This window comes from Psychrobacter sp. Ps7 (genome assembly GCF_022129225.1).
GTDB classification, from domain to species: Bacteria; Pseudomonadota; Gammaproteobacteria; order Pseudomonadales; family Moraxellaceae; genus Psychrobacter; species Psychrobacter immobilis_A.
Genome location: NZ_JADQAH010000014.1, coordinates 1 through 50,945 on the forward strand (window position 1 = coordinate 1; position 50,945 = coordinate 50,945).

Consider the following 50,945-nt stretch of genomic DNA (forward strand, 5'->3'; position numbering starts at 1 on the left):
AATGAGCTAAAGAATGAGCTAAAGAATGAGCTAAAGAATGAGCTAAAGAATGAGCTAAAAGTGGTCAAAACCCTTATTTATGTAGGTTGGATATAAAATCTAGCGGCAATTTGATTAGACAAGTCGCCTATCTTTTTGAATAGTAAAACAATCTGTATCTCCCTCGAAACAAAAAAGTCATAAACAGCCCTTCACATTGCTAGAATATTTCTATAGAATACCGACCGTATGGTTTCTTTAATGTATATACATTATTAATATGTGATCAACTTGAAACAGGTAACCTAATTATGAGTCCCACCACTATTGCCTACGGTTATCTAGCCATCGCCATTATTTGCGAAGTGGTTGGCACGACCTTTTTAGTCAAGTCAGAGCAGTTTACGCGTTTGGTGCCGACCCTGATTATGGGCGTGCTTTATGCCATCTCGTTTTACTTGTTGACACAAACCATCAAAACCATACCGCTTGGTATTGCTTATGCACTATGGGGCGGGTTAGGAATTGTGCTGACATCGCTCGTTGGCTTAATATTTTTTAAGCAAAGTCTTGATACAGCAGCTGTGGTTGGTATCGCTATGATTGTGGGCGGTGTCGTGGTGATGAACTTATTCTCTAATTCTGTGGTGCACTGATATGGAAATGGAAAACGCTTACAAACGTAAAAAACAGCCCGAAGTTGTCCGTCGTGCGCTACTTGATCAGGCAGCGCGAATCACGTTAGAGCAGGGCTTATCAAAAGTGACTTTTCAGGCGGTCGCTGATGCGGTCGGGGTGACCAAGGGTGGGGTGATGCATCATTTCACCACTAAAAATGCACTCATTCTTGAAGTGTTTCATGATGCGATGGCTAGGTTTGAGGCAGAGGTTAATCAAGCCATGGCAGAAGACCCTGTGCGTTATGGCTCTTTTACTCGTGCCTATACCAATGCCACGATTAGCTTAGGCGAAAAGGGACAGGAAGAGCTCGATAGTCAAGCAACCTTATATGCATTGATGCTAGGCGATAGTGAGTTACGTGAGTTATGGGCCAAGTGGGCAAATGCACAATTAAAAAAACATCAAGAAACCGACAATACCGAAACATTATGTATGGTGCGTCTGGTGGCTGATGGTATTTGGCTCTCTGATTTTTCGGGGATTAGTATCTCAGATAAAGCCTCTATTCATAAGCGTTTGATAAAAATGACGCAACCTGAGAATGAATAAAACACTGTTCTCAAATGATTGCTCAAATAAGCTTTTTTATTATAGAAGCATTGAACGAACAGCTTATAGAAATAGACGATATAAATTTATTTTAAACATTTAACCCATGATGACATCATTTAGCATTAGCTTGTTTATAAGGCTTTTGCCAGTCGTTAATAGGAGCACCGCATGACAGATTCAAAAACAGACCTAAGCAACTTAACAGACATCATTGATTTAGAGAAGGTTCAAACCGCTTATATTAATGGTCGTTACTTAGCAATCGACGAATCGCTTGCTACTTTTGAAGACATCAATCCAGCCACGGGTGAAGTGTTAACTACCGTTCAGCAAACGACCAGTGAACAGATTGATGAAGCCGTAAAAGCGGCACAAAAAGGTCAAAAGGTTTGGGCGGCGATGACTGCCGTTGAGCGCAGTCGTATTTTGCTAAAGGCGGTTGCGATATTACGTGAGCGCAACGATGTACTCGCGTTACTTGAAACCAAAGACACGGGCAAAGCACTCTCTGAAACCAAATATGTCGATATCGTGACTGGTGCTGATGTCGTTGAGTATTATGCAGGGCTTGCGTCGATGATTGAAGGTCGTCAGATTCCATTGCGTGATACTAGCTTTGTCTATACTCGCCGTGAGCCACTTGGCGTGGTCGCTGGTATTGGTGCATGGAACTATCCGATTCAAATCGCGATGTGGAAAGCAGCACCAGCGTTAGCCGCTGGGAATGCGATGATTTTTAAACCTTCTGAAGTCACTCCTCTAACTGCGCTAAAACTGGCAGAAATATTGACAGAAGCAGGTCTGCCAGATGGCGTATTCAACGTCGTGCAAGGCGATTATAAAGTTGGCGAAGCATTAACTCAGCATCCAGACATCGCTAAAGTATCGTTTACTGGTGGCGTACCAACGGGTAAAAAAGTCATGGCGAGTGCGGCATCATCGTCGCTTAAAGACGTGACGTTAGAGCTTGGTGGTAAGTCGCCATTGATTATATTTGATGATGCGGACATCGATACCGCTGCTGACATCGCGATGATGGCGAACTTCTATAGCACGGGTCAAGTTTGTACCAATGGCACGCGGGTTTTCATTCCAAAAGCCTTACAAGCCAAATTTGAGCAAGCTATCTTGATACGTGTTGAGCGTATTAAGTTGGGCGATCCGATGGACGAAAATATTAATATGGGTCCATTGGTCAGCTTCCCACATATGGAAAGAGTGCTTGGTTATATCGAGCAAGGTAAGGCTAGCGGTGCACGTCTATTGACGGGTGGTGAACGTATCACAACAGGCAAATTGGCAAATGGCGCATTCGTCGCACCGACGGTATTCACTGATTGCACCGATGAAATGACTATCGTACGTGAGGAGATATTTGGCCCAGTGATGTCGATATTGACTTACGAAACCGAAGAAGAAGTCATTCGCCGTGCCAATGATACTGAGTATGGCTTGGCTGCAGGAGTCGTGACCGCTGATTTGACTCGCGCTCATCGCGTGATTGCACAGATTGAAGCGGGTATTTGCTGGTTAAATACGTGGGGCGAGTCGGCTGCACAAATGCCAGTGGGCGGTTATAAGCACTCAGGTATCGGTCGCGAAAACGGCATTGAAGCCCTTGAGCATTATACGCAGACCAAATCTATCCAAGTAGAGCTTGGTAATTTTGAATCGGTATTTTAATCACTTGTGCTGTGAAATTTTTAAAACGGTAAGGTTTGCGTGTTAGGACTAATTTGTCCTTTTGGCACCGCCTTACTGATATGAAATGATGGATTTTTTAATATTATGGAGCGTTTTATGACATCAACCACACCTGAATATGACTACATCATCGTCGGCGCAGGCTCAGCAGGCAATGTGCTGGCCACCCGTTTGACCGAAGATGCCAACATTAAGGTGTTGCTGTTAGAAGCGGGTCGTCCAGACCATCGCTTAGACTTTCGTACTCAGATGCCAGCGGCGCTCGCTATGCCGTTGCAAGGTACTACTTATAACTGGGGTTATAAAACCGATCCTGAGCCCTATATGAATAACCGCGTCATGGATTGTGGTCGTGGTAAAGGGTTAGGTGGCTCGTCTCTGATTAATGGGATGTGTTATATCCGTGGTAATGCCTTGGATTTTGACGATTGGGCTCAAATTAAAGGCTTAGAAGATTGGACGTATTTGGACTGCCTGCCTTATTTCAAAAAGCTAGAGAATCGCGACGCTGGCGAGAATGACTATCATGGTGTGGGCGGTCCTGTTGAGATGACCACCTCAAAACCAGGGGTCAATCCACTGTTTCAAGCAATGATTGAAGCAGGCGTGCAAGCTGGCTATCCAAGCACGGATGATTTAAACGGCTATCAGCAAGAAGGTTTTGGGCCGATGGATCGTTTTGTGACGCCTAATGGTCGCCGCGCGTCAACGGCACGTGGGTATCTCGACCGTGCTAAACCGCGCAGCAATATCACGATTTTGACGGGTGCGCTGACCGATGTTATTTTGTTTGATGGTAAGCGTGCTATCGGTGTAAAGGTAGAACATCAAGGTCAAACCAAGAACTTTCATGCGTCTCGTGAAGTGATTGTTTCATCGGGTGCTATTGCCTCGCCGCAATTATTGCAGCGCTCTGGTATTGGTCCTGGTCAATGGCTCAAAGATTTGGGCGTGACAGAAGTACTTGATTTACCCGGCGTTGGTAATAATCTCCAAGATCATCTAGAGCTGTATATGCAGTATGAATGTAAGCTGCCAGTGTCGATTGCGCCTGCCAATAAATGGTGGAATAAGCCAGCGATTGGCGCGGAATGGTTATTCAATGGTACAGGGCTTGGTGCTTCTAATCAGTTTGAAGGGGGCGGTTTTATTCGTACCGATGAGAAGTTTACCCATCCTAATATCCAGTACCACTTCTTGCCATTAGCAGTGCGCTACGATGGTCGTAGTGCCGTGAAGTCGCACAGTTTCCAAGCGCATGTGGGCTCATTGCGCTCGCCAAGTCGTGGTCGCGTCAAGCTGACCTCAAAAGACCCAAGCGCGCATCCGAGCATCTTGTTTAACTATATGTCTCACGACCAAGACTGGCACGAGTTCCGTGCGGCAATGCGCATCACCCGTGAAATTATGCATCAGCCAGCACTTGACCCTTATCGTGGTCGCTCGATTGCACCAACGGATGATCTAGTGACCGACGCACAGCTAGACGAATATGTTCGTAATCATAGCGAAACGGCTTATCATCCGTCGTGTACTTGTGCGATGGGTGAAGGTAATGATTCAGTCGTCAATGGCGAAGGACTCGTACACGGCATCGATGGCTTGCGCGTCGTTGATGCGTCGATTATGCCAAATATTATCAGTGGTAATCTAAACGCCACCACCATTATGCTTGCCGAAAAAATCGTCGATAAGATGCGTGGTAAGCAGTTGCCACGCTCGACGGTAGACTATTACGTTGCCAATGGTGCACCGCTTAGAACTGAGCCGATGCGCGCTTACCGCTCTACTGTATAAAGAGCTATATGAGCTATTAGGCAATGAAATATATAAGCAATTTCAATAAGAAGACCTTTCCACGCAAAGGTCTTTTTCATCAGCACTAATGTATTAAGTATTTTTAATACTGTTGTGGCTGCCTTTGATTGTCATTTAATTTTTTATTTACATTGCAGTTTTCATTTATTGGTACTGCTTTGTGCGTCATACAGTCCTCAAGTTATGACGGACAAATCAATATCAGACCCTGTTTAATTTACCTATTGAGGTCTTTTATGTACAGCTCGCCATCAAAAGATGCGACGAAACCCCTGACTCTAAACAAGACGGTTTTTTTAGGTTCAGCTATTATTTCTATTTTATTAATTATCTGGACGATTGCGTTTCCAGATTATAGTGAGACACTATTAAGCTCAAGCATGGCATGGGTATCAGAGAGTTTTGGCTGGTATTACATGCTGGTGGTTGCCGCTTATAGTATATTTGCACTATTTGTTGGTTTTTCTAAATACGGCGACATCAAGCTTGGGCAAGACCACGAAAAAGCCCAGTTTCCTTTCCTAGCATGGGCGGCGATGCTGTTCTCCGCGGGTATTGGTATTGATTTATTGTTTTTTGGTGCCTCTGAGCCATTGATGCATTATTTGACGCCGCATACGGGGCTGGAGCCTGCCAGTGCAGAAGCCATGCGTGAAGCACTTGCGCAAACCTTTTTACATTGGGGGCTACATGGTTGGGGTATTTATGCACTAATCGGTATGGCATTGGCGTACTTTGCGTATCGTAAAAACATGCCATTGGCGCTGCGTTCACCACTGACGCCTATCTTTGGCGAGCGCTTGATCAAAGGCTGGCTTGGCGATGGCATTGATACCTTTGGTGTTGTTTGCACCTTGATGGGTATTGCGACCAGTTTAGGCATTGGGGTATTGCAGGCCAATGCTGGATTGACCCATGTTTTCGGTATTGAATCTAGCAAAACAGTACAGACGCTTATTATTGTGGGTGTCGTTGCTGCTGCGGCTATTTCGGCGATGACAGGTGTGGAAAAGGGCGTCCGCCGCTTATCTGAATTTAATATGCTATCATCGATATTGCTATTAATCGCCATATTGGTGATGGGTAATACGGTGTATTTGCTGAATACTTTTACCCAAAATATTGGTCAATACTTTCAAACCATTCTCTTTAAAACTTTTGATGTATATGCCTATGACGGTACTGCTGGTGCTGATTGGAAGTCAGGCTGGACGATATTTTTCTGGGCATGGTGGGTCGCTTGGGCACCGTTTGTTGGTCTATTTATCGCGCGTATTAGCCGTGGTCGTACCTTGCGTGAGTTTGTCTTTGGCGTGATGTTTATTCCGCTTGGTTTCATTTTTGCCTGGTTCTCTATCTTTGGTAATTCAGCGATAGACTTGGTTGCTAATGGTGCAACTGAACTTGGTGAAATCGCTGTCAATGATGCTGCCATGGGTATGTTTGCCTTGTTCGAGTATTTTCCTTACAGTGACGTTTTGTCGTTCGCTGGTGTGGTTATTGGTTTAGTCTTCTTTGTGACCTCAGCGGATTCAGGCGCGTTAGTATTAGCGAACTTGAGCTCACGCGGCATGACCAATGACACCGATGCTCCGGTTTGGTTGCGTCTGTTTTGGGCAGCGGCAACGGGTCTTATCACTTTAGGACTATTATTTGCTGGTGGCTTTGCGTCATTGCAGTCAGTATCTGTGATTGCTGGTTTGCCATTCTCGCTTATCCTTGTACTTTATATGGTGTCGATGTGGAGGTCGTTAAAAGAAGAAGGCAATAAACGTAAGGCCAGTACGATTGGTACGGCTAATGTGCTGGATAGTGGTAAGAGCTGGAAAGCACGCTTGCAACGTATCGTCAGTTTCCCTAGACATGCACAAGTTGAACGCTTTTTACAAAATGTGGTTAGACCTGCCATGACAGAAGTTGAAAAAGAATTTGCGGCAGGCGGTCTAAAAACCTCTTTGGACATCCGTAACCCTGAACATATCGGACAAGATATAGATGAAGGCATGGATGAAAGTAGCGGTCAAATAGATGGTCTAAAATTACGGGTTGGACACGGTGATGAAGACGACTTTATTTATGAAGTTAACTTGATTAAAGCTGAGCGTCCTAACTTTACATTGAGCACCTCAACTAAGAATGCAGAGTACTATTATCGTGCAGAAGTGTTCTTAAGTGAAGGCTCGCAAGAGTATGACTTGGTAGGTTACTCCAAAGAGCAAGTGTTGGTCGATATCTTAAATCAGTACGAGCGCCATTTGCAGTATCTCCATTTAGAGCGTTAATTGATTTATCAAGATGTCCTGAATATTTAAGTAAAAACACTTAAGTAAAAACATCGTAACAAACAACCCCATAAGTTGAATGCAGCTTATGGGGTTTGTTTTATGAAAAATAAAATAAGTAGATATAGGGTAAAATATATAAAGATACGTTTCGGGTTATCAGTTTCGAAATATCAGCAAAGGATAAGTTTGTGACCACATTAAAGTACATCGCTCATTATTCTGAGCAAGTTCAGACCCAAGCGGCATTGCTGATTAGCGATGGTAAATTGGGCGCATATCTAGAAAAAAAGTATCCCACTCAGCACCAAATAAAAAGTGATAAGGCGCTTTATCAGTATATCAATGAGATAAAAAACCAATATATGCGCAAAGTGGGACAGCTATCGAATGTCAGTTATAGCAGTAAATTAACGGTCCTCAAGCATGCGCTAGGTATTCATACCACCCAGTCTCGCATACAGGGCAGTAAGCTCAAATCGCACAACAGCATCACCGTGGCCAGCTTATTTCAAGAAGCGCCGCCTGAGTTTTTGCGGATGATTGTTGTGCATGAGTTGGCGCATTTTAAAGAGCATGAGCACAACAAAGCGTTTTATCAATTATGCTGTCATATGGAGCCTGAGTATCATCAGTTTGAGCTTGATACGCGGTTGTGGTTGCACTGGCGCGAATTGAGTTGATCGCAGTGCTGTATTCTTTTCTTCTCAAAATGAGGACACGCCACAGATTGTATTTCTTATCATAACTTTCTTATCATAAATAATATTATATATTTTATTAATATATTTTAGTGTATAATTTAATAACGATGATTTTAATGGTTGTTGATAAATGGAGAAGATGATGAAACGGATAGTTGCTACTGCACTTGCTATAAGCGCCGCCTCACTGATGGTTGGCTGTACAGCGACCAATGCCATGTCACAAAAGAGTGACGTCATTCCAGAGAATAAAAAATCGACGCCATCGGTGTTGATAAATGTGACATCAGACGATGCTCAAGTGCAGCTGATGTCGATGGTGCTAACTATGCAATCCGCGCAGCAAGGTGCCAATACTCGAGTATTGCTTTGCGGCCCAGCCGGTGATATGGCGCTCCGCGTAGCACCCGATAATGCAACAACCGGACAGCCACCTAAAAACATGAGCCCACAAGGTTTGATGCAAATGGTCATGAAGAATACCAATACCAAGGTTGAGGTTTGTGCGCTTTATCTACCGGGTAAGGGTATTGACCAATCGGCACTGATTGACGGCGTGAGTGCTGCTGATCCTGCTGGCATCGGGGCGTTAATGGTCGATCAAACCACCAAGATAATGAGCTTTTAAGCAGATAAAAAATAATTAGTAGTTTGATGAATAAAAAGGGTGTGATATCGACTATCGCATCCTTTTTTTGTGTCAGTCATTTTGGCTAGTGGAATTGCGTTATAATCCCAGCTAAGCACTGTTTACCAAGTAATATTCGCCAAGTACTCTTGGCTGAAAAACAAGTACCATAGATCCTAATTCATAAAAGGTTATGAGCAATGATTAATACCAAAATTTACAAAGCAATTTATACTTTAGCTGAAGAGTTATTGGAAGCTGATCGTATAGGCAATCAAGCAGCATTTGATGGGTTTTATGCTGAATTAGAAGCCATTTGTAATGATAATGAAAACACCGATAAAGACCATCCAGAACAGTGGGAAACATTGGCTGACTTTACCGAAGATTTAGACGAAGCCTTAGTTATTTATGATAAGGCCTTAGCCAAAGCGACTGCGATTAATTCAAAAGACCACATGTCATCGATTGCCTTTTCTATGGCGGTTCTACAGATCGAAATGGGTGAAAAGGATGCGGCTATTCTAAATCTACAGAATGCCAAAGTCACGGCTAATAAGATTGAGGATAAAGAGTTTAAGGTTGAGATAGACGAGCTGCTTACCAAGTTGTTGGCTGAATAACTTCGATACTGAGTACTGAAAAAGCTTCAACTAAGCAGGAATGATTTGTTATGCAAAACCTACCTATTGCAATCATCGGTGGTGGTTTGAGTGGCTTATATGCAGCATTTTTATTAGAGCAACGAGGCATCGATTATATATTGCTTGAGGCGCGTGATAGATTGGGCGGGCGCATCGCTGTTGCGAAATCATCAGTAGATCAGAATGCTAGTAGACACAGTGTCGATAATGAAAAATCAAACGATGGCTTCGACTTAGGGCCATCGTGGTTTTGGCCAGAGTATCAGCCGCAGTTGAGCAGTCTTATTGAAACGTTGAATTTACCACGTTTTGCGCAATTCGAGGACGGCGACATGATGGTTGAACGTGCTGCCAATCAGTTACCTATCCGTACCCAAGGCTATCAAAGCTCGCCACCGTCTATGCGCCTCGTCGGTGGTATGGCAGCGCTCATTGATGCTCTGTATGCGCGCTTAAATCCTACGCGCATGATCACAGGGCAAATCGTAAAGTGTGTGATCAAGACTGATCACTATATCGACATAGAGAGCGAGAGCAGCGCTGAACAGATGACAGCTGGTCAAATAACTACTTATCACGCGCAGCATGTGCTCCTTGCGCTACCGCCTCGTTTGGCTGTGGCTAATCTTCTATTCGAGCCAGCTTTACCGCAGGATTTGGTGGCAGAGTGGCAAGAGACCGCGACATGGATGGCGCCACATGCCAAATATGTGGCGGTTTATGAGTCGCCGTTTTGGCGCAATCAAGGACTATCGGGTTCAGCGCGAAGTGCAGTAGGACCGCTTACTGAGATTCACGATGCGTCCTTGGTAGAGGGCGAAGGTGCATTGTTTGGCTTCTTTGGGGTTCCTGCTCACGTCCGTCAAAGCGTCTCAGAAATGGAGCTAAAAGCCCATTGCCGAGCGCAGTTGGTACGTTTGTTTGGTGTACAGGCAGATAAGCCGACGGCTGAATATCTGAAAGACTGGGCGCAAGATTCATTGACAGCGACGCCTGCTGATGCCAGTGGTGCTGGTCAACATGCTGTCGCACCGAACGCTAAGCCAAATAGAGGGGTATGGCAAGACTGCCTAACGGGCAGCGCAAGCGAATGGTCAGAGGCGTTCCCCGGTTATATTGCTGGTGCTATCGACGCAGCACATAAGGCAGTACAAGGTTTAGATTTAGGTTTGTCTGATGGGCTATCGTCATCAGCGTCGCTACCCAATAGGATAGTTGATGAGTGAGTCTTTAGAACAGCAAGCTTCTCGCAACACCAGCATATGGCTCATCCCTTTTGCTTGCTTGTTAGGCGGAGGAGGTCTGATTGGTATTTCTACCAATTTGGCAAAATATGCTGGTGAGATAGGTGTTACACCACTGGCATTTCTCTTTTGGTCCATCACGGGCGCTGCTGCTATTTTATTGATCGTTGCATTAATACGCCACGAATTACCTCCCTTAAATGCGCGTAGTTTTGAATACTATTTTGTGGCGGCGCTCATCAGTGTTGCAGGTTCTAATTTACTACTGTTTTCGGCTATTCCACATGTGGGTGCAGGTTTCGTCGCGCTCATTATCTCGCTTCCACCATTGTTGACTTATCTTGGTGCATTGGCACTGAGGATGGAGCGATTTAATATCGTCCGTGCTTTGGGTGTGGCCGCGGCGCTTCTTGGCGCAGGAGTATTGGCAGCGCGTAAGTTTTCGACGCCAGACGCCAGTACTTTTTGGATTTTGATCGCGCTTTGCGGGCCAGTATTATTGGCTATTGGTAATATATATCGCACCTTACGCTGGCCTGATAAGGCATCGCCCAGTGCACTCGCGCCAGGTATGCTAATCGCGGCTTCGCTATTGCTGCTGTCATTTAGTGTATTGCCTAATTTTTCAGTGAATATGCCGCTAGACTGGTTGCCGCTAGGTTTGATTGGCATACAAGCCGCCGTATTTGCAGGTCAGTTCTTATTGTTGTTTTTATTACAAAAAACCGGCGGTCCTGTTTTATTAAGTTTATTAGGTTCGGTCGGCGCAGTTGTCGGTGTGCCAGTGGCTATTTTTTTGCAGGGTGAGATGCCGCCAGAAGGGTTGTTTTTGGGTGCTTCATTGATCGCACTGGGCGTTGGTTTGGTAACATGGGGCTGGGTGAAAATGGCGACCACATCGACAGAAACTACGTAAAGATGACCATTAGGATATAGCGCTCATAAATACGCCAACCTATAAACTAATGAACTTACTAGGGCATATGTTTGCACTGCAACTATCCAAAAATGTAGCCATGTAAAAATGTCGCTATATAGAAATGCTACTATTTAAAAATGTCACTATGCGACCCTCACAGTGATCATTTTTTATCTAATCCAACCTCACAAAACCTCGTTAAAACGTAAATATTACCGTTACTGCCAATCTATAATTTATCTACAGCCATTTTAGCAATCAGCATGGCTAGGTATGAGTGTTCAACAGAGCATCATAATTGGTTACGATTATCTCAAATCAGTTTTTGTGAGTAACACAAAAAAGGAGTATAAATATCGTGGTTATTCCTATCATGGATTAAGGCGATGCATGCAGCCAAGCGTTATCGATTGTTAAATAATGTCACGATTGTCATTAGTATTATCGGCGTAGCCATTGCTTTATTAGACAGTGGCTTCACGCTGCCGATGTGGTTACAACAGGTTTTCCATATTTTTTATCTGGCGATTATTTTTTTAGGCTTTGTTGTGACGGCAGGTCGTTACCTCTATAGCAAAAAGCCGCTGACCCTAAATAAAGTCGCGGTCTTTGACTTACTGACCAGTATTGCGATTGTCATTTTACTGGTAGCGCATTTCACTGATTTAGTGCGTTCTGGGATGTCGGTCGCTGTTGATGGCTTCGTTGCCATTAAAATTGCCGTCTTTGTGACCTTTATTCGTGAAATATCTGACCACGATTTTAATCTCAATCGTACCTTTCTAAACCCTGCACAGTTTTTTATCTTAAGCTTCCTGTCATTAGTATTGGTCGGTGCATTGCTACTGATGATGCCCAATGCAACGACGCAGCCGCTGTCTTTCATTGATGCGCTCTTTACCGCGACCAGTGCTGTCTGTGTGACTGGTCTCATCGTGGTAGATACGGCGACTTATTTCACGACTTTTGGGCAAGTCATTATCATGGGGCTGATACAGATCGGCGGCTTGGGTATTTTGACCTTTGTGACGTATTTTAGTTATTTCTTCAAGGGTGGTGTCAGTTATGAGACGCAGGCGAGCATCAGTGAGATGTCCTACATGCGCGGCATGGGTGATGTGGTATCGACCCTCAAATCCATCTTATACGTGACATTTGCCGTTGAGGCAGTGGCTGCGGCACTCATTTATATCAGTATTTATGACATACCAGATATGGATTGGTCTGAGCAGTTATTCTTCTCTGTTTTCCATGCGATTTCTGCGTTCTGTAATGCTGGATTTTCTACATTTAGCGCTGGCATGTATGATGACGCGCTACGTTTTAATTACCCATTACAACTGATTATCGCCACGACCTTTATCTTTGGTGGCATGGGTTTTGTCATTGTGGTCAATGTGCTGCGTTATTTGCGTGATCGTGCAGAGCGCCTGATATATCGGCATGATAAGCGTTATATTTATCGACCATGGTTGCTTAATATTAATAGCCGCATAACCTTGATTACGACGGGTGCTTTATTGTTGGTAGGTCTCATCGGTGTGATGATATTTGAATATAACAATGTGCTGGCAGACCATCGCAGTTTTTTCGGTAAGCTTGTCACAGGGCTATTTACTGCTGCCACGCCGCGAACCGCAGGATTTAATACCATCGACATGGGTGAACTCGCGTTTCCCACGATTATGTTGACGATATTTTTGATGTGGATTGGTGCTTCGCCAAACTCGACGGGCGGTGGTATCAAAACCAGTACGTTTGCGATTGCCCTGTTAAACACTTTGAGTTTGGCACGTGGTCAGACCAATGTTGAGGTCTTTAAGCGGCAGATTGCTGAAATTTCAATTCGCCGTGCATTTTCTATTATGTGGCTGTCTTTATTGGTCATCGGTATGGGGGTGACGCTCATCAGCTATGATCAACCGGAGCTTGATTTAATCAAGGTGGTTTTTGAGTGCTTTTCAGCTTACAGCACTGTGGGATTAAGTCTGAATTTGACAACAGAGTTATCAGATTTTAGCAAAATGGTGGTGTCAGTCATTATGTTTGTTGGGCGTGTCAGCATGTTGACCATCTTTATTGCCCTACTTAAAAATAGACGCCAGCGCAATTATCGCTATCCAACTGAAGAAATCACGATCAATTAAATGGTCGTAAATAAGCCATTTCATCATTAAAAAATACTGAAAAAGGTTAATAAGGTTATGAAATATATCATCGTAGGGCTAGGGAACTTTGGCTCATCGCTAGGCATGGCGTTGACCCGTCAGGGGCATGAAGTGATTGCCATTGACAGCAGCATGCAAAAGGTTGAGGCATATAAGGAAGTCATCTCTCATACCATCTGTATGGATGCCACGGATGAATATACCGTCAATGGTTTACCGATTATCGACACCGATATCGTTATTGTCGCAATCGGTGAAGACCAAGGCGCAAATGTCATGGCGACGGCATTATTTAAAACCCTAAAAGCAAAACGTTTGATCAGTCGTAGTATTAATCCATTGCACGAAAAAGTGTTGCAAGCTATCGGTGTGGACGACCTTATCCACCCTGAAAAAGAGGCGGCCAATCGCTGGGCCAAACGGCTATCGCTACGTTATTTCGTCGACTCGTTTGAGTTGAGTGATCATTTCAGTATGGTAGAGATTAGCATTCCCAAGTCGTTGATTGGTCAGACCGTTGATGACTTGCAATTGGAGCAAAAGTTCAATATTCGATTGCTTAGTACCCTGCGCTATGAGTATTATGAAGACAGCTTTGGTCGTACGCAAAGTAAGCCTAGTATTAAAGGTTTGGCGGCGCCTGAGCAAATATTGCAAGATAAAGACGTATTGATCATCTACGGTGCTAACAAGCATATCAACGAGTTTCTGCGTAGTGTCGGTGTAAAAATCAAATAAACATTTGCAACAGCCGTGACATGAAAAGGCAAAGGGGAAACTTATGAGTAAGCGCACTATATCCGTCTTGTTGCTTGCGACGATGGCATTGTTGTCCGGCTGTGATCAGACGCCGCAAGACCCGAACGTGTTGTATTCAGAAAAACATCAAGACCCCATTCAAGAGCTGGAGATGACAACAGCTATTGATCGTAGCCAGTTTGCCTATAAACAAACCTTTTATGTGCCCATTTATTCTGACATCTACACCGATAGAGACAATCGTAAAGTCTTGCTATCAGCGACTTTGAGTGTACGCAATACCACGCTAAAAAAATCACTGTATATCAATAAAATTGACTACTATGGCACTGATGGAACCTTTATAAAATCCTATTTAACCAAACCGATTGAGCTTCCAGCAATGGCCACGCTCAATTATATCGTCGAAAAAGAAGAGGATAAAGGCGGATCGGGCGCCAACTTTATCATCGAAGTCGAAGGGATAGACGAGACGGTCAAGCCCGTCATTGAGGCGGTGATGATCGGTAATTTTAGCAATAAAGGCTTTGCATTTAGTACAGAAGGTACGCCAGTGGTGCATTGATTAAAGATAATGAAATCCAAGGAAGGGATATGTCTGCAACCAAAGAAGAAATTGTCGCCTTTATGGCGTTGGAATTTCCACAAACTAAATGTGTCATCGAGGCAGTCGGTGACAATCGCTCGACCTTATCACACGATATTGGTATCAATGAATTGCGTCCCGGTGGTACGGTCTCTGGACCAGTATTGATGAGCATCGCTGATGTGGCTCTCTATGTGGCGATACTTGGTAAAATAGGTATTGTGCCATTAACGGTGACGACGAGCTTGACCATTAACTTCCTGCGCAAACCCTCAGCAGAAGCACGTATTATCGCTGAGTGTACGTTGATGAAAGTTGGGCGCACGCTAATCGTTGGCGAGGTTGCGCTTTATTCTGAAGGCTCTCGCGACATGGTGGCTCACGTAGTTGGCACGTATTCCGTACCGCCTCAGCACGTTTAGCTATTTTTAGCCCATTTTTAAAATGAGGACAGTCTCTAAAAAAGCAGTGCTATAAAAATCAATGTCATAAAATTAACGCTGATAAGGACTGCTACTGTTTGGTTGCCTCGACCTGAATGTTTAAATGAAGGTTTTTAGTGACGCCAAACCACGCATATTTATCGATATTCCATTTGGTGCGATCAATCATCGCCGTAAAATCCCCACCACAAATATCTTTTTTGAGCGTAGGGTGTAGATAACAGTCAAACTTAGTCGCTGTTAAGCTAATAGGATGGGTTTCGCCATGCAGCGTTAGATGACCGTCTACTTTTGTGACCATTGGGCGTGATTTGTCTTGGCTAAAATACCATTTGTTAGAATCAAAACGTGCCAATGGAAAGCGCTGCATATCAAAGAAGCTAGGGCCTGTCAAAGTCTGATTAAATGCTTTATTTCCCGTATTTAGAGAGCTGATCGGAATGACCAAGGAGATATTGCCAGTTTGTAAGCTTGAGTCATATTGCAGTTGACCTTGGACATTATAAAAGCCGCCCGCAGTGGCAGGGGATTGGAAGCGTTCAATGGCAAAGCGCACATGGGTGCCAGCAGGATTGATGGTATAACTGGCGGCATGACTGCTATGTGCAGCGCTTATTATTAGTAATGGTAGTGTTAATGCCAATGTCAGTAAAGGGTAGATATTTGATTTTTTTAGAATAAAAGATAGGATGCTCATAGCTACATTCCTTTGCGGGCTATTGATAAATAAAGAACGTCGTCGACGAGCGCAATCCATGCTGTTACTCAATGTTAAGTCAGGCAACAATGACTATTTATACATTATTTATCAAATACTTAGTAGCTTTATTTTTATAAGACTATCATTATTAATTTGGCTATTATTCAACAGTTAAGATTGGGTTTTCGACGATTTTTGAAAGCTTGCCGTATCAGATTTTTTGCCATTAGCATTGATACTGTTGGCTTTATTCGCTGCTGGGTATTTAAAAAATAGCGTTGCAAGTGCGCAGGTTATGGTCAATGACAGAAGCATCGATACTAATGTATGACTAAAAAAGTGATCACCAAACAGCATCTTATACAATCCCATCGTCCATCCTACGACCGTGACTATTTCAAATATTCTATAGCGATACTGATGGAGAGTGGGCAAAAATGCCAAGCCATATAGAGAAAATCCGGCACTGGCATGAGCCGCTGGGAAGCACTTGGCAGGCGTGTTAGCGACTATATTTTGCCAAACGTTTAGATAAGGCAAGTCGCCACCAAACAGTATTAAATGATTGGGGCAACTGACATGAGTCACACCTTTGAGTAGCGCAATCATACTGGGAACGGCAATTAAAACAAGCAGTAGATAACTTATTTCACGCGTGGATAAAGGCGTGAGCCGTTTATCGTACTTAGCATTTTTTATTACCAGATTGATATCTGAATCCTGTTTATGTCTCAGAATTAGAACGGCTATGAGATAAATGCCAAGCAAGATGAGTAGCAATTTAGGTAAGTCATAAAAAATAAAGGCAAAAGGTTGTGTGCCTTTTTCTAGTAGCCAGTGTCCATTAGTGTAAAAAAGCTCACTAATATGAATGTCTAATTGGCTGTGCTCAAACAGCAGTGTCGCTATGATGGTCAAGCATAGGAGTTTAAGCCAGACTCCATTGGCTGAATATGTTTTCAAAATACAACACTCAATAATGCCATCATCCACAAGATAAATAGCAGTAGTAATGCCAAAAATTGTGCCGCAGAGCCAACATCTTTGGCTATCTTTGCCAGTGGATGCTTGGCGGTCGATGTGTGATCGACACTGGCTTCGATTCCAGTGTTAATGAGTTCGACGATTAATGATACGAAAGAAGCGACGACCAGCAGCATTTTGACGCTGATAGTGAAAGGGCACAATATAATAGCCATGGATAATATGAGATTGAGCCAAAATACTTGTCGAAAAGCCGCCTCAAATTTGTAAGCTGCTTTGAAGCCATCTAGAGAGTAATAAGCGGCTTTTATAATACGGTAAAATCCTGTTTTACCCTTGGCATCACTGGCATAGCTATGAGGTAGCAGTTGTTTTTTGCCTGTTATTGGGCTTAAAGCCCCACGACTGGCCGACTGGTCTTCAAGATTAATAGGGTTTGCTTTATTCATATCAAATGCTTCACAGTCTATTAATATCAAGGTATGCGGTAAATGTTAACCATTTAACCATGGTCGAATGTTCAACATGCCCTAAGTATAAGCAGGCAGGCATTAAGAAAACGTTAAGCTTTTTTAAAATAAAGATCTTCTCTAATGATAATTGATGATAAAGGTACTGCCACCTAACGGATTGACTTGATGGGTAAGCTGCCAGCCCATATGTGTCATGATGCGCTGTACGATACTGAGTCCCAAGCCTGTGCCTTCTACTGGATAATGGGCGTCAGCTGCCGATGACGATTCTGTATCCAATGAGATGTCTTTATACTGCTGCTCTAGACGCTCAAATCTCTCGTATAGCAGCGGCATCATCACTTCAGGAATACCTAGACCAGTATCAGTGACGGTGATTTTTTCAGCATCGATAGTGATGATGACCTCACCCTCATCGGTGTACTGAAACGCATTTTTTATCAAATTACCCAGTGCCATTTTTAGCAGTTCAGGTCGTACGTGTGCGACATACAGCTGTTCTGCGACTATTTTACAAGTGACTGACTTATGGCGAAGCAAGTAATTTAAGCGCTGTACTTCATTTAACGCGATGTCATTGATAGACGTTGGCGGTGCATCCAGTTTTTCAGGAGCACGAGACAGCAATAATAAGGCGCTGATAATCTCCGAGGTTTCTTTGGCGGTCGTACTGATACGAGTGGCAAATGCGCTCAAGTGAGGGTCGTTTTCTAGTTGTGAGGACAATACTTCTGATGCCCCCATGATAATCGTCAAAGGCGTGCGCAGCTCGTGACTGACATCACCAGTAAATAGCTGCTCGCGTTTGAGGTACTGCTCAAGTTTGTGGTTTTTTTCATCGATTGCGCGTGCTAACACGCCAACCTCGGAGGGCAGATGCGTCAACTCCGTCAAGTTGCGATGATCTGTTTCTACGGCTTGCTTTAAGTCTAATAAAGGCTTAATGATTTGCTTGGAGGACAGCGATGAAAATATCGCTGCAATCAATAAGCTCAAAATGACTGCTACTTTTAAGGCGTTGGCAAATATGTCTTCTAAATGCTCAAATATGGCCAAAACAGGGTAGTTCCCCATCACCATTTTAGTGTTTTCTAAGTAAGTTAAAATGTAGTTTTCTTTGTCTTTTTTATAATTAAAAAAATGTAACTCTGTTGTCGATTGACCATTTTTAGTGGTGACAGTGACGGGCATCTCTTGTACGGTTTGGGTGGCCAGTTTTTGCAGATTGCTCGGTGCGTTATCGAAGCGATAAATCTTAATACCCGGTTCAGCGGTATAAATAGGCTGATCGCCTTCTTTTTCTTGGCTAAGCTCTAACTGTTGCAATAAGCGAGCTTTGACCAGCTGTTGCTCCATTCTGACTTCGGCATACATGAAAATACTGACGAAAGTGGCACACAGTAATAGGGCAAATAACAAGTAGGAGAGTCGAAACTTATTGGCGATGGAGTCGATATTAAACATGATATTTACTTCGTTGTGAAAGACGATATGAAAGACGTTGTGAAAGACGTTGAAAGTCAAATAAGGACATCAGCCGATGATTTTTTAGGCTTTATCAGGATCAATAATTTGATAACCGACACCGGGCAACGTGACTATCATGATTTTATCGAACGGCTTATCTACCTGCGCACGGACCCCATGCATGTGAGTGCGCAGTGCATCACTGCTTGGTATGTCATCGCCCCACACCTTTTCTTCTAGCTCGGTTTTGCTAACCACGCGCGGCGCCGCACTCATCAAGGTATGTAGTATTTTGAAGCCTGTGGGTGTGAGTTTTAGCGACTTACCTTCACGTGTAATCGTATGCTCACTATGATTTAAAGACAATGTGCCAACGGTTAAACCATGCTCAAAATGATCGTCTTTATGTCGGCGTATGAGAGCCTTAATACGAGATTCTAATTCCGCCAATGAGAAAGGCTTAACCAGATAATCGTCAGCGCCACTATCGAATCCTGCCACTTTATCTAAAATCGTATCGCGAGCGGTCAGCATCAATACTGGCGTTTTGTCATGTAGCTCTTCCCTGAGCTTTTTGCACAGTTTAGTGCCATGCATACCCGGCAGCATGACATCTAACAAGATGACGTCATATCGATTATTCGATGCGAGCGTTAAGCCACTAATGCCATTATGGGCATTGTCTAGCTCAAAGCCTTTCGGCTCAAAAAAAGCATAAATATTGGCGACGATATCGGGATTGTCTTCAATGATTAGTATCTTGTACATGAGTATTATTACCTAAAAAGGCAGAGCGATGATAAAGAATTCAATTAGCCACTTTAAAAAAGGTGGGTGCTGCTTTGGTTTCGTCAGTGGTGATACCAAAAAACTGAAGCAAGGTTGGCGTAATAAAATCATGTGATACGGGCTGATCAATCATGTTAGTTAGGCTACTCTTAGCAATAGTGCTGCTATCAATGCCGTTGCCAGTCGGTGACCAAATAATCACTGGCACGTGCTTTTGTGCATTTGGCGCAATAGCGTATGGCAGACCATGCAAGTAAATATTGTTTTCGCCCAAACTTTCTCCATGATCACTAATATATACCATCACCACCTCATAATCTTGCTCATAGGGTTTTAAGGTGTCGATCACGCTATTTAAAAAATAATCTGTATAACGAATGGCATTGTCATAACCATTGATAACCGATTGGCTGTCGCATTTCGATAGCTCATTGGTCATACAGACCGGCTGATATTCTGCAAAATTTTTAGGGTAACGCTTAAAATAGGCGGGTCCATGATTGCCCATTTGATGCAGCAAAATAAGTGTGTCTTTAGGTGTCTCTTTCTGTGAGCTGCCTGACTTAACCAGTTTATCAAAACCATCAAGCATGCCTATGTCTCGACACTCAATATCACAATCTGGATTGAGCGCGGCTGTTTTATAATCCTCAAAAGTTACGCGGTCAGCCACCCCTTTGGCGCTAGAGTTATTGTCTCGCCAAACGACATTGACGCCTTGCTTGTGTAGTGTATCGAGCACGTTTTCATTATAGCTAGCGCTATCAGGGTCATAATTTTCTCTATTGGCGTAGCTAAACATGCAGGGTACTGAATAGGCGGTAGATGTGCCGCATGACGAGGCGTCTTTAAAGCTGTAGATGTCTGATTGTTTTGAAAGCAAAGGTGTGGTGTTGCGCGCATAACCGTTCAAGCCAATATGGTCAGCGCGAACGGTTTCTCCTACTACAAATACCATCAACTTAGGTTTTACAGCGCTGTTGCTAGTGTTGCTAGTGTTAAAAGTAATACTGCGTTTTGCATCTGTGCCATGAGGAATTAGCGTATCGGGACGACGGCGCTCAGCGATATAATCAGTACCCAGTTTGATAACAGAGTAAACAGGGGTAATAGGATTGACATAACTACGGACTATTTTGTGCTGGCGAAAAAAGCTGGCGTATTGATCACCAAATGGCATCAGACACACCGCTATCAATACGATAGATAATAATAGGGTGACTGATTTTTGAAGGGTTGCTTGTTGCCAAGACAATCGCTTTAGACGAATGTTACCAATCATAAAAGCAGGCACTATACCTAGTAAAAACAGGCGAATAAATAGACTGGGCGCCATTAATCCCATGGCTTCTGCTTGATCGGTTTGTAAGCCGTTAATGAGCATATCACGATTAAATATCGTCCCGTAGGCGTCGGTAAAGTAACCACAGATAGCTGCAATCAGCACCATTATGATAAGCACTACTTTTGCCGTTGAGCGATAACACAGCAGTGACAACACCAACCACATCAGCCCAAATAATAAGCCTGTGATGGAAAAAATAAAGCCCGTGTTTGTGCTAAATGGATAAACGCTGAGTACTTGCTCAAAAAAGCCAATATTCGCCGTCGCTACTAAGTACAGAGCAACAACTATGATCAGATGATTGAGATTAATCTCGCGATTATAGAGCTTGCTTAGGGAGCGGCTTTTTTTATTGGCTTTGGGCGCAGCGATTTTGGCGGCTTGAGATATTGACATACAAGTACTTCTCAACAGGATGGTAAGGAGTGTAATGCCTTACAGTAACAAGTACGCTGTTAAGAAGATGTTAAGGTAGTTGAATTCAATAAGATATTAGGACATACCAACAACCTAAAAGATGACACATCCTAATTTAATCCTGTGCGAAAGAGCGTACCAACGACAACAAAGGCGACAGAAAACAAAGTGACCAATATGATATTGATTGAAAATCCTTTCAGGGTCTGAACAGACAATCTGGGTATTCGATAGAAACGAGCGTGCAAGGCAATCAGAACAGTCATTAGCAATAATAGTAACTTGAGACTAATAAGAATACTAAAATCATTATCAAGTTTAAACCATGCAGCAATGTTGGGTAATAGCTGGTAGGCCATCCAAAGACCAGTGATTATTTGCAGCACCAAAGCCGGCATCCCAACCCTCTCAAACAGCTGCTCAAATTGCATCAGACCATCAATATTTCGGGATGATAGTGCTTTTGGTAATACCACCAAGGTCAAAATCAGATGCCCACCTGTCCAGACAGTAGCGCCTAACAAGTGTAGTATGAGTATATAGTTAAGCATAGATAACAATCCTTAAATGCCACTGACATAGGGCTTTATGTCGATTAACTGAGGTACTTAATCATGAAACGCGTCGCACAATTACAACCATTATCTCGTCAACATCATCTAGGTCTAAATCTATCTCGCCATGCTAAAGAGTGTGCTGATGAACCTAACGCAATTGCCGAGCATTGGCTAAATATCACGTCTTATATTAACGAGATGCAACAGCATTTTCAGATTGAAGACAATCTAATGGCTCATGCCTTACAGCCTCATATCAGCTCCAAACCTGAGGTGGCATCGGTACTGAATACACTTAATGCGCAGCACAAGTCCCTGCATGCACTCATGGCAGAGGTTCAAGATTTTCCGCACTCTCAAAGCAATCACGTCACCGTTGGACAAGTCAAAAAACTCGCCACCTTGCTATACGATCATATTCGTTTTGAAGAACGAGAATTGTTTCCTATCGTTGAGCGCTATCTGACAACAGAAGAATTAGAGGCTATTTATGATGCCAGCCCAGACAGTATCAAACGCTCAGATGAGAACCGCTAAAGCGCATTTTTTATCAAAGTTGTCTTACTCTATAGCGAGATAACCTGCGTCAGAAAAATACTGCTGTCCAGTAGGTGAGCGTAGATAGTTTGAAAAATCGGTCGCGGCAGTAGTGTCACTAATCACCAACCCGTCTTGCAAAATAGGGGGATAAGCGTCTGGCGCTAACGTATAGAACTGCTCAGGCGTGGCTTTAATCGCTGTCAGTTGTGATTGAGCGACAAAGCCATAATCGACATTACCAGTGTGCGCATATTGAAACGCTTGCCCGATATTTTCAGCTTGAATAATGCGACTTTGCTCAGTGAGCGTGTCAAAGATATTTTGCGATTGCAGGTACGCTTGCGCCGACTTACCATAAGGGGCGAGTTCTGGATTGGCAATGGTGATTTTGCTATCAGACTCCGACATCAATAATGCATTTAAGGTAGTAGGATTGAGTCCTTTAAGGGACTTGTTAACACTATAAAGTGCCAGCTGACCTTGGGTATAAGTAAAGGGCTCGTGGGTTGCTTCGTCAGCAGATTTTACGTTATCTAGTTTTTCTTTGGCAAGCTTGGCAGGGAATTCTTGATTGGCGGATAAAAATATATCGTAAGGTGCGCCAGAGGTAATCTGCGCATATAACTTACCTGAAGAGGCATAAGTCACGTCAATCGCTTGTGCAGGCAAATTCTTATCCATTTTATAACCCGCAATAATCTCAGGCAATACATCTGATAAGTTGGCAGCCGCTGCGATGCGCAGTGTTTGACTTTGCTCAGTGGCATTGTTGGCGTCCGATTGAACAAGCTCAGCGGTTTGCTCTTTGCTACAAGCGGTGAGCGTTAACGCTAAGCAAGCTGATGATATTGTTATTAGTTTAATCATTATTATAAAACCTTCTTATTATTGCTCGCCAGTGTCGCTCACTGTTATTGTTAAAGGTTAGCTATCGCTTTGAGTAGCCATTATTACCCATTATTACTAAGCCATTTAGAGGAATCGTCTTGGTAATATTCTTGCTTCCAAACTGGAATGTCGGCTTTAATAGTATCTAATATCCAGCGACAAGCATCAAAGGCAGGATAGCGATGCGCTGAGACGACGCCAACCCAAATAGCGACATCACCAATCTCTAATGCACCGATACGATGAATGGCAATGGCATGGGTAATCTCAAAGCGCTTTTTGGCTTCTTCAATAATGGCGCGACCTTGATTGATGGCAAGGTCTTCATAACCATAATAGGTCAAACGATTGACGCTACTGGCATTATTGTGATTGCGTACCCGCCCTTCAAAGCAGACAAACGCGCCGCAGCTGTCATCATCAAGGGTGCTTTTAAGCCGACTTTCATCAATATCGGTATCTAACAGTGCAAAACCATCACTTTCAGCGATGAGGTACGCCTCATCAATGGTACGTTTAATGCTCATCGATTGACCGTGTACATTGTCTGTCATAACCATTTTCTCTTATTATTTTTAAGATTCTTAGTGATACAAATGATAGGTAAATAGTTTTAACCACCAGCCACTGGGGTGATAAAAACCACACTATCACCCTCATAAATCTCATCTGTCCACTTGGTAAAATAGTCATTGACTGCCACGCGTAGCTCCGACTGCGGACGACTAAAGCGATGCTTTTGGCGTAGCTGTTCATACAGTTCGGTCAATGAAGTTGACTGTGGCACAGTGACTGTTTCTTCATGACAATTGGCTTCATCAGCTAAGCTAGCGAAATATAAGACGTTAATATTCATCGTGGTGTCTAGCTTAGAATTTGTATTGCTTTCTATTAAAGTGCTCATAGCAATCTTCCTTATTTATGAACTGCTTAACTTTATAGTTTTCAAATTACTTTCAGGTATGTTGATAGTCGGACTTACCACCGGTTTTTTTCATCAAATGAATATTATCAATCACAATGTCATGCGAGATCGCTTTGGTCATATCGTAAATGGTCAAGCAAGCGACACTGACAGCGGTTAATGCTTCCATTTCTACCCCAGTTTTATGAGTAACTTTAACCGTGGCAGTCACAGTAATGCTATGGTTTGCATCATCGTATGCAAAGCTTAAGCTAATTTTATCTAAGGGCAGAGGATGGCAAAGTGGAATCAAGTCGTGGGTGCGTTTAGCTGCCATGATACCGGCAATATGAGCAGTCTGAGTGATGCTGCCTTTTTTTGTCATGCCGTCAGCGGCTTTGATTTGCGTATAAATGTCCGCGGGAAAAACCACTTGTCCAAATGCACAAGCTTCTCTGGTGCTAGCCGTTTTGCCACTCACATCGACCATGGTGATATCACCGTCGCTGTCTAAATGGGATAAGCCAGATTGATTGTTTTTATTATTGTTGTTTACTTGGTCGCTATTCATTTTCATTTCTCTTAAATGGTCAGTTTTTCTGAAAGCTAGTTTCTCTCAATAAACCTTTTTATAAGTCGTTTAAAGCTAAACAGGCATGCTCAAAATCTTTAGGCGTATTGAAATTGGTCAAATACTGCCAATCTCTTGCGAAAGGGACAGGCTGCACAAGCGGCTTAATAAACTTCATCACTTGCCGCTGTCTATCGTCAATATAATCCTTCAAATTAGGTTCAATACTTAAACGATATAAACCTAACAATGGATATAAATTACTGTCATCTGTTAGGCAAATAACAGTTTTATCAGGATTTTTCGTCATATAAGGTTGCAGTTTTTGCCATAAATCAGTGACAGGAATTAAGCTGTCACAGCTGATAACCATCAACCAAGATTGCTGCCAGCTTGCTTCTTTTGTTAATTGGTTTGAACTTGCCAAACTCTTTAATGCTTGCAACGCTGACTCAATCGCTACCAACGCGCCGCCGGTTTCAATCGATTTATCATCTTTATTAGAAATATTTTTGCCAGATATATTTTTGCTAGAAAGAGCGTTAGCAGATAGATAATCATTAATATGAAAGACTGGCGATTGTGGGTTTTTCTTAAGCAAATCTGGAGTGATGCTAAAACCACGCCCATTATCCGCAATCATAATAGGTAAGTTGCTTGTCAATGCAGCACTCAATTCAAGCGCTTGTCTAACATGATAATCAAGCAAACACTCGCCTGTCGGGAGTATCAACTCAGCTTTTGGCGTTCCCATACGTTTGGACGCACCGCCCGCCAAAATTACGATACCTGCTAAGCGATTGCATTTATCTATTTTTATTAAGCTATCCGCAACTTCAACCATCAATTAATCATGACCTGGGTTGGTGCGCATAAAGTGCGGCACAAAATTACAGGGGCGTGTGCGACTATCGAGCTGCTCTTGTAAGATACCTTCCCAAGCAGTGCGGCAAGCGCCTGATGAGCCGGGTAAGCAAAAAATGCCTGTACCATTTGCCATACCAGCTACGGCGCGAGATTGGATGGTAGACATGCCTATATCGTCTTTTGAGATTAAGCGGAACATCTCACCAAAGCCATCAACCGATTTATCAAATAATACGCCGACCGCTTCTGGCATGCTGTCGCGAATATAAAAGCCAGTACCGCCAGTGGTGATAATAGCGTGCACATTTGGGTCGGCAATCCAGCCACTGATGACGGCTCTGATTTTATAAATATCATCAATAATCAGCTGACGATCAGCCAGCTGATGACCTGCTGTGGTCAGTTGGTCAACCAAATACTGCCCTGAGGTATCTTCTGCAAGAGTACGACTATCAGAAACCGTCAAGATGGCGATATTAAGCGGGGTAAAGGGTGCTTGCAGCTTACTCATGAATAATCCTTAATAAATACGCTTGTTATGGAAATAGAAGTTTTTATTATTGATACATTATTGATTTTATCCACCAATCATCGACAAATTATTCATCATGCCGCTGTTTGATTCGTGAAGATGATGATGCTCAGGTTTAATCGGCATAAAGCTGTGCAGGGTATTAACGAGTCCTGTGACATCATCGTGTGCTAGATGCTGACGAATATCGTAATTACCTTGGTCAAACAAGCACAAATGAACCTTGCCTTGACTACTGACCCGTAAGCGATTGCAGCTATCACAAAAATGAGCAGCGTAAGGGGCAATCATACCGATACGCCCCTGATAATCTGGATGGCTGTATTCTATCGCTGGTCCATCGTTGCTGCCACGTATATGAGTTCGCCAGCCATTTTTTAATAAGTAATTGGTAATAATATCGGACTGTGCATGCTGTGCAAAAAATAAATCGCTATTATCACTGGTCTGCATAAATTCAATAAAGCGATAAGTAACAGCTCTATCTTTGATATATTCGATAGCATTCATCAGATTCTCAAAGGCGGTTTCAGCCATTAAAATACTGTTTATTTTTAGCTTAATATCTGTGGTCGCAAGCAAAGTATCCATATCAGCCAAGAGCTGCGGCAACATATCAAAGCCAGTCATTTTATGGAAGGTTGCGGCATCAAAGCTGTCCATACTGATATTGAGCTGATTCAGTCCAGCCGCTTGCCAGCTGGCTAAGTGCTTACCAAGTTTATAACCATTACTGGTCATGGCAACGGTTTCAATGCCTTTGGTGTTTTTGATGGTTTTAATAATATCTACCACATCACGGCGTATAGAGGGTTCACCGCCTGTAATCCTGACTTTTTTAGTACCAACTTCGGCAAATCCGCGGATTAACGTGGCAATTTCAGTAACGCTAAGCTCATTTTGTGGTGGTTTGCCTTGATAGCCATCTGGCAGACAATATTCACAGCGAAAATTACAGAAATCAGTAATCGATAGACGCAAATAGGTGAGACGTCGTGCGAAACCATCGGTTAATGGTTGAGAGAGCGTGACCGGAAAATACGTCGACGTGCTAGCAGCTTTCGTTGCAACGTTCGATGATGAGTCACCATCAAAAATAACGGGTGCAGCGGCAGGCGAATACAATTGCGCATTACCTAGGGTAGGGGCAAGATGGTTCATAGATGATTACCATTAATATTAAGTATAGTGTGTACTTTTAGGCGTTGCCTCAGGTTGTGAGTGGGAAGTTCTATTTAAACACGATTATGACAGCTTGCTAGCAAATAACCATTCACCGTAAGTGACCCAAAAACTACCACTAAAGTAGTAGATGCTACTTGGTTGTGATTTTTAAAATCAACATACGCCCCAAGCAGTTTCTCATGATTCATGGCTAATCAACAGTATAAAGAATGATTAACTGTGTAACGCTTTATACCCTTGATTAGCCAGGCAGCTTTTTAGCTATACTGTTATTAATGATTCAATTATTTAGCTGTTGTTTAGCGATTATTTAGTAATGCAACCAAGGGAAAGGCTGCACTTTTACGGTTTCACCAGCGGCTATATTGCCAGAATCTTGTGCTAGTACAATAAAGCAATTGGCGTGGCTTAGTTGTTTGATACGGTGTGATTGTTGCTTGGTAAAGCTTTCAACTTGGAAATCGCCAAGTTCGTTTTGGGATAATATGCCTCTTTGAAAATCCATCCGTCCTGCTGATTTTTTGATATCATTTTTAAGTGTTGCAGTGAGACTTAACTGCATAGGTCGCTCTTGTGGCGCAGCGCCTGCCATTTGCCACAAGGCTGGGATCACAAATTGCAGACTACCAACGATGGTCGATAGCGGATTGCCGGGTAAGCCAAAATATAGCACGGGCTTGGCAAGATCTTTAGTTAGCTCGCCAAAGACAAATGGCTTACCGGGCTTCATCGCCACTTTATAGTGGTTAATCTGCCCAAGCTGCCCAATGACGGTGGTTAAAAAATCATAGTCGCCAACCGATACCCCAGCCGTGGAGATAAGGACGTCGCACTCTTGCATCGCTTGGGTTACGGCGGTGGTGGTTTTATCTAAATCATCAGCAATGATGCCATAATCTCGAATAGTGATGGGCAAGTCAGAGAGCAAGCTTTTTAGGGTAGGCGTGTTAGAGTTATAGATTTGCGCCAAGCTGGTCAGCTCATTGCCAATGGCAACTAGCTCATCGCCTGTTGCGAGTACACCAACGGTTAAAGGCTGATATACCGTCACTTGACCAAAGCCCAAATTCGCCAATAAGCTAATATCAGCAGGATTTAAGCGCTTACCCTTTAATAAAACCGCTTCGCCAGCTTCAATTTCTTCGCCTTGTTTACGGATATTGTCATCATGCTTAGCGTCTTGACTGAGGGTAATAGCATAAGGCTGTGATTTATCAATGCGGTCTTTTATGGCGGCAAAGTTGGTATTTTCTTGCATGATGACCGTATCACAGCTGTCAGGAACGACCGCACCGGTAAAAATACGCACCCCTTGTCCTGCTGAAATTTCACCACTATAAGGACTGCCTGCTTGTGATTCACCCACAATATCAATCGTACTGTCTGCTGAGAGTATGCTGTCTTTAGCGATCGCATAACCATCCATCGCCGATAGATTTTGTCTTGGTATGGCAAAAGGCGAGACAATATCTTCTGCCAATATATGATGACGGCTGTCTAATAAGTCGTAGCACGCGACCGCTCTTTTATGTAGCGAATAGTCGTTAGTATTATAAGTTTCTATGCGCTGCTGTATTTCAGAGATAAGTCCTGCAACCGTAATCATAAACGTCTACTCATTTTATTAATATTGAACTGTGTTATTGATAATGAACGACACATAGCATAAAAAGGGTATTGTATCACAAGAACCTTTATACCATAGCAGCTACTTTATAACATAAGAATTAAGTGACCGACAGTGGACTGCTTAGCCGCGGAATATATTCTCTTGCTCAAGCGTCATCTCGATACCTTGGATATCAGCCTCATGCGCTAAGGTAAACAAGTAATCGCATAATGATTGGTGAAAGGCTTGTTGGCTCAGTTTATTATGGATCGCAGGGCTGACTTGCTCATAAGTCATCTGTATGCCAGGTTCCTTATTGAGCACCTCAACGATGTGAAAACCGTAACGGCTTTCGATAGGGCTTGGCGCAAGTCCTTTATCGAGCTTAAACAATACACCTTCAAACTCTGGTACGGTTTGACCTTTGCTAATCACACCCAGTTCGCCGCCTTGCTCTTTTGAAGGGCAAGCCGAATGCTGGCGTGCCAACTGGATAAACTCGGCATCAGGATTGGCGTTATTTTTGATTTGTTCGATAAACTCATACGCGGTCTTTTTAAGCTTTAAGCGCTCATCGCCATCTTCAGGCGGGCATGCCAATAAAATATGGCGTACAGTCATGATGGGATCAGTCTTAAAGTCAGTCATATTCTGCTTATAATAGCGCTCACAGGTTGCCATATCTGGCATCGTTGCTTGAACGTTTTTGTCTATTAAAGTAGAAATAGCTTGCTCTTCGTCGTTTTCCCATGCCGCTTCACCAAGGCTTGGCTCATCTAAAACCGCCAATCTCAGTAATTCGCGCACAACCAGCGCTTGCGTCGCTAAAAATACTGCGTCTTCTTTGTTTTCTGCTGGATGATATTGCAGCTCTTGAGCGATATTGGTTCTATCTATCATCACCCCATTGACCGTCACTGAAGGCAGCTCATCACGGCTAGAAGCAATCAGGTTTTTATGGTTGCTGCGCTCTTCCGCCATTGCTTTTTCGATGAACTCTTGGTCAGAATGCGGTTTTTGCAAATCAGACAAGGTTGGCATTACTCTAAGAATATCATCACTGCGACCAGTAGGAGTGTGATCGGCATGACTGTGACTGTGATTATCATTACCATGGCTGTGATGATTACCACTGTGCACATGAGCGTTTTGGTTGGTCGCATGGTCGGCTGGATTGTAGGTACTGACAGTCATGGCTTTGCTCCACTAAGGATTCTGGTAATAGAAATTCTAAAATATAGGGCGTGTTGATTCATCGTTAAAGGTAAGGGAAAGAGCAATATCTAGGTGAGGATAGGGTTAAAAATGCCGTTCCATTTAGATACTGCTCTACAGCTTTACTGGGAGTTCTTTTGTCTGACAATTTGATAGCGACGCCCGAAATACCAAATTGGTGCGCTAATGATATGAATAAGCCGTGTAAACGGAAATATCGCGATCAGAGTGATGCCTAGCGCCATGTGCAGCTGATAAATTAAGTCAGTTTGCTCAATGCGCGCCGCTGCCTGCAAAGGTCTTAAAATTGTGATGTCCTGTGCCCAGCCTGCCAAATTCATCATGGTATAGCCATCTAAATGTTTCACTGACGTAAAGATGGACAGTAGACCCAAGTTCAGCTGGATAAATAACAGCACCAGTACCAGCTTGTCTGAGAACGATGAGGTGTTTGAGATACGGTCATCGGTAAAGCGTCGCCACATGAGCATGACTAAGCCAAACCAACAAAACACCCCTGCGATACCCCCAACGACCACTGCTAAAATCTGCTTATGTCCGGCGCTGATAAATCTGTCATAAAGAAAATGCGGTGTCAACATGCCAAATAAATGACCGAGGAGCACCACGATAATGCCAACGTGGAATAAGTTGCTGGCAAGGCGCATGTTTTTGCTTCTGAGCATTTGCGTCGAGCCTGTCTTCCATGAATACTGAGATAAATCAAAACGTACCCAAGTACCAATAATAGCGATGGTCAATGCCACATACGGATAAACACCAAAAAGGAAAATTTGTAGCCAGTTTAGGTTGGCTAAAGACTGCACACTAGGATCTGCGATATTCATGTCCTTTCTCCTTATTATGATTTAACCGGCTGGTTGGTTTTAAAATCTACCCAGTGCACTGGAGCATCGACCGCATTAGCAGCAGAGGCATTTTTTATACCAGCTTTTGCTGCAAGATTTTGGGTACTTGTTTGTGACGGGCAGCGCTCTTCTTGTTGCGCATCTAAAAACGTCACCACTTCTTCTTCCCATTCTTTGTCTAATGCCTCAAAGCTGTCATCACGCTTTTCTTTACTGATTTTTTCTTGGTACTCTTCAACGATATCGAGCGGTTTACCAGCGATTTGCAATAGCGCATTAAAGCAGCCTTTATACAAGCTACCGCGACCCTCTAATCTGGCAGCAAGCAAAGCGAGGATATGGCTAACATCAGCGATATCCATACGAATTTGAATGTCGTCTTCGATAATGGTTGCTTGATACGCTAAAAATTCGAGATACAAAGGCAGATAATCAGGCAGCTCTTTGACGCTAATCTCAAAGCCCGCTTCTTGATACTGACCCATCAAATCGACCATCGCTTGACCACGGTCGCGCGATTCGCCATGTACATGCTCAAACAACCATAGTGATAAAGAACGCCCGCGCTCAAACAGACCGTCATAACGCGCTTGCGCCTCAAGAGAGCCGGTATCGATTAAATCTTCAATCAAGTCGATGATTTGTGTCCGTACTTCTGGGCTAATCAGCGTTGATTTGGCGACAATCTCTGTGCAGTCAGCTAAGGTATCGCCTAAAAACAGCTCATTACTTGGATAGTCGATAAGTAGGCTGAGTACCTTGAGTAGCTTCAAATCCGAGTTGCCGATGGTTGGTTGGGTAATTGGCTCATGCACTGAAGTGCTGTTATTAAGTTGAGTAGTTTGCATCTTATGACTCCCACTTTTGGACAGTATCGATGAAATCGCGGCGATTGGTTTTGCGTTGTCCAAACATGCTATTGTCCGAATGTCCTGAACAGCCTTCGCCAAAGGTGAATCCGCAACCATTACGCTCAGCGAATGCATCACTCAATGCTTCTTCACGATGCGCCGTTGGAATTACAAAGCGGTCTTCGTAGTTAGCGATAGCGAGATAGCGATACATTTCTTCCACTTGCAGCTTGGTCAAACCCACATCATCCAAAATACTTTGGATTTCTTGTTTTTCAACCAATTGCATACGCTTGTAGCTCCGCATAGCAAGTAGGCGCTTCAATGCTAGACGAACTGGCTCTTCATCGCCTGCGGTAAGCATGTTTGCTAAATAACGCAGTGGAATACGTAAACTGTCGACATCTGGAATGAGACCATCCATACCGACTTTGCCTGCTTCAGCAGCATTTTGAATCGGTGATAATGGCGGTACATACCAAACCATCGGTAGCGTGCGGTATTCAGGGTGTAGCGGTAGCGCAAGTTTCCAATCCATCGCCAGCTTATAAACTGGTGAGCGCTGCGCTGAATCAATGACCGATTGCGGTACACCGTCTTTTAATGCTTGGGCGATAACAGCAGGGTCATTTGGATCTAAAAATACGTCTAACTGTGCTTGATAAAGGTCTTGCTCGTTAGGTGTGCTTGCTGCTTCAGCGATTTTGTCAGCATCATAAAGCAGTACGCCCAAGTAGCGGATACGACCAACACAGGTTTCTGAACAAACGGTCGGTAAGCCGGCTTCGATACGTGGATAACAGAAGATGCATTTTTCAGATTTCCCCGACTTCCAGTTGTAGTAAATCTTTTTATACGGGCAGCCTGAGATACACATGCGCCAGCCGCGACATTTTTCTTGGTCAATCAAGACAATGCCGTCTTCTTCACGCTTATAAATCGCGCCACTTGGGCATGACGCCACGCAAGTTGGGTTCAAGCAATGCTCGCACAGACGCGGCAAATACATCATAAAGGTGTTTTCGTATTCGCCATAAATCTCCGCTTGAATATTGTCAAAGTTCTTATCTTTGCGACGTTTTTCAAACTCTGAGCCGAGGATTTCTTCCCAGTTAGGACCCCATTCAATCTTTTGCATACGCTTGCCAGTAATGGCTGAGCGCGGGCGGGCGATAGGTTGATGGTTGCTGATAGGTGCGGTATGCAGATGCTGGTAATCGAAATCAAACGGCTCGTAATAGTCATCAATCTCTGGCAGGTCAGGGTTGGCAAAGATATTGGCGAGTACTCTGAACTTACCACCGATACGCGGATTGATAGTGCCATTGGCATTGCGTATCCAACCGCCTTTCCATTTGGTTTGGTTCTCCCACTCTTTGGGATAGCCGATACCGGGTTTTGATTCAACGTTGTTAAACCACGCATACTCCATACCTTCACGGCTGGTCCAGACGTTTTTACAGGTGACTGAGCAGGTGTGACAACCGATACATTTATCAAGGTTAAGCACCATGCCGACTTGCGAACGAATTTTCATGGATCTGTGCTCCAAATAATAGTAAAAAAGCAGCTTTATGTTCTTCCTAGATATCCTGAAATCAGGATATCTTTTCGATAGAAGAAATAGCTTTACCCTTCAATGCTGGTTGGTAATGGACGTGGCAATTCGTTATCGGGTTTGTCTTCTAGCCAGTCGATTTTTGACATTTTACGAATCACGACAAATTCATCACGGTTACAACCGACGGTGCCATAATAGTTAAAGCCATAAGACTGCTGAGCATAGCTGCCAATCATATGTGTCGGTTTCAAAATCGTCCGAGTGACCGAGTTATGGATACCGCCACGCGTGCCTGTTTGCTCAGAGCCTGGAATGTTGACCAGTTTTTCTTGGGCGTGATACATCATGGTCATGCCTTCTTTAACGCGTTGGCTGACGATGGCACGGGCAGTGATTGCCCCATTAGCATTGAACAGCTCAATCCAATCGTTATCGACGATGCCAGCTTTTTGGGCATCGACTTCTGACATCCAGACACAAGGTCCGCCGCGACTTAGGGTCAGCATCAGCAAGTTTTCAGAGTAGGTACTGTGGATGCCCCATTTTTGGTGCGGTGTTAAGAAGTTCAGTACAATCTCTTTATTGCCATTTGGCTTAGCGTCTTTGAGCAGCTCAGTGGTCTTGGTGTCGATAGGTGGACGATACTGCTGCATTTGCTCACCAAACGCCTGCATCCAAGGATGGTCTTGATAAAACTGCTGGCGACCAGTAATCGTACGCCATGGAATCAGCTCATGGACGTTGGTATAACCAGCGTTATAACTGACCTGATCCGACTCAATGCCTGACCATGTCGGGCTTGAGATGATTTTTCGCGGCTGTGCGACGATATCTTTAAAGCGGATTTTTTCGTGTTCGCTAGATTTGGCAAGATGAGTATGATCGCGACCGGTGAACTCAGAGAGTGCAGCCCAGCCTTTTACGGCGACATGACCATTGGTCTCAGGCGCCAACATCAAAATCATTTCAGAGGCATTGATAGCAGTGTTGAGACTTGGTCTGCCTTCAGAGATACCCGTTTCAGTCACGCGGTGGTTTAAATCCCCCAGCTGTTTGACCTCGGTTTTCATATCCCAATTCAAGCCTTTTGAGCCATTACCCAGTTTTTCTAAGGCAGGACCCATAGAAGTGAACTTTTTATAAGTACTCGGATAGTCACGCTCAACCACTTTAATCATTGGGCAGTTTTTACCCGGTACAGGTTTTTCGCCAGCCGTTTTCCAGTCAGTGCCACCAAATGGCTGTGCTAATTCACCCGGGGTGTCATGTTGCATTGGCAAGGTGACAACGTCAGTTTCAACACCTAAATGACCTTTTGATACTTCAGAGAAGCTCTTGGCAATGCCTTTATAAATTTCCCAATCGGTCTTAGATTCCCACGCAGGGTCAGTCGCGGCGGTTAATGGGTGAATGAATGGATGCATGTCTGAGGTATTCATGTCATCTTTTTCGTACCAAGTTGCAGTCGGTAGCACGATGTCAGAATACAAACAGGTAGAAGACATGCGGAAGTCTAACGTGACAACCAAGTCTAATTTACCAGTCGGGCCTTTTTCTACCCAATCGACTTCTTTTGGTTGTAGGTGACCCTCTGCATTTTCTTTATTGAGCAAGCCGTTTTTGGTGCCCAAGAAATAATGCAGCATATATTCATGACCTTTACCTGATGAGCCCAATAGGTTTGAGCGCCAGATAAACATGTTGCGCGGGAAGTTGGCTGGGTTATCAGGTGATTCACAAGCAAAGCGTAAGCTGCCATCTTCTAGAGAATCGACCACATATTCTTCCACGCCTTTGCCACTTTCTTTGGCTTTGGCAGCGATGGTCAGTGGATTGCGGTTTAATTGCGGCGCTGAAGGCAACCAGCCTGCGCGCTCTGCTTGAATGTTGTAATCAAGCATATGCTCAGGGAAGAACTTTTTATCGACGAGAGGCGAGAGGATTTCATGGGCAGAAATAGTCTCATGACGCCACTGTGAGCTGTGATTGTAGAAGAAGCTCGTGCCATTCATATGACGCGGCGGACGATGCCAATCAAGTGCAAAGGCCAATGGCAACCAACCCGTTTGAGGGCGCAGTTTTTCTTGACCAACATAATGCGCCCAGCCGCCGCCAGATTTGCCGATACAGCCGCACAGCATCAGCATGTTAATCACGCCGCGATAGTTCATGTCTAGGTGATACCAGTGGTTCATACCCGCGCCGATGATAATCATCGATTTACCATGAGTCTTATGGGCGTTTTCAGCGAATTCACGCGCGACTTGGATGACGCGCTCACGGCTCAAACCAGTGATGACTTCTTGCCAAGCAGGCGTGCCCGGTACGGTGGCATCGTTATAGTCATCGGTGACATGCTCGCCGCCAACGCCATTATCCACGCCCAAGTTGGCAACGGTTAGATCAAAGACGGTCGCAACGATAGCGGTGCTGCCATCGGCAAGGGTAATGGTTTTACAAGGAACGGTTTTTTGCTGTATTGCTTCACCCGGTACCGAGGTGAAATGTGGGTGATCCACATGACCAAAGTAATCAAAGCCGACTTTGCAGGTCTCATTACTGTCTTTTAAAGTCAATGTTAGGTCAATTTCTGCGCCTGTCGTACCATTTTTTTGCTCAAGGTTCCATTTGCCTTTTTCGCCCCAACGATAGCCAATCGAGCCAAGTGGAGAGACCAGCTCGCCATCACTATTTAGACCGATGGTTTTCCATTCAGGATTGTTTTCTTGACCTAAATTAGCGATTAAGTCAGAAGCGCGTAGATAGCGACCAGCACGGCGCGCGCCTTCTTCACCTTCTAGCATCACAAGTACTGGTAAATCGGTATAGCGTTTGGCGTAATCTAAGAAATAGTCACTTGGCTGCTTAAGATAAAACTCTTTGATAATGACATGACAGAATGCTTGCGCAACAGCCGCATCAGTACCTTGTTTTGGGTTTAGCCATAAGTCAGTTAACTTAGAAACCTCAGCATAATCAGGGGTGATAGAAACGGTCTTAGTGCCTTTATAACGGACTTCAGTAAAGAAATGCGCGTCTGGTGTACGCGTTTGTGGAACGTTTGAACCCCAGGCAATAATATAATCAGAGTTGTACCAATCGGCTGATTCTGGCACGTCAGTTTGCTCACCCCAAACCATTGGCGACGCTGGTGGCAGGTCACAATACCAGTCATAGAAGGACAAGCAGACACCGCCAATCAACGATAAATAACGACTACCTGCCGCGTAACTGACCATCGACATCGCAGGAATCGGAGAGAAGCCAACGATACGGTCAGGACCAAAGGTTTTGGCGGTATAGACATTACTGGCGGCGATGATTTCATTAACTTCCGCCCACGTTGAGCGAATAAAACCGCCCAAACCGCGCTTGGATTTATACTGTTCTGCTTTGATAGGGTCTTGGACAATGCTGCCCCACGCATCGACTGGATCAGGATACTGCGCTTTGGCTTCACGCCATAATTTGAGAAGCGGCTTACGTACTTTAGGGTATTTCACACGGTTCGCTGAATACATGTACCAGCTGTAGCTTGCGCCACGAGGACAGCCACGCGGTTCGTGGTTTGGTAAGTCTGGACGGGTTTCAGGATAGTCAGTTTGCTGCGTCTCCCATGTGACCAAGCCGTTTTTTACGTAAATTTTCCATGAGCAAGAACCGGTACAGTTGACCCCATGCGTTGAACGCACGACTTTGTCATACTGCCAACGGCTACGATACACATTTTCCCAGTCACGAGACTCATCGCGCGTCTCACCATGCCCATCGGAGAATTCGCCCTTTTTACGTTTAAAAAAACGGAATTGGTCGAGTAAATGGCTCATTTCGCTATCCTCTGTATTATTGCCTATGGGGTATCTAAAGCTGAATGGCGTGGTAAAAACAACCCATTGCCCAAGCTGTAAATGTTTTTCGATGGTATTATTTTAAGTAAGCCATCGCCCTCTTACTATCCGCTAACATGAGCAGAGCACTACCACCTTAGTAGTAGCGGTAAATGATAAAATTTCCTTAAAAAATCGTTAAGTATTTATGAGTCGGGCTTATTTATAAGCAAAATATGGATTGGTAAAAATAAAAAAAGTGCTACTTACGCTGGCAAGTAGCACTATAAAGAGAGATGTTTTTAATTTAAAAATCTGTTTTTAGAGGATGATTTATACAAGGCTGCTTTAGCAAGGAATCTCAGCATTAGGGCGACTGTAATACCACCATGTCAACACAATACAGAGAACATAAAAGACAATTAAAGCGATAAAAGTACCATCAACACCCAGTCCTGAACCAAACATTTTTGGGACAAAGAATGCGCCATAGGCCGCTATCGCTGAGGTAAAGCCAACCACTGCTGCTGATTCTTTACGTATCTCGACAAACAATTCCTCTGTACCTGCTTTTTGAGGTTCAAGGCGTTCATGAAAGGTTCTGAAGATAACGGGAATCATGGTAAAGGTAGAGCCGTTACCGATACCCGTGGTGATAAACAGCACCATAAAGGAGATGAAGTATCCGACAAAGCTGCCCTCATGAGTCTCGCTAGGGAGGAAATACATCACCGCCACTACCGCCAATACCATCACGATATAGTTCCAAAAAGTCACTTTTGCGCCGCTGGTTTTGTCAGATATCCAGCCACCTAAAGGGCGAAATAGCGCACCAACTAAAGGACCTAAGAAGGCAAACTTAAGCGCATCAATGGCGGGAAATGAGTTTTTAATCAGCATCGGAAACGCGGCTGAAAAACCAATGAACGAGCCAAAGGTTGCCATATAAAGGATACACATGATCCAGTTATGTTTGCGTTTAAAGATAACGGATTGGTCTTTAAAGGAAGCTTTAGCAGTGGCAATATCGTTCATGCCAAACCATGCCAGTGCTGAAAATAGCAGAATAAAGGGTACCCAAATAAAGCCTGCATTTTGTAGATAGAACAGCTGACCGCTTGCAGAGACTTGTGGGTCGCCGCCTAAGCTACCAAAGGCTGCTACCAATATGATCATCGGTACAACGAACTGCATCACCGACACGCCAAGGTTACCCAAACCCGCGTTTAGCCCAAGAGCAGTGCCCTGTTCTGCTTTTGGAAAGAAGAACGAGATATTGGACATGGAGGAGGCAAAGTTACCACCACCGAAGCCACAAAGTAGGGCAATGATGGCAAATATCATAAATGGCGTATCAGGGTTCTGAACCGCATAGCCCATCCATAATGCTGGGATTAACAGGGATAAGGTAGATATCGCTGTCCAACGTCGCCCACCAAAGATAGGCACCATAAAAGAATAAAAAATTCGCAGCGTTGCCCCTGATAGTCCGGGCAGCGCGGCGAGCCAAAACAACTGCCCATCATCAAAATCAAAACCAATCTCTGGCAGACGGACGATGACGGCACTCCATACCATCCATACTGCAAACGCCAATAGCAACGATGGAATGGATATCCATAAATTTCTACGAGCGACTTTTTTGCCGCCTCCTTCCCAAAATTCTTCTACTTCAGGTCGCCAGTCAGTGATGAGCTTACCACCTTTGAAGTTGTAATTATTGCCCATGTTATTCCTCACTTAGTATCAGCTATGCCTAGTTATATTCAGTATTTTTGATCATCAAATGGCTGTCTAAACTTACAATAAACCGTAGCGCTTGCTCCTGTTAATATTGAAAGCAAAGAGCCGCCGTACAGGCTTATGAGCGCTATGAATCACTTGCTCTATCAAAAAATGATAACTCACGGTACTGTGTTATCCCGATGAAGAGTATTCATACATAGTGGTATACTGATGACTAAAAGGGGTATATTGCGGGCAGGTTTATCACTAAGGTTTTGCTTGTCGATGGACTGCTAATGGCGCTGTAGTATTTTTTATGCTGTATGTTTTTTGCTTTTGCGACGTTCAATTTTAAGATCTCAAATCCTTTGTGCAGAAAGTGTTTGATGGGAGCGCTATTAATCATGTCTAATCTACGACGGCAGTCTTTGTTCCTTCATATTTGGATTGCTATTACGATCATTGCTACTTTGTTTTTGATGTCAGCGATAGGCAGCGGTGCGCTCGCTTGGGTCGCAAAGTCTGATGCTGAGGCGATTAATACCGCAGGCTCGATACGCATGGCAACGTATCGTATTAGCTTTCAGCTAGCGACCGACTTTGCGGATAACCATCCCTTTAGCTCAAGCCTAAATATCAAACAAGATGGCTTAGATAGTGACAATGCGCCGCAGGTAGAAAAGCAAGACAGACTGGATTTCTCCAATAAAAGCGAGTCTGAAAAAATAGACATACTGGTTGAAGACATGGAGAGTCGTCTCAACAAATTACAAGCGTATCAACTGACCAGTGCCAACAGAGATAAGGTCATCAGTGATCAATGGAGCCAGATAAAATCACAATGGTTTCGTGATTTAAAACCAGCATTGTTGGCACAAGACAAGCAAGGTTTTTATAGTGATTCAACCAAGTATATTGACGATGTTAATCGTTTTGTTGGCGCGTTACAGGATCGAAATGAGCAGCGTCAGACATGGCAGCAAAATCTACAAATACTCTCACTGATACTGAGCATGATTATCATGCTGATAGGCGTACGGAGATTACAGAACTCAGTGCTAACGCCTATTCAACAACTCATTAAAGCCAATCGGGCGTTTAAAGAAGGCAAATATGATACGAGAGTGTCTATCAGCGGTTATAGAGAATTTGAAGCGCTTGGCAATTCTTTTAACGGTATGGCCAGTACCATTGAGAGGTATCAGCGCTCACTTGAGAGTGAGGTACAGACAAAGACTCAGCATCTGGTAAAAGCCAACCAAGCCTTATCATTGTTTTATGATTTCTCAAAGCAATTGACCAGTAGTCCTGTGAGCTTACATCGGCTTGATGAATTGATTACTGGCTTTGGGTGTATATTCCCATATTTAGATTTTACGCTGTGTATTCAAAGCAATATTCTAACCAATAAAAACTCTATAGCCCTGCACGATGATAGGATGAAGGAGCTATGTACCAAACTCACTTGTGACAGCTGCTCTATTAAAGAAGACGTTTATACCAAAACGTTTCCGATTATTCATCAAGATATAGAGTTTGGTGAGCTAAAGGTCAGACCAAAATCTGTCTTAATGACTAATAAAGCTTATGCAGAAGATAAGAAAAAAAGCGAGGAAGATTCAACACGTATCAAGGTAGTAGAGGTGGATAGTAGTTATTTAATTGCTAAAAACAATGAATTGATTGTCGTGCTGACCAATCTCGTCAGCACCGCCTTATCCCTACGCAGACAAAGGCAGCAAGACCATCAGCTTATTCTACTTGAAGAGCGCTCGACCATTGCTAGGGAGTTGCATGATTCTTTAGCACAATCATTGTCTTATCTAAAAATACAAGTCAGCGTGCTCGAAAAACATCTGCAACTGTCTACTGATAAAGACAGTGGGCTGGTGGTGTTTGATGAGCAAAGTCAAATCAAGGTTGGGCAGCATATCAGTCAAATAAAAATGGGTCTGAACTCTGCTTATCATGAGCTGCGAGACTTATTGACGACTTTTCGCTTGACGATTGATAGCGGCAATTTTGATGAAGCTTTATATGAGGCGGCTGATGAGTTTGCTGTAAAAGGGCAGTTTGACATAAAGGTCAACAATCAAATCCTATCCTTGAATCTAACGGCAACCGAACAAGTACATCTCATTCAAATTATAAGGGAGGCGTTGTCGAATATCAGTCGCCATGCCCACGCTAACAGCGTCACTATCGATTTGGTTTATGATGATGAAAGTAATTATGTAGCGATGATGGTCAATGATGACGGCGTTGGCATATCAGGGACTGTCAATCAGACCCAGCATCATGGTCTAATGATTATGAAAGAGCGTGCCTATAAATTAGGCGGTGATTTGATTATCTCTAATAATGTACCCGCAGGTACCAGCGTCATCGTCAGGTTTGTACCCAGTTTCTTTACGGATTATATGGCTGAGCAAAACTAAGTGAATAGGCTTAGTAAACGCTCTTAACCACTGCATTGTTTTTTTTGTAGCATTTTTCAATTTGTGAGTATTTTATGACTACTAAAGTTTATACGTCTGCTTCTCCGGCTCGGCTACTATTGGTCGATGACCATCCTATGCTGCGCCGCGGTGTCGCAGAACTGCTCAGTCTCGAAAGTGATGTCACCGTCGTTGGTGAGGCGAATAACGGACAAGAAGCGTTGGATTTTTTGGCAAACAATCCGGTCGATCTGGTCATTCTAGATCATAAAATGCCAGTGTTGACTGGTATCGAAACCTTAAGAGAAATCAAAGCCAGAAATATTGACGTGGCTACCTTGCTATTTACAGTTTCTGACAGCGGAGAAGACGTGCAAGAAGCGTTGAAATTAGGGGTGGATGGCTATTTGCTAAAAGATATGGAGCCTGAGTTAATCATCGTCGATATTAGAAAAGTGTTGCGTGGTGAGCTGGTTATCAGTCCCAATTTGGCTTCAATATTGGCGCAAACATTACGTACACCAAGCATTGAAGATATCGCTGGCAATCTCACTACTAGAGAGTTGCAAGTGATTCAAATGATTGCGGAAGGCTTAAGTAATAAAATGATCGCCAACAAACTGGATATCGCAGAATCCACAGTAAAAGTGCATGTTAAGCATATTTTGAACAAAACTGGACTACGCACACGGGTAGAGGCGGCAGTATGGACCGTGAATCATTTATCAAAGTAGTCGTTTGTCAAAATGGTTATTTATCGAAGTAGTTGTTTTTTTGAAATCGCTACTTTTATAAAAAATCATAGGTCATCTCAATAACCTCTATGACATGTCTAGATAGCTCTCTATATCAGTCAAAAAAAAGCTACCGAGCAGTGATGCTGGGTGGCTTTTTTATTTTATAAGCTAATCAAATTAGCCTTCTTCAGCGGCAATTTGACGATCGACCGAGGACATCTTGTATTCGTCACCAAAGGCATCTTCAGGCTCTTTTAACCAGAAGAAACAAAGTACCCAAGCGATAAATGCACCTATCGCAATGATAAAAAAGAACTGGTTTGGTTCGACCAAGGTAAATATAAATAGATAGAACACAGCGCCCACATTGCCATAAGCCCCCGCCATACCAGAAATTTGACCCGTTAAGCGCCGTTTAATTGAGGGGATAATACCAAAAGTTGCACCTTCTGCCCCTTGTACAAAGACTGAGCATAGAATCGTAAAGACGACCGCGATAAACAATGGCCACTCTGCATTCAGCAATCCCATCAATCCAAAGCCGATACCGATGCCGAACATGTATACCAACATCACCAAGCGACGATTGCCGACCTTGTCAGAGATATAGCCGCCAAGTGGTCGCGCCCATAAGTTAACAAAAGCAAAGGTCGATGCGACTAACCCTGCGACGGTAGGGTCGAGCTTCCACGTTGCGGCAAAGAACATCGGTAGCATAGAGACGACCGCCAGCTCTGCGCCAAAGTTAGCAAAGTAGGTGACATTTAGGGCGGCAACAGAGGTAAAGGGGTATTTGTCATCCTCAGGGATACCCGCTTTGAGAATGGGTACGTTGACACTGATGGCTTTGTAAATTTGGTAAATAACCACCACAGCGATGAGAGTATAAAACCCCCAAGCGCCTGTTTCGCTCAGGAATCCCATGTTTTTGGTACGATAAACCAATACGCCCAATACGCCATATAAAGGAATAATAAATAGGCAATATAATAATAAATCTCTCCAACTCGATACCTCTAAAGCACCCGCCTTACGTGCTTTTTTATGGGTATCTTGTGTAGGACCATCGGTGATTAAAAACCAGTAGGCTACCCCGTAAGCGGCCATCAGTAAGCCAGATAATGCAATTGCCCAGCGCCAACCGTCATCACCACCAAAGAACTGTAGCGCAACCGTGGGAATGGTAATCGCTGCGGCAGCTGAACCAAAATTACCCCAGCCTGCATAAAACCCTTCGGCAAAGCCAATGTTTTTTGGCTTAAACCAAAGGGCAGTCATGTGAATGCCAACGACGAACCCTGCGCCCACGATAGACATAAATAGGCGAGCGACGAACAGCTGCATCGCGGAATCACCAAACGCGAAGAACCATGTCGGTATCGCCATGACGACCATCAGTATGGAAAAAACGCGACGCGGACCGAAGCGATCCAATGCCATGCCGACTACCACTCGCCCTGGAATGGTCAAAGCAACGTTGGCAATGAGAAATAATTTGATATGTTCAGAAGTTAAGTAGCTTTCGGCCTCTAGCATAGAAGTGGCTAGTGGCGCCATATTGAACCAGACATAAAAGGTCAGAAAAAAAGCAATCCACGTATAGTGGAGCGCTCTTATATCACGGCGTTCAACCTCAAGTAGCTCTTTTGCATGCATGACAAGTATTCTCCACCGTCGAACTGGATAGTTTAGATGGAGTTAATGTAGCAATAAGTAAGCTCGCTAGCCATTAGGCGAAAGCAGTATGAATGTCATTTCACATACTACTTAATGGGGATTAAAAAGTGGCTTTAATATCCTATATATTGATGGTTAACTAAGATGATATGAGGATAGCAATACATTTGAAAATATGATGCGCTATAGTAATAATAACCATTACTGTGCGTGTTTTTCTCGTTTACCAATCCTTTTTATTCACAAGTAAGCTGTTAATAAACAGGATTGGGATACACCCATCAAATTAGCCAAGGAGTTACCATGAGTCATACTGTCGCCTCAAACCCCGTCATACCCAGCCATTGGAAAATAAAGCGTTCGACCCACTTTTTTACTAAAGATAAAGTCCCAAAAGCCTTGTTGACTCATCACAATACAGCAGAGGGCGTATACGGCCAAATTTGTGTCATGCAAGGCACGGTAACCTTTTATGGCTTTGCTGATGAAGCCGCCACTGAACCTGAAAAAACCATTGTTATTAAAGCAGGGCAGTTCGCTGTCAGTCCGCCTCAATATTGGCACCGCGTAGAATTAAGTGATGATGCCCAATTTAATATTAATTTTTGGACAGAAGCGGATACTGGTAATAAGTCGCTGTTCAATAGCTCAAAGATACACAGCAAGCCTATCGAAAAGTTATTTGATCAGTCGGATGAATCATAAGGGCTATATATATGAATCAGCTATTAAAAATATCCTATTTATAAGCAAAAAAATAAGGCCACGAATGGCCTTATTGTATTAAGAGTTTTGATAGTAAGGATAATCATTATAGCCAATTTCGGTGCCGCCATACATCGTGGTAGGATCTGCCTCATTGAGTGGCCAATGATTGGCGATGCGCTCAGGTAAATCGGGATTAGCAATAAAAGGACGACCAAAAGCAAATAAATCGCCATAACCTTTAGCTAGCATATGCACCGATTTTTCCGTCGTGTATTTACCTGCATAGATAATGCGTCCTGAAAACTCAGCTCTGACGGCTTGATAAAACGTCTCTGGTAAATCAGGAGCATTGTCCCAGTCAGCTTCTGCAATAGATAAATAAGCGATGCCCGCTTGTTCAAGTACTTTAATCGCTTCAATATACGTATGATGTGGATCTGATTCCACTAGCCCTAAATACACGCGAGTCTCATCTGTGCTAGCAAACAGTGGCGCGAAACGTACGCCTAAGCGATCAGCACCAACCACTTCACTGACGGCAGCCACGATTTCTTTTAAGAAATGCAAGCGATTGGTCAATGAACCGCCATACTGATCATCACGTGTGTTGCTATGCTCAGAGATGAACTGATTCACCAAATAGCCATTGGCACAATGCAGCTCGACGCCATCAAAACCTGCCTCCAATGCATTGCGTGCGGCTGCCGCATACATAGCGACCAGTTCACTAACTTCATCAGTACTGAGTGCGCGTGGCTCACTAGGATCGGCTAACGCGCCTGCACCTGGTGCTGTTTCTATAAATACTTTTACATTGTCAGCAGTGATAGCTGATGGTGCAATTGGCTGAGCGCCTTGTGGTTGTAAGCTGGTATGAGACACGCGACCCACATGCCAAAGCTGAGCGAAAATGATACCACCTGCTGCGTGTACCGCTTGAGTGACCTTTTTCCAGCCTTCGATTTGGGCATGCGAATGTATGCCTGGCGTCCACGCATAACCTTGACCCCTCGGCTCAATTTGCGTGCCTTCAGTGACCATAAAACCTGCAGAGGCGCGCTGGGCATAGTAGCTTGCCATTAATTCATTAGGAATATTGTCCGGTTGCGTGCTGCGAGAGCGTGTCAACGGTGGCATGACAATACGGTTTTTTAACGTATATGGTCCAAGTGTGACAGATGCAAATAATGGGCTGGTATCGATATTAGATGGTTCCATAAAACTCTCTTTTAAAACAAATGGACTGGGTTATTGTTTAAACCACTGAGCTTGTTTTGATGCTTTATTACTGCGTAAGTAAGGTTGGTAAGCATAGAGTTTCATAGATACAATTGGAAACAGGATTTTGTTGTTTAAGATACAATTATAAATGGTACATGTTATGAATGGAATTAACCGACTCGATATCAAGCAGCTGAGAGTGCTACATGCGTTGCTTGATCTAAAAAATCTCTCACAAGTCGCGCGCAAAATGGGGCTGACACAACAGGCAATCAGCGAACAATTACGTAAGCTGCGTGATTTGTTTGATGATCGTTTGTTTATTCGTCAAGGCAATAGCATGGTGGCAACCCCCAAAGCGCTATCGATGCAGCAACCCATTAGTCGCATATTAGAGCAGTTAGAAGCACTGTTAGAGCCGGATGTGTTTTCGCCGCAGACTTATAAAGGCGTATTTACGATTAGCGCGACCGACTATGCGACGCAGGCATTATTACCGCAGTTGTTTCATATAACGCGCCGCGACGCGCCTGATTTGAAATTAATCGTGCGTGATTTTGCCTCAGACAATGTCAATCAGCTTATTGCGGCAGGCGAGCTTGATCTGCTGATTACTTTCCCAGAATTTATTCCTGATAACTTGGTTTATGTGACGCTACTTGAAGAACAACATTTCTGCATTACTGGTTGCAATAACGATTTTACAACAGAGCCGCTGTCACTGGCACAAATTGCCGCACACTCGCAGCTGGTGGTGTCACCTTCACGCGCTAACTTGCGTGGTTCTCATGATCAGTGGTTTGCAGAAAAAGGTCTTAAACGAAACATCGTTATGTCCGTTCCTAGCTTTTCTGCGGTGCCAGATATCCTTTATACAACCGATATGATTGCATTTTATCCTTCGCGTTTATTACCAAACAGTCGGGTTAAAGAGCTTAAAGTGGAAGCCCTGCCACCCACATTTAAGGTGATAGCAGCATGGCACCCACGTACCAGTCACAGTGGTATACACCGTTGGCTGATTGAACAGTTACAGCAGTTATCCAAGTCTGACTAAGGCATGTCCTTAGTTCAACCAATGAACATTTAAATGGGCTAAAAATGGCTAAATTTTGTTAAAAATCGTCAAACAGCACCGTTACTATACCGATATTAACGGTGCTGTTTTCCTCGTTTAACGGCAATTTATCTTATTTCTATCACAATTTTTAAAATGAGGACAGGCCCTAGAGCGTTATCGTTTTTATTTTTCGTCATTAGTTTTACTAAAGCCGTTTTTATCAAAGCTGCACTAAAGCCGTTTTTATCAAAGCTGCTTTTATCAAAACTAACATTGCTGATGCCAGACCTACTTATGCCAAAGCCCTTTGATTGCTTCCCACTGCTGAGTAAATATTGAGTCATTGCCGTTGGTGGATTGATTGGCTTTTGGCAATATGTGCTCGTAATAAGTACCTTTAAGAAGCTTAGTTAATAGACCTTCGCCGATGAAACCCTTACCATCATTGAGTGTATTCGCGGCTTTTAGTAATTGACGGATATCGTATTGTAATGGGTTTATATCGGGGACTTGTTTTTGCACATTTAGTAGCTCATAAACTGCGACACGAGCAGTACGAACAGAGCTCTCCATGGTAAATACCACATCATTATGTGTCTCGACGAACTGACCGACTAGACCCATATTGACACAACCATCAGGGACTATCTCAGGACGATCGCCTTTAGCACGAGGCATAAACATTGAGGTAATGTAGGGCATATAAGCCGTTCTGACGATGGTATTGGCCATGATATTCTCTATATCATCGAGGATGCCAAGGTGATGACAGAGTTCGCTCAAGATCTCTTTGCCTGTACATTCTGGGATGGGTTTTTTGACATAATTGCCTTCTTTATCCATAAACAAGGCATATAGCCATACGACTAGCGTGTCTTTTGGCTGATCAGGGAAATGCGGTTGACGGTTACAAGTAAAGCTCATCAACCAGTTTGAATCCGTAATCGTAATGATGCCACCGGTCACTGTTTTACCCGTATAAGGATCGTTGACAGACAGCGTTTTGAGCTTATCAATAAAGGCAGACGGCTGGCAGGTCAACGTCGCCGACATCCAAGCAGATTTATCCACATGCTGATTAAATTTTTCTGGGTGACCAAAGACGTCAGATTGCTTAGCCAGATTATTCCATACTTTCCAACCAGACGATTGTCCCATGCTGTCTTTCGTAAAGTCCAGCGTCGGCGCAGTATTATCATCACCATAGCGGGTATCTTCGGTCATGGAGCCAGTCGTCACGATGACGAAATCATTGCTACCCATAGGAATGGTGGTTTGCTCACTCGCTTTCTCCGTGATGATGGCTTTGACCTTTTTGGTGCCTGTTACTTTATCAGCATGCTCAAACTCAAGGTCTAAATCGGTAACGAGCGTGTCATACTGAAACTGCACGCCTTTATCTTTTAAATAATTTTGTAGTGGCTTAACAAAGCTATCAAATTGATTGTATCTTGGGAATACCAGCGCAGACATGTCGTTTAGACCGTCCAATGCGTGTAAAAATCGATGTGTATAAAGCTTAAACTCAAGTAAGCTGTGCCAGTTTTCAAAAGCAAACATGGTTCGCCAAAACGTCCAGAAGTTACTACTCAAAAAGCTGTCATCAAAATACTCTTCAATAGTGATATCGTCTAGCTCTTCCTTAGGTTTTAATAGCAAACGAATTAAAGCGAGTTGGTTGGTTTTACTCAATCCCAGTTGACTGAAGTCTTTTATCTCGCCTTGCTTATGGATCAGGCGTGCAATAGAGTAATTGGGATCGGTGTCATTTGCTATGCGATACTCATCCAAGGTGCTATAAGGCGCAGGCATTTCAAGAGCGGGGATATCTTGGAATAAATCCCAAAAGTTTTCGTAAGTGAAATCCATTTCACGACCGCCGCGCACCATATATCCCGTTTCAGGATTGCCGCTACCATCTAAGGAGCCACCTGCCACGTCAAGATGCTCTAAAACGGTAATGTTTTCAGCAGATACTTTGCCATCTCGGATGCAGTAATAAGCACTAGCCAAACCTGCAATACCGCCCCCAACGATATAAACCTTACTGTCCTGATAAGCGTCAGTGGGCGTCCCAATATTGCGCTGATAATTACCAATTTGATCAGGGAAGGGTAAGCGCTTGCCTGGTATGTTTGCTACACGGGTTTTACTGGCATCAGGCTGGTGGATAAATGTGTCGTGGTCTACCGGATTATTGGTTTGAGTCTTTATAATTTTCATAGTTTCATCCTTATTGAGTAAGACTGATATAAAAGGTTATTTGACTAAAATGAAGGGTTTATAGACAGACTATAGGGTGTTTTTATTAAACAATAATGACATCGGTTGAAAGTAACATAAGTACTTATTTGCCAAATTATGCGTTATCCATTGGCTAATGGCTGACTATTTATGATGGTTGCTAACCACAATCACCTCTATGCAATTACGTAGGTGCTGTTTCATACGCTCCAGCAACGGCACAACCTTGATAGCTTTTATTATCATAAGTTAACGTCACCGTAAATTCATTTTGATAGCCATTATCATCGGTACAAATCTGGCTATTTATATTCATAATAATAGGCTTGCCGCTAACGGTACTCACGTATTCCACACCTTCAGCATAGGTCGAACGAGAGACAACGATGGTCGTTGGTTTCAAAAAATCTGCTTCAATGCTGAGTTGGTTGCCATCAATTACTGTGCGCCAACTTTTTTCTGTATTACCAAAAGCGGTGAATGCTGATAACGGTTCTTCGGCGCTGGACTTCTCCATGCTTAGCTGTTCGTCAGCGTTCTCTTTTGCCGTGTTGTTAATGACCGCTGTTGATTCTTTTGCCGTGGTTGGTGGATGACTACTACAAGCCATTAGTGCAAGACTACTTGCTAAGCACAAAGTACTAAAAAACAAAGAGCGCATCGCTTTTCCTTTAATATTTAAAAGAGAAAGACTTTGTGAGCGTCTTTCTTTATGGTTAGTTGAATAGCTGTATGAGCGAGTTATATCAAGCTCTGAGTGTACAGCAGATAGGCTTTGCAATCAGTGATAAGTGGCGGTGATCCGCGATATTATATAAAATACAAACACACCCTCTATATTAGTATTATTAATATAACATATGTATAAAATTTCACAGTACAGAACAAGATAAACTTGGCAGACTCTATAATCATAGATATATTGATGACATAAATAGAAAAATTAGCGACTGATTTTCTAATTTTGTAACTATGCTATCAATAAGAAAATCACTTTTATCGATGATGAGCTGCGTATCTTGTTAACTGGTTATGCGGATCTGAATGCCGTGATGGATTCTGTGAATGAGGGCGAAATTTATCGCTATATCACTAAGCCATGGCAAAATGACGAACTCAAAAAAATTGTTAATAAAGCCACAGAAATTGCTCAGCAAACGCAAGAAATCACGCAAAATTCTATTAAAAATGATGCAACTCAAAACCGTGTTAATAGTGGCACGGTTAGCAATCGCCATATATTGGTACTAGACGATGATGAGAGTGTCTATCAACAAATAAAAATTCATTTTAAGAGCGCTTATACTGTGAGCTGGGCGAGTAACCTTGAACAGGCCGCAAAGTTATTACAAAAAAAACGCTTTGGTGTCACGATTACAGATTCGACGCTCAATAAAGAAAATATTACGCCCATCGTTTATGCCTTAAAAAATATCCAGCCAGATCTAATGGTGCTGATGTTGACTGAATTCAAAGATGCTCATATGGTCATTGATTTAATTAATAAGGGTCAGGTATATCGCTGTCTACCACGTCCGACTAACTTCTCTATCATGAGTATCAGTCTTGATCGGGCTTTTGATCATCACGAAAGATTGGTGCAGCAGCCGATACTGGCAGCTCGTCATCATGTTGAAGAAGTGCCGGAGTTAGAGGCTTTTAATTTTTCTGAAAGGTTGAAAGGTTTCTTTGCCAAATTCAGGGGTTGGCGCATTAGTAGATAAAAAAATAGGGCACACTAAAAATGCCCTATCTATGATTTAAACGTATCATTGCCTCCTATGTACATGAGAGACGTTTTTATTGCTCGTGATTTATTTGCTCGTGATTTATTTGCTCGTGATTTATTTGCTCGTGATTTATTTGCTCGTGA

General features: G+C 43.5%; 45 protein-coding genes. 20 read left to right on the forward strand and 25 right to left on the reverse strand.

Features of this window, described 5'->3' with window-relative positions:
* The first annotated feature begins 290 nt into the window (after window positions 1–290).
* From I3257_RS06770 to I3257_RS06835, 14 genes are all read left to right on the forward strand, one after another.
* Window positions 291–635, forward strand: a complete 345-nt coding sequence (locus I3257_RS06770; protein ID WP_201539990.1) for a multidrug efflux SMR transporter — start codon at window positions 291–293, stop codon at window positions 633–635.
* Window position 636: 1 nt separating this feature from the next.
* On the forward strand, window positions 637–1,209 hold the full coding sequence (locus I3257_RS06775; protein WP_238049188.1) for a TetR/AcrR family transcriptional regulator: 573 nt from the start codon (window positions 637–639) through the stop codon (window positions 1,207–1,209).
* Window positions 1,210–1,380: 171 nt separating this feature from the next.
* The gene (gene betB / locus I3257_RS06780) at window positions 1,381–2,895 is read left to right on the forward strand and encodes a betaine-aldehyde dehydrogenase (RefSeq protein ID WP_238049189.1); all 1,515 of its coding nucleotides are present in this window, start codon (window positions 1,381–1,383) and stop codon (window positions 2,893–2,895) included.
* 117 nt (window positions 2,896–3,012) lie between these two features.
* Window positions 3,013–4,713 carry a choline dehydrogenase gene (betA, locus tag I3257_RS06785; protein ID WP_238049190.1) on the forward strand — a complete coding sequence of 567 codons (1,701 nt, stop codon included), beginning with the start codon at window positions 3,013–3,015 and terminating at the stop codon, window positions 4,711–4,713.
* A gap of 257 nt (window positions 4,714–4,970) precedes the next feature.
* Window positions 4,971–7,016: a choline BCCT transporter BetT gene (gene betT / locus I3257_RS06790; protein ID WP_055125110.1), complete on the forward strand. Its 2,046-nt coding sequence runs from the start codon at window positions 4,971–4,973 to the stop codon at window positions 7,014–7,016.
* A 191-nt stretch (window positions 7,017–7,207) separates the two neighbouring features.
* Window positions 7,208–7,699 (forward strand): M48 family metallopeptidase, encoded by a 492-nt coding sequence (locus tag I3257_RS06795; protein WP_045447188.1) that lies wholly within the window; start codon window positions 7,208–7,210, stop codon window positions 7,697–7,699.
* A gap of 160 nt (window positions 7,700–7,859) precedes the next feature.
* A complete protein-coding gene (locus I3257_RS06800) occupies window positions 7,860–8,348 on the forward strand; it encodes a hypothetical protein (protein WP_238049191.1) in 489 nt (162 codons plus the stop codon).
* 200 nt (window positions 8,349–8,548) lie between these two features.
* Window positions 8,549–8,971, forward strand: coding sequence for a tetratricopeptide repeat protein (locus I3257_RS06805; RefSeq protein ID WP_238049192.1), 423 nt, complete (start codon window positions 8,549–8,551; stop codon window positions 8,969–8,971).
* 50 nt (window positions 8,972–9,021) lie between these two features.
* Window positions 9,022–10,218, forward strand: coding sequence for an FAD-dependent oxidoreductase (locus I3257_RS06810; protein ID WP_238049193.1), 1,197 nt, complete (start codon window positions 9,022–9,024; stop codon window positions 10,216–10,218).
* A complete protein-coding gene (locus I3257_RS06815; protein WP_238049194.1) occupies window positions 10,211–11,152 on the forward strand; it encodes a DMT family transporter in 942 nt (313 codons plus the stop codon). Before I3257_RS06810 ends, I3257_RS06815 begins: the two co-directional genes overlap by 8 nt.
* Window positions 11,153–11,541: 389 nt before the next feature.
* Window positions 11,542–13,302 (forward strand): potassium transporter TrkG, encoded by a 1,761-nt coding sequence (locus I3257_RS06820; protein WP_238049195.1) that lies wholly within the window; start codon window positions 11,542–11,544, stop codon window positions 13,300–13,302.
* Between the two features lie 57 nt (window positions 13,303–13,359).
* Window positions 13,360–14,061 carry a TrkA family potassium uptake protein gene (locus I3257_RS06825; protein WP_238049196.1) on the forward strand — a complete coding sequence of 234 codons (702 nt, stop codon included), beginning with the start codon at window positions 13,360–13,362 and terminating at the stop codon, window positions 14,059–14,061.
* Between the two features lie 43 nt (window positions 14,062–14,104).
* The gene (locus I3257_RS06830; protein WP_238049197.1) at window positions 14,105–14,647 is read left to right on the forward strand and encodes a DUF3124 domain-containing protein; all 543 of its coding nucleotides are present in this window, start codon (window positions 14,105–14,107) and stop codon (window positions 14,645–14,647) included.
* A gap of 29 nt (window positions 14,648–14,676) precedes the next feature.
* Window positions 14,677–15,090, forward strand: a complete 414-nt coding sequence (locus I3257_RS06835; RefSeq protein ID WP_045447171.1) for a PaaI family thioesterase — start codon at window positions 14,677–14,679, stop codon at window positions 15,088–15,090.
* Between the two features lie 91 nt (window positions 15,091–15,181).
* Here the strand turns inward: I3257_RS06835 and I3257_RS06840 are convergent, their stop codons facing one another.
* The 7 genes from I3257_RS06840 to I3257_RS06870 all read right to left on the reverse strand — a co-directional run bounded on the left by I3257_RS06840 (window position 15,182) and on the right by I3257_RS06870 (window position 21,837).
* Window positions 15,182–15,808 carry a YceI family protein gene (locus I3257_RS06840; RefSeq protein WP_238049198.1) on the reverse strand — a complete coding sequence of 209 codons (627 nt, stop codon included), beginning with the start codon at window positions 15,806–15,808 and terminating at the stop codon, window positions 15,182–15,184.
* Window positions 15,809–15,982: 174 nt separating this feature from the next.
* Window positions 15,983–16,774 (reverse strand): PAP2 family lipid A phosphatase, encoded by a 792-nt coding sequence (locus I3257_RS06845; RefSeq protein ID WP_238049199.1) that lies wholly within the window; start codon window positions 16,772–16,774, stop codon window positions 15,983–15,985.
* Window positions 16,771–17,244: a diacylglycerol kinase gene (locus I3257_RS06850; protein WP_238049200.1), complete on the reverse strand. Its 474-nt coding sequence runs from the start codon at window positions 17,242–17,244 to the stop codon at window positions 16,771–16,773. The genes I3257_RS06845 and I3257_RS06850 overlap by 4 nt, the downstream gene beginning before the upstream one ends.
* A gap of 141 nt (window positions 17,245–17,385) precedes the next feature.
* Window positions 17,386–18,732: a HAMP domain-containing sensor histidine kinase gene (locus I3257_RS06855; protein WP_238049201.1), complete on the reverse strand. Its 1,347-nt coding sequence runs from the start codon at window positions 18,730–18,732 to the stop codon at window positions 17,386–17,388.
* A gap of 84 nt (window positions 18,733–18,816) precedes the next feature.
* Entirely contained in the window at window positions 18,817–19,503 is a 687-nt protein-coding gene (locus I3257_RS06860) for a response regulator transcription factor (protein ID WP_238049202.1), read from the reverse strand.
* A gap of 40 nt (window positions 19,504–19,543) precedes the next feature.
* Window positions 19,544–21,265 carry a phosphoethanolamine--lipid A transferase gene (locus I3257_RS06865; RefSeq protein ID WP_238049203.1) on the reverse strand — a complete coding sequence of 574 codons (1,722 nt, stop codon included), beginning with the start codon at window positions 21,263–21,265 and terminating at the stop codon, window positions 19,544–19,546.
* Between the two features lie 131 nt (window positions 21,266–21,396).
* Entirely contained in the window at window positions 21,397–21,837 is a 441-nt protein-coding gene (locus I3257_RS06870) for a CopD family protein (RefSeq protein WP_238049204.1), read from the reverse strand.
* A 63-nt stretch (window positions 21,838–21,900) separates the two neighbouring features.
* Here I3257_RS06870 and I3257_RS06875 point away from each other — a divergent pair, with 63 nt between their 5' ends.
* Window positions 21,901–22,380, forward strand: coding sequence for a hemerythrin domain-containing protein (locus tag I3257_RS06875; protein WP_238049205.1), 480 nt, complete (start codon window positions 21,901–21,903; stop codon window positions 22,378–22,380).
* Between the two features lie 24 nt (window positions 22,381–22,404).
* On the opposite strand, the gene modA is transcribed toward I3257_RS06875, so the two are convergent.
* The 14 genes from modA to I3257_RS06945 form a co-directional block, all read right to left on the reverse strand.
* Window positions 22,405–23,250, reverse strand: a complete 846-nt coding sequence (gene modA, locus I3257_RS06880; protein WP_238049206.1) for a molybdate ABC transporter substrate-binding protein — start codon at window positions 23,248–23,250, stop codon at window positions 22,405–22,407.
* An 83-nt stretch (window positions 23,251–23,333) separates the two neighbouring features.
* Window positions 23,334–23,825, reverse strand: a complete 492-nt coding sequence (locus I3257_RS06885) for a molybdenum cofactor biosynthesis protein MoaE (protein WP_238049207.1) — start codon at window positions 23,823–23,825, stop codon at window positions 23,334–23,336.
* 59 nt (window positions 23,826–23,884) lie between these two features.
* Window positions 23,885–24,175, reverse strand: a complete 291-nt coding sequence (locus I3257_RS06890; RefSeq protein WP_238049208.1) for a MoaD/ThiS family protein — start codon at window positions 24,173–24,175, stop codon at window positions 23,885–23,887.
* A 52-nt stretch (window positions 24,176–24,227) separates the two neighbouring features.
* The gene (moaC, locus tag I3257_RS06895) at window positions 24,228–24,746 is read right to left on the reverse strand and encodes a cyclic pyranopterin monophosphate synthase MoaC (RefSeq protein ID WP_238049209.1); all 519 of its coding nucleotides are present in this window, start codon (window positions 24,744–24,746) and stop codon (window positions 24,228–24,230) included.
* Between the two features lie 58 nt (window positions 24,747–24,804).
* Window positions 24,805–25,590: an NTP transferase domain-containing protein gene (locus tag I3257_RS06900; RefSeq protein ID WP_238049210.1), complete on the reverse strand. Its 786-nt coding sequence runs from the start codon at window positions 25,588–25,590 to the stop codon at window positions 24,805–24,807.
* A 3-nt stretch (window positions 25,591–25,593) separates the two neighbouring features.
* A complete protein-coding gene (gene moaB, locus I3257_RS06905) occupies window positions 25,594–26,124 on the reverse strand; it encodes a molybdenum cofactor biosynthesis protein B (RefSeq protein WP_060491600.1) in 531 nt (176 codons plus the stop codon).
* Between the two features lie 66 nt (window positions 26,125–26,190).
* Entirely contained in the window at window positions 26,191–27,306 is a 1,116-nt protein-coding gene (gene moaA, locus I3257_RS06910; protein WP_238049211.1) for a GTP 3',8-cyclase MoaA, read from the reverse strand.
* Between the two features lie 334 nt (window positions 27,307–27,640).
* A complete protein-coding gene (gene glp, locus I3257_RS06915) occupies window positions 27,641–28,936 on the reverse strand; it encodes a gephyrin-like molybdotransferase Glp (protein ID WP_238049212.1) in 1,296 nt (431 codons plus the stop codon).
* Window positions 28,937–29,080: 144 nt separating this feature from the next.
* Window positions 29,081–30,133: a peptidylprolyl isomerase gene (locus I3257_RS06920; protein ID WP_238049213.1), complete on the reverse strand. Its 1,053-nt coding sequence runs from the start codon at window positions 30,131–30,133 to the stop codon at window positions 29,081–29,083.
* Between the two features lie 143 nt (window positions 30,134–30,276).
* Entirely contained in the window at window positions 30,277–31,002 is a 726-nt protein-coding gene (gene narI, locus I3257_RS06925; RefSeq protein WP_045447153.1) for a respiratory nitrate reductase subunit gamma, read from the reverse strand.
* A gap of 14 nt (window positions 31,003–31,016) precedes the next feature.
* Window positions 31,017–31,871 carry a nitrate reductase molybdenum cofactor assembly chaperone gene (narJ, locus tag I3257_RS06930; RefSeq protein ID WP_238049214.1) on the reverse strand — a complete coding sequence of 285 codons (855 nt, stop codon included), beginning with the start codon at window positions 31,869–31,871 and terminating at the stop codon, window positions 31,017–31,019.
* Between the two features lies 1 nt (window position 31,872).
* Entirely contained in the window at window positions 31,873–33,411 is a 1,539-nt protein-coding gene (narH, locus tag I3257_RS06935) for a nitrate reductase subunit beta (protein WP_238049215.1), read from the reverse strand.
* Window positions 33,412–33,503: 92 nt separating this feature from the next.
* On the reverse strand, window positions 33,504–37,262 hold the full coding sequence (locus I3257_RS06940; RefSeq protein WP_238049216.1) for a nitrate reductase subunit alpha: 3,759 nt from the start codon (window positions 37,260–37,262) through the stop codon (window positions 33,504–33,506).
* A 348-nt stretch (window positions 37,263–37,610) separates the two neighbouring features.
* Complete coding sequence (locus I3257_RS06945) at window positions 37,611–38,990, reverse strand: NarK family nitrate/nitrite MFS transporter (protein WP_238049217.1); 1,380 nt, start codon at window positions 38,988–38,990, stop codon at window positions 37,611–37,613.
* Window positions 38,991–39,391: 401 nt separating this feature from the next.
* Here I3257_RS06945 and I3257_RS06950 point away from each other — a divergent pair, with 401 nt between their 5' ends.
* Window positions 39,392–41,425 (forward strand): histidine kinase, encoded by a 2,034-nt coding sequence (locus I3257_RS06950; RefSeq protein ID WP_238049218.1) that lies wholly within the window; start codon window positions 39,392–39,394, stop codon window positions 41,423–41,425.
* Between the two features lie 74 nt (window positions 41,426–41,499).
* The gene (narL, locus tag I3257_RS06955) at window positions 41,500–42,159 is read left to right on the forward strand and encodes a two-component system response regulator NarL (RefSeq protein WP_045447151.1); all 660 of its coding nucleotides are present in this window, start codon (window positions 41,500–41,502) and stop codon (window positions 42,157–42,159) included.
* Between the two features lie 180 nt (window positions 42,160–42,339).
* Here the strand turns inward: narL and I3257_RS06960 are convergent, their stop codons facing one another.
* Window positions 42,340–43,818 carry an MFS transporter gene (locus I3257_RS06960; protein WP_238049219.1) on the reverse strand — a complete coding sequence of 493 codons (1,479 nt, stop codon included), beginning with the start codon at window positions 43,816–43,818 and terminating at the stop codon, window positions 42,340–42,342.
* Window positions 43,819–44,142: 324 nt separating this feature from the next.
* On the opposite strand from I3257_RS06960, the gene I3257_RS06965 reads away from it, so the two are divergent.
* A complete protein-coding gene (locus I3257_RS06965; protein WP_055125082.1) occupies window positions 44,143–44,544 on the forward strand; it encodes a DUF1971 domain-containing protein in 402 nt (133 codons plus the stop codon).
* 78 nt (window positions 44,545–44,622) lie between these two features.
* Here I3257_RS06965 and I3257_RS06970 read toward each other — a convergent pair whose 3' ends face one another.
* On the reverse strand, window positions 44,623–45,750 hold the full coding sequence (locus I3257_RS06970) for an alkene reductase (protein WP_238049236.1): 1,128 nt from the start codon (window positions 45,748–45,750) through the stop codon (window positions 44,623–44,625).
* 178 nt (window positions 45,751–45,928) lie between these two features.
* Here I3257_RS06970 and I3257_RS06975 point away from each other — a divergent pair, with 178 nt between their 5' ends.
* Entirely contained in the window at window positions 45,929–46,825 is an 897-nt protein-coding gene (locus tag I3257_RS06975) for a LysR family transcriptional regulator (protein WP_201600212.1), read from the forward strand.
* Window positions 46,826–47,116: 291 nt separating this feature from the next.
* Here I3257_RS06975 and I3257_RS06980 read toward each other — a convergent pair whose 3' ends face one another.
* Entirely contained in the window at window positions 47,117–49,051 is a 1,935-nt protein-coding gene (locus tag I3257_RS06980) for an oleate hydratase (protein ID WP_238049220.1), read from the reverse strand.
* Window positions 49,052–49,256: 205 nt separating this feature from the next.
* A complete protein-coding gene (locus I3257_RS06985; protein ID WP_238049221.1) occupies window positions 49,257–49,733 on the reverse strand; it encodes a hypothetical protein in 477 nt (158 codons plus the stop codon).
* Between the two features lie 358 nt (window positions 49,734–50,091).
* On the opposite strand from I3257_RS06985, the gene I3257_RS06990 reads away from it, so the two are divergent.
* A complete protein-coding gene (locus I3257_RS06990; protein ID WP_238049222.1) occupies window positions 50,092–50,796 on the forward strand; it encodes a response regulator in 705 nt (234 codons plus the stop codon).
* The last annotated feature ends 149 nt before the right edge of the window (window positions 50,797–50,945 follow it).

Bases quoted from the DNA above. Each gene is read 5' to 3' on its own strand.
- I3257_RS06770 (WP_201539990.1), top strand. From the start codon at position 291: ATGAGTCCCACCACTATTGCCTACGGTTATCTAGCCATCGCCATTATT.
- I3257_RS06775 (WP_238049188.1), top strand. From the start codon at position 637: ATGGAAATGGAAAACGCTTACAAACGTAAAAAACAGCCCGAAGTTGTC.
- betB (WP_238049189.1), top strand. From the start codon at position 1,381: ATGACAGATTCAAAAACAGACCTAAGCAACTTAACAGACATCATTGAT.
- betA (WP_238049190.1), top strand. From the start codon at position 3,013: ATGACATCAACCACACCTGAATATGACTACATCATCGTCGGCGCAGGC.
- betT (WP_055125110.1), top strand. From the start codon at position 4,971: ATGTACAGCTCGCCATCAAAAGATGCGACGAAACCCCTGACTCTAAAC.
- I3257_RS06800 (WP_238049191.1), top strand. From the start codon at position 7,860: ATGATGAAACGGATAGTTGCTACTGCACTTGCTATAAGCGCCGCCTCA.
- I3257_RS06805 (WP_238049192.1), top strand. From the start codon at position 8,549: ATGATTAATACCAAAATTTACAAAGCAATTTATACTTTAGCTGAAGAG.
- I3257_RS06810 (WP_238049193.1), top strand. From the start codon at position 9,022: ATGCAAAACCTACCTATTGCAATCATCGGTGGTGGTTTGAGTGGCTTA.
- I3257_RS06815 (WP_238049194.1), top strand. From the start codon at position 10,211: ATGAGTGAGTCTTTAGAACAGCAAGCTTCTCGCAACACCAGCATATGG.
- I3257_RS06820 (WP_238049195.1), top strand. From the start codon at position 11,542: ATGCATGCAGCCAAGCGTTATCGATTGTTAAATAATGTCACGATTGTC.
- I3257_RS06825 (WP_238049196.1), top strand. From the start codon at position 13,360: ATGAAATATATCATCGTAGGGCTAGGGAACTTTGGCTCATCGCTAGGC.
- I3257_RS06830 (WP_238049197.1), top strand. From the start codon at position 14,105: ATGAGTAAGCGCACTATATCCGTCTTGTTGCTTGCGACGATGGCATTG.
- I3257_RS06835 (WP_045447171.1), top strand. From the start codon at position 14,677: ATGTCTGCAACCAAAGAAGAAATTGTCGCCTTTATGGCGTTGGAATTT.
- I3257_RS06840 (WP_238049198.1), bottom strand. From the start codon at position 15,808: ATGAGCATCCTATCTTTTATTCTAAAAAAATCAAATATCTACCCTTTA.
- I3257_RS06850 (WP_238049200.1), bottom strand. From the start codon at position 17,244: ATGAATAAAGCAAACCCTATTAATCTTGAAGACCAGTCGGCCAGTCGT.
- I3257_RS06855 (WP_238049201.1), bottom strand. From the start codon at position 18,732: ATGTTTAATATCGACTCCATCGCCAATAAGTTTCGACTCTCCTACTTG.
- I3257_RS06860 (WP_238049202.1), bottom strand. From the start codon at position 19,503: ATGTACAAGATACTAATCATTGAAGACAATCCCGATATCGTCGCCAAT.
- I3257_RS06865 (WP_238049203.1), bottom strand. From the start codon at position 21,265: ATGTCAATATCTCAAGCCGCCAAAATCGCTGCGCCCAAAGCCAATAAA.
- I3257_RS06870 (WP_238049204.1), bottom strand. From the start codon at position 21,837: ATGCTTAACTATATACTCATACTACACTTGTTAGGCGCTACTGTCTGG.
- I3257_RS06875 (WP_238049205.1), top strand. From the start codon at position 21,901: ATGAAACGCGTCGCACAATTACAACCATTATCTCGTCAACATCATCTA.
- modA (WP_238049206.1), bottom strand. From the start codon at position 23,250: ATGATTAAACTAATAACAATATCATCAGCTTGCTTAGCGTTAACGCTC.
- I3257_RS06885 (WP_238049207.1), bottom strand. From the start codon at position 23,825: ATGACAGACAATGTACACGGTCAATCGATGAGCATTAAACGTACCATT.
- I3257_RS06890 (WP_238049208.1), bottom strand. From the start codon at position 24,175: ATGAGCACTTTAATAGAAAGCAATACAAATTCTAAGCTAGACACCACG.
- moaC (WP_238049209.1), bottom strand. From the start codon at position 24,746: ATGAATAGCGACCAAGTAAACAACAATAATAAAAACAATCAATCTGGC.
- I3257_RS06900 (WP_238049210.1), bottom strand. From the start codon at position 25,590: ATGGTTGAAGTTGCGGATAGCTTAATAAAAATAGATAAATGCAATCGC.
- moaB (WP_060491600.1), bottom strand. From the start codon at position 26,124: ATGAGTAAGCTGCAAGCACCCTTTACCCCGCTTAATATCGCCATCTTG.
- moaA (WP_238049211.1), bottom strand. From the start codon at position 27,306: ATGAACCATCTTGCCCCTACCCTAGGTAATGCGCAATTGTATTCGCCT.
- glp (WP_238049212.1), bottom strand. From the start codon at position 28,936: ATGATTACGGTTGCAGGACTTATCTCTGAAATACAGCAGCGCATAGAA.
- I3257_RS06920 (WP_238049213.1), bottom strand. From the start codon at position 30,133: ATGACTGTCAGTACCTACAATCCAGCCGACCATGCGACCAACCAAAAC.
- narI (WP_045447153.1), bottom strand. From the start codon at position 31,002: ATGAATATCGCAGATCCTAGTGTGCAGTCTTTAGCCAACCTAAACTGG.
- narJ (WP_238049214.1), bottom strand. From the start codon at position 31,871: ATGCAAACTACTCAACTTAATAACAGCACTTCAGTGCATGAGCCAATT.
- narH (WP_238049215.1), bottom strand. From the start codon at position 33,411: ATGAAAATTCGTTCGCAAGTCGGCATGGTGCTTAACCTTGATAAATGT.
- I3257_RS06940 (WP_238049216.1), bottom strand. From the start codon at position 37,262: ATGAGCCATTTACTCGACCAATTCCGTTTTTTTAAACGTAAAAAGGGC.
- I3257_RS06945 (WP_238049217.1), bottom strand. From the start codon at position 38,990: ATGGGCAATAATTACAACTTCAAAGGTGGTAAGCTCATCACTGACTGG.
- I3257_RS06950 (WP_238049218.1), top strand. From the start codon at position 39,392: ATGTCTAATCTACGACGGCAGTCTTTGTTCCTTCATATTTGGATTGCT.
- narL (WP_045447151.1), top strand. From the start codon at position 41,500: ATGACTACTAAAGTTTATACGTCTGCTTCTCCGGCTCGGCTACTATTG.
- I3257_RS06960 (WP_238049219.1), bottom strand. From the start codon at position 43,818: ATGCATGCAAAAGAGCTACTTGAGGTTGAACGCCGTGATATAAGAGCG.
- I3257_RS06965 (WP_055125082.1), top strand. From the start codon at position 44,143: ATGAGTCATACTGTCGCCTCAAACCCCGTCATACCCAGCCATTGGAAA.
- I3257_RS06975 (WP_201600212.1), top strand. From the start codon at position 45,929: ATGAATGGAATTAACCGACTCGATATCAAGCAGCTGAGAGTGCTACAT.
- I3257_RS06980 (WP_238049220.1), bottom strand. From the start codon at position 49,051: ATGAAAATTATAAAGACTCAAACCAATAATCCGGTAGACCACGACACA.
- I3257_RS06985 (WP_238049221.1), bottom strand. From the start codon at position 49,733: ATGCGCTCTTTGTTTTTTAGTACTTTGTGCTTAGCAAGTAGTCTTGCA.